Below are 57,671 nucleotides of genomic sequence, written 5' to 3'. Positions count from 1 at the left end.
CGCGATCGTCTCAGACCATAATATAGATAAATACGCAGACAAAAGATAGGTGAGCAATCACCTATCTTTTTTTGCGAGTCGGACTTTTGGCAGTATCATCATGAATAAAAGCTAATAATGAGTTATCACCAAGTTAACTATTAGACAGTTTAGTCCGATCGTATGCGTGATGAAGATAATTTTCTCTAATTAGGTTAGGTTCCGAGTGGCTTTTTTTGTAATTTAATTCTCTGCTTCACCACGTTTTATGAGGTTTCGTTAACATTTTGTAAAGCCTTTTATGATTCTTATCTGATATGCCTAGCTGAACCTAGTCACTCTTTGGATAAAATGATAAAATAGAGCGGAAGTGTAGAAAAGAGGGATTAGATGGCTGAAACAGTAAAAGTAAAAGAACTTGTTGAAAAACTTTCGTTAGAAGTAGTGACAGGTGATGAAGAAAGTCTAGAGCGGGTTATTACTACCGGCGATATTTCTCGTCCGGGTTTAGAATTGACCGGCTATTTTAATTATTATTCCCATGATCGCCTGCAGCTTTTTGGAAATAAAGAAATTACCTTCGCGGAACGTATGATGCCGGAAGAGCGTTTAATGGTACTGCGTCGGATGTGTAGCGATGATACACCAGCCTTTATCGTTTCTCGGGGGCTAACACCGCCAAAGGAAATGATCGAAGCGGCGAGTGAACGGAATATTCCAGTGTTAAGCTCACCGATTTCCACCTCACGGTTATTAGGTGAAATTTCAAGCTTTCTAAATGGCGGCTTAGCTCCACGTACCAGCGTTCATGGTGTGCTAGTCGATGTTTATGGGTTAGGTGTATTGATTCAAGGAGACAGCGGCATCGGGAAAAGTGAAACCGCGTTAGAGTTGGTAAAACGAGGACATCGGTTGATCGCGGATGATCGTGTGGATGTTTATCAGCAAGATGAACTGACCCTTGTCGGCGAACCACCTAAAATTTTGCAGCACTTAATCGAGATTCGCGGGATCGGTATCATTGATGTCATGAATTTATTTGGCGCCAGTGCAGTGCGCGGCTCCATGCCAGTCCAATTAGTTGTTTATTTGGAAAGCTGGTCGAAAGATAAAAAATATGATCGCTTAGGCAGCGGTAATACTGAAGTAGAAATCGCGGAAGTAAAAATCCCACAAGTCAAGATTCCAGTGAAAACTGGGCGAAACGTTGCCATCATTATTGAAGTGGCGGCGATGAATTTCCGTGCACGTACGATGGGTTACGATGCAACGAAGACCTTTGAAGATCGGCTTACCCAATTAATCGAAGAAAACTCGGATCAGTAGTATGGTAGCACAAATAAATCGCGTGGCCTTTGAATTGTTTGGTCTTCAAATTTATTGGTATGCGATCATCATTGTTTCCGGGATAGCAATCGCCTTGTGGATGGCGAATCGTGAAGCAGTAAGAGTCGGTTTAAAAGAAGACGACATGACGAATTTTATTTTGTGGGCATTGCCGATCGCGATTATCGGGGCACGCTTATATTATGTCTTATTCGATCTTGGACCCTATCTGGCTGACCCAATTCAAATTTTTAACACCCGCAGCGGTGGCTTAGCGATTTATGGCGGGTTGATTGCTGCGGCGATTGTTTTAATCGTTTACACAAGGCATCATTTTATTGATCCCTGGCTGTTTTTAGACGTGGTGGCACCTGGCGTGTTGTTTGCCCAAGCGTTAGGTCGGTGGGGCAATTTTATGAATCACGAAGCATTTGGTGGCGAAACAACACGACGGTTTCTAGAAGGGCTGCATTTGCCACAATTTATCATTAACAATATGTATATCGACGGGGCTTTTCGTCAACCAACCTTTCTGTATGAATCGACATGGAGTTTAATCGGGTTTATCCTGCTGATTGTGCTGCGAAAGAAATGGACATTTAAACGAGGCGAGATCTTTTTAGGCTACGTGGCTTGGTACAGCTTTGGGCGTTTCTTTATCGAAGGTATGCGGACCGACAGCTTATATTTGTTTGGCGGTATTCGAGTATCGCAAATGTTGTCACTGATTCTTTTTGTCGGTGCTCTGACATTGTTTTATTATCGTCGTAAGAAAAATCCGACTGTTAAACTTTATGAAAGAAATCAAGGAGTCAATCAGGCATTGTTATAGTATGCTATGATAGATTCAATTGCTTGAGAAGATCTTCTTAGCTGAAAGCAAGTATTAAAATAAGAATTAGGTAGAGAAACTGTCTACATTATTAATTAGGAGGAAATCTCTGTGAAGCAAAAAGTTGCAGTTTTAGGACCGGGCTCTTGGGGAACGGCATTGGCGCAAACCTTGGCCGAAAACGGACATGAAGTAACCATCTGGGGAAATCATGAGGCACAGATTGATGAGATCAATACATATCACACCAATCGCCATTATTTACCCGATTTAAAAATTCCTGAAAGCATCAAAGGAGAAAAAAATCTGAAGGATGCAGTTAAAGATGCGGATGCGGTTTTATTTGTCGTCCCAACCAAGGCCATTCGTTCAGTCGCTCAAGAGTTTGCCAAAGTCGCTGAGAACCAGCCAGTGATTATTCATGCAAGTAAAGGTTTGGAGCAAGGCAGCCATAAACGAATCTCTGAAGTGTTATTAGAAGAAATTCCTGAGGAGCGTCGTCAAGGTGTGGTGGTCTTATCTGGTCCAAGTCACGCAGAAGAAGTAGCGGTCCATGATATCACTACAATTACAGCGGCTAATGAAGATGAAGCCTTAGCAGCCTATGTTCAAAAATTATTTATGAATGAATATTTACGTATTTATACCAATCCAGATGTCATCGGGGTTGAAATGGGCGCGGCTTTAAAAAATATTATTGCATTAGGCGCCGGCGCTTTAGCTGGACTTAATTATGGGGATGATGCCAAAGCGGCAATCATGACACGAGGTTTAGCGGAAATCAGCCGGTTAGGCGTCGCAATGGGGGCAAATCCATTGACCTTTATCGGTTTGAGCGGTGTCGGTGATTTGATCGTGACTTGTACGTCGGTTCATTCACGGAATTGGCGAGCTGGTAATCTATTAGGCAAAGGCCATAAATTAGATGAAGTGCTAGACAACATGGGGATGATCGTCGAGGGTGTTTCAACGACGAAGGCGGCGAAAGAGTTGGCTGACAGTATGGATGTCAGCATGCCAATCACGGAAATGATCTATGATGTTTTATATAATGATAAAGATGTACGTCAAGCGTGTCGCGATTTGATGATGCGTGAAGGTACGTTTGAAAATGAATTTACATTATAAAAGAAAGCGTGGGACAGGACTTATGCGAGTAAAAAAAGCAGTTATTCCAGCGGCGGGATTGGGCACTCGATTCTTGCCAGCAACAAAAGCAATGGCGAAAGAAATGTTACCAATTGTTGATAAGCCAACGATTCAATTTATTGTAGAAGAAGCATTAAAATCTGGAATCGAAGATATTTTAATCGTGACAGGCAAAGCAAAACGCCCAATCGAAGATCATTTTGACTCAAACATTGAATTAGAAATGAATCTGAAAGAAAAAGGCAAGACCGAATTATTGAAATTAGTGGAAGAAACCACAGATGTGAATTTACATTTTATTCGCCAATCCCATCCAATGGGCTTAGGGCACGCTGTTTTACAAGCCCGGGCTTTTGTCGGCAATGAACCTTTTGTCGTTATGTTGGGCGATGATTTGATGGAGGATCATGTGCCATTAACAAAACAATTAATGAATGACTATGAGCAAACCCATGCTTCAACGATTGCAGTGATGCGTGTACCTGAAGCTGAAACTTCAAAATACGGAATTATTAATCCTGGTGAAGAGGTTTCTAAAGGCTTGTTCAATGTGAAAAACTTTGTTGAAAAACCAAAACCAGAAGAAGCGCCAAGTAATTTGGCGATCATTGGCCGCTATTTATTAACACCTGAAATTTTTGATGTCTTGGCGACGCAAAAACCTGGTGCAGGCAATGAGATCCAATTGACCGATGCAATCGATACGCTAAACAAAACCCAACGCGTCTTTGCCCAAGAATTTACCGGCAAACGGTTTGACGTCGGCGATAAATTTGGTTTCATGACCACTAGCATCGAATACGGCTTGAAGCATCCAGAGATTAAAGATAAATTACACGATTACATCATTGCTTTAGGGAAAGAATTAAGTGGTGATAACAAACCAAAAAAGTAACACCAAAAACGCAGAAGTGATTCTGCGTTTTTTATTTTAGCTGTTATTTTAAATCGATTTATTATTATGTTTTCGAATGATAATTATCAAAAAATCAAATAAAAAATATTTTTTATTTTGTTATATAATAAAAATTGGAATGAATAACTAGAAAGGAGATGCAATGAGAACCACTCGATTAAATAGAGAAATCGTCATACAATGTGCGATGGAGTTAGTCTGCGAATCTGGTATCAATGGTCTGAGATTAAATAAAATTGCGGAACGTTTAGATGTAAAATCGCCTTCTTTATATACGCATACAGGTAGCGTAACAGAATTACGGCAGGCAGTCATTCACCAAGCTATGCAGCAGTTTCGTGAAGAGCTGATGGATTCTTTAATGGGGCGTGCCAAAATGGGGGCGTTTTTAGAGTTAGGGAAAACGTGGATGAATTATGCCAATGAGCAGTCTGTCTTTTTTACAGCCTTTTATAATAATGACTATTTAGAATTGTACGAAAAAAATATTTCTCATTTTTTGCAGTCTGCCTTCAAACGAATTTTTGTTGATTGGCCGCTGAATAATGAAGAGATCGAACAAATCGAACGGATTATGACTAATTATTTTTGCGGACAAGTCGATCGTCTTAATGGTCAGCCTTATGTTGAAGCGGAGCTGATCAGTGATTTAGAAATTTTTTATCAGGGTATTGTACAGAATTTAGAAAAAGTATCTCAAGTATGTTAATTGAGATACTTTTTCTTTTTCTTATTTGATTGTAATTCTTTCTCTTTCATTAAAATCCATGAGAATGGTATAATTTAAGTTAGCATAATAAGTGAAAAAGAGAGGGGCGATTAAATGAGTTTAGGCGGCATAGCGGCAATTATTGCGGCACTTGCATTTGTTGTACTGGTAATCTTTTTAGTTCGGGTCTTGAGCCAAGTTTCTAAAACCGTTGGAAAGGTTGAAACAACGGTGACTGAGGCGAATACAACGATCGATGTTCTCACTAAAGATGTCGATTTGCTGATGCAACAAGTAGAAGGCTTATTAGTAAAGGGTAACCACTTGTTGAATGATATTAATGGTAAAGTGGAAACAATCGATCCATTGTTTACAGCAGTGGCGGACTTGAGTCAGAGTGTTTCTGATCTGAATACAACGAGTCGAAACCTCGCTGGTAAAGTTGGCGGCGTTGGAAAGAGCGCAGCGAAGGCCGGTGTGGCTGGTAAAGTAGGAGAAACTACGTTGAAATTCTTTAGACATCGTAAATCTACCACTAAAACGGAGGGATAGGAATGGCAAAACGCGGAAAATTTTTAACCGGTGCTTTGATTGGCGGAACAGCAGCAGCGGTCGTAGCATTATTATTAGCACCAAAATCAGGAAAAGAAATGCGTGATGATTTAGCGAAGAAAGCAGATGATTGGTTAGACTTAGCTTCGGATTACACGGATGATTTTGTTACCAAGACGAATGAGATGGGCTCAATCGTGAAAGATCGTGCTTCTGATTTAGGCGGGCAAGCGAGTGATTTGGCAGCTAACGTCAAAGATAAAGTCAGTGATTCAGCCGATGAAATGGATGACATCACTTCTGATACGTTAGAAGATTTGAAACGTCAAAGCTCGGATTTATCCGATCGTTTCCGTAAAGCAGCTAATGACGCGAAGGACGTTGCTGAAGAAGCATCAGATGATATTATCATCGATGCAAAAGAAAGCAAAGAAGAAGCTGCTGAAACGGTCTCAGAGGGAGCCGAAGCGTTAGCAGATAAAGCCAAAGAAATGAATCAGACCGACTTTTCTGAAGTTAAAGAAGAATTAAAAGAAGAAGTTGAAAAAAATAATCCTGAATAAAAAAATGGCTCTCGATTGCGAGAGCCATTTTTTTTATAGAATAATTAAGTCTTTTGAAGTCTTCGTAAATGGTACACAGCCGTCTTTCGTTACAAAGATGCAGTCTTCCACACGAACACCAACATCATTTGGCAGATAGATTCCTGGTTCGATTGAGAAGCACATACCTTCCTTGATCTCCAAGTCATTGCCACCAACGATTTGCGGATATTCATGAATTGTAGTACCGATGCCATGGCCAAGCCGATGATTGAAATATTCACCGTAGCCGTGACTTTCGATCACATCACGAGCGATTTTGTCGAGTTGCCCAGCAGTTACTCCGGGTTTTACAGCTTCTTGCGCTTTTAATTGGGCTTCTAAAACAATGTTATAAATATCTTTTTGATGATCGGTTGGTTTGCCACAAGCGACAGTTCGTGTCGCATCACTGCAATACCCGTTAACGATCGTTCCTAGGTCAAATAATACTAATTCATTTTCTTTGCAGGTATTTTTTCCTGGAGTACCATGTGGACTAGCCGCATTTGGTCCAGCCAATACTTCGGTTGGGAAAGACATTTCTTTGATGCCTTTTTTCTTTAGTTCATATTCGATCTCTGCCACGATTTCTTCTTCAGTCACACCTGGTTTGACATGTCTGAAACCAATCTCAAAAGCTAAATCGGCAGTTGAACCAGCTTCAATCAAGCGTTGACATTCTTCCTCAGTCTTATACAATTGTAACTCTTGGACTAACGGAGTTAAGTCAGCTGAAAGATCAGTTGCCGGAAAGGCTTCGTTTAAACGCAAGTAACGATCTAAGACTAATTGATTTTTTTCTAGTGCCATTTTTTTAGGAGCACCATAACGTTTTTTGATTTCTTCTACGATTAACGCAAAAGGATCTTGGCTATCTAAGTAGCCTACGACATCATACTCGAAGCTGCTTGCCTTGGCATCTTCGACTTCTAAGCCGGGAGCAAAAAGAAATGGATCTTTTTCGATTGGAATGAACAAAGCTAAGACCCGTTCCATCGGATTACTATCGAAACCGGAGAAGTAGCAAATGTGGCTAGCATCAGAAATATAAGCCAAATCTACATTGTTTTTTTCCATCCATTTACGCAGTTCTAAAACTTTTTCGTGGTTCATTAAACATCCTTCTTTCATTTAGCAATATAATAATTGTAACACTACTAAAGTTTAATGGAAAATGATTCTAATAAAACGCTTACAGATATTTAAGAAAAAAAGTGTAAAACGGTTGCAATACGTGAAACAACGTGCTATTATCTTTTAGAAATGTAAATGATATTTTCTGAAAACAAATTCAAAGGAGTATATCCATGGAAAAACAAACAATTACGATTTATGATGTTGCCCGTGAAGCAAATGTTTCAATGGCAACCGTTTCTCGTGTGGTCAACGGCAACCCAAATGTAAAACCAACAACACGCAAAAAGGTGTTAGAAGTTATTGAACGCTTAGATTATCGTCCTAATGCAGTCGCTCGTGGTTTGGCAAGTAAAAAGACAACGACGGTTGGGGTTATTATCCCAGATGTCAGCAACATGTTCTTTGCATCATTGGCTCGTGGGATCGATGATATCGCTACAATGTACAAATACAACATTATCTTAGCCAACTCTGACGGCGAAGCGCAAAAAGAAGTGAATGTATTAAATAATTTGTTAGCGAAGCAAGTAGATGGCGTAATCTTCATGGGTCATCGTATTACTGATGAGATTCGTGCAGAATTTTCTCGTTCAAAAACACCGATCGTTTTAGCAGGTTCAATTGATCCCGATGAACAAGTTGGCAGTGTCAACATTGATTATGCAGCAGCAACGAAGGAATCAATTGATCTATTAGCAAAACACGGCAACAAAAAAATTGCTTTCATCAGTGGAGCCTTGATTGATCCAATCAATGGACAAGCACGTATGGGCGGTTATAAGGAAGCCTTGAAAGACAATGGTTTGGACTATAGCGAAGGTTTGATTTTTGAAGCACCTTACAATTTTAAAGAAGGCTTGGCTTTAACTGATCGTATCTTAAACAGCGGTGCAACAGCAGCGTATGTAACCGACGATGAATTAGCAATCGGCTTATTAGACGGCTTAATCGATAAAGGCATCAAAGTTCCTGAAGACTTCGAGATCATTACAAGCAATGATTCATTGCTAACAGAAGTAGCTCGTCCTCGTCTAAGCAGTGTGACACAACCGTTATATGATATCGGTGCGGTGGCAATGCGTCTGCTAACTAAGATGATGAACAAAGAAGAGATCGAACAAAAAACCATCGAACTACCACATGGTATTTTTGAAAAAGGTTCAACAAAATAAAAAAGCAGAACCTGTGACAAAGTTACTGTCACAGGTTCTTTTTAGGAATAAATGGTGTTTCAGAAGCAGCTTCTTCGGAAATAAGCCGAACATTTCTGTCACGGCCTCTTTTTACATAGTCGATGGGTGACGGCGGGCAAAATCAAAGAAGCGAAATTTATCGACTTGATGACGACTTTCAGTATATTGAAATTGACGGGCATCACTAGTAAAGACTCGGCTTTTGACGCTGACGATATTAATATCTTGTTGATTCAAATCTAATAAATCGCGATCTTCTTCAGTCAATGAGTCGATCGTGATTTCTTTTTCTGCAAAAGAAATATTCAAGTGTAATTGATCCTCGAAATAGCGATAGATAGAATCTTTGGCGATCTCGGTATCCAGCTCTGGGACAATCGCGGTTGAAAGTAGATCCTTATCAAGAATGACCTTCTTCTGGTCGATCGCTCGGGTGCGAATCAATTCCCAACAAACGACGCCGGCTTCGAAGCCAGTCACGCGTGTGGCGTTTTCATCAATCGTAATTTTTTTTAAGCTAACCACTTCAGTGCGGCTCTCGTAGCCATAGGAATTTTGCAGTTCTTTATAGCTGGTCAGACCAGAAACAGGGAATCGCAATTGCTCTCGCTTCAAAACAAGTGAGCCTTTACCTTGGATTTTTTGAATATAGCCGTTGGCCATTAAAAGAGATAAGGCTTTACGAATTGTGTCGCGGGAGACATGATAGGTTTGACGCAATTTATTTTCACTAGGTAAATAGGAATCCGCCTCATAGATCCCTTTTAAAATTCCTCGTTCAATCGTCTGATAGATGACTTCGTAATTTTTCATTCCAACCTCCTACTTAATTTTGCGAATAAGTGAAAGAAAAAAATCGACTTTTCCAACTTGTCCGTATCAGTATTCCAAGTATACAAAGGAAAAAATCAAAAGTAAAACGCTTTCCGACTGAGATTGAAAATAAAAATGAGAGAATTCTTATTTTATATAAAACCTGTTGGGTAGTTTGCCGACAGGTGGGTAATATCAATACAAATATTTCTTTTATAAAATCTGTTATCATTGTTTAAAATTAAATTATTCTAATAAAAAAACATTTAACAAAAATGTAAGCGATTTACAAAAAGCTTGATTACCTTTATAGTAAAGATAGCAACCGAACTTATCCATACAAGTTAAACAACGGAGGGAAAAAAGATGGGAAAATATGAAAAGGACACCCAGGAATTATTAACCGCGATTGGCGGCAAGAAAAATATTTCCGCAGTGACTCATTGTGCCACTAGGATGCGCTTTGTCTTGAATGACCCAAAGAAAGCGGATGAAGATCGAATCGACGATATTCCAAGCGTCAAAGGAATGTTCACCAACGCCGGACAGTTCCAAGTCATTATCGGCAATGATGTTGCCGTTTTTTACAATGAATTTATTGCAAAAGCCGGGATCGAAGGTGTTTCGAAGGAAGCAGCAAAATCCGCAGCGAAGCAAAATCAAAATCCAGTCCAACGCGCCATTACCGTATTAGCAGAAATTTTTACCCCATTATTACCAGCAATTATTGTCGGCGGTTTGATTTTAGGATTTCGTAATATTTTAGAAGCAGTGCCAATGGGTTGGTTAGACGGTCAAACGATTGTTGAGGCTTCCACTTTTTGGAACGGTGTGAATGGTTTCTTGTGGCTGCCTGGTGAAGCGATCTTCCATTTCTTACCAGTGGGCATCACATGGAGCATTGCGCGTAAGATGGGCGCCACCGAAATTTTAGGAATTGTTCTAGGGATCACGTTAGTTTCCCCACAACTGTTGAATGCTTATGCTGTAAATGGCACGACTGCCGCAGAAATCGCGAAAAATTGGACTTGGGATTTCGGCTTTTTCACCGTTGATAAAATCGGTTATCAAGCCCAAGTGATTCCAGCGATGTTAGCAGGTTTTCTATTAGTTTATTTAGAACGTTTCTTCCGGAAACATATTCCAGAAGCAATCTCTATGATTTTCGTCCCATTCTTCTCTTTGATCCCAACGATTTTAGCCGCTCACATTATTTTAGGGCCAATTGGTTGGAAAATTGGAACCGCAATCTCCGCTGTTGTAAATGCCGGTTTAACGTCCAGCTTTAGTTGGTTGTTCGGTGGTATCTTTGGAGCGTTGTACTCACCGCTGGTTATTACAGGGTTGCATCACACCACTTTAGCTATTGACTCGCAACTAATTGCTGACTTCGGCTCAACAAATCTGTGGCCGATGATTTGTTTATCAAATATCGCACAAGGTGCGGCTGTTTTAGCCGTAGTTTTTGCTCACCGTGGTAATAAAAAAGAAGAACAAGTTTCGATTCCATCTGTAATCTCTGCTTGGTTAGGTGTCACTGAGCCGGCGATGTTTGGGATTAACTTAAAATATACGTATCCATTTATCGCGGCGATGATCGGTAGTGGAATTGCCGGCTTGTTCATTACGTTGTTCAAAGTTCGGGCATTATCGATTGGTGTCGGCGGATTGCCGGGTATCCTAGCGATTCGTCCGCAAGATTATTTAATCTTCGCCATTGGCATGATTATCGCTATCGCGGTACCATTCCTATTAACTTTGACCTTCCGTCGTATCGGATTGTTCAATAAATTGGATCGAGAGGAAGAAGCCAATGTTCCAACGCTAGGTAACGATACACCGAAAAAATCAGGTGCAATTGTCGAATTATTTGCGCCGATTGCTGGCATGCTGCACCCATTGAGTAGTGCTAAAGATCCCGTTTTCGCGGAAGGAATGATGGGTCAAGGCGTTGTGATTGATCCGAGTGAAGGAAAATTAGTCGCTCCATTTGACGGTCAAATTAGTTTATTGTTCCCAACAAAACATGCGATTGGATTGATCAGTACAGCTGGAACCGAAGTGTTGATCCATATTGGAATCGACACGGTCCAACTTGATGGGAAATATTTTACTAGTCATGTTCAGCAAGGGGACAGTGTCAAAAAAGGTCAGCTGTTAATGGAATTTGATGTAGAGGCAATCAAAGCAGCTGGTTATGAAGTTCAAACACCAATCATCGTAACGAACTCTACTGATTTCCAAGTCGATTCGCTGATTGAAGAAGCACCTGTTACAAGCGATGAAAAAATTCTAATCGCAACTGAATTATAAAGCTGGAGGCATTAACATGAGTTTTAAAGAGAAAGTAATCTATCAAATCTATCCCAAATCTTTTTTGGATACCAACCAAGACGGTGTGGGAGACTTAGCTGGGATCAAACAAAAACTTCCTTATCTGCAACAATTAGGTGTAGATATGATTTGGCTGAATCCAGTTTATGTCAGTCCGCAAAAAGATAACGGCTATGACATTTCCGATTATAAGTCAGTCAATCCTTTGTTTGGTTCGATGGAAGGATTGGAAGATTTGATATCCGCCGCTCAGGAACTAAAAATTGATATCATGTTCGACATGGTATTGAATCATGTATCCACAGAGCACGTCTGGTTTCAAAAAGCACTAGCAGGTGAAAAGAAGTATCAAGACTATTTTATTCTGCGAGATCAGCCAACGGATTGGGTTTCAAAATTTGGTGGTAATGCTTGGGCTCCCTTTGGCGATACAGGTAAATATTACTTGCACCTGTTTGACAAGACGCAAGCCGATTTAAATTGGCGCAATCCTGATCTGCGAGAAGAACTGTATGAAGTCGTACGTTTCTGGATGGACAAAGGAGTCAAAGGCTTCCGCTTTGATGTCATTAATTTGATCGGTAAGGATGAAGAATTAAAGGATTGTGCTGAAAATGATGGCAAGCCGGCTTATACCGATCGCCCCATTAATCATGAATATCTGCATGACTTGAATCAAGCGACTTATGGTGTTGATTCAGAAATTATTACCGTTGGGGAAATGAGTGCTACCTCGATTGCAGAGTGTATTTTGTATACGAAGCCTGAGCGACACGAGTTGAATATGACCTTTAATTTCCACCATTTAAAGGTTGACTATGTAGACGGGAAAAAATGGACTCGGATGCCTTTTGATTTCGCAAGATTGAAAGAATTGTTTCATACTTGGGGAACGCAAATGAGTGAAGAGAATGGCTGGAACGCGCTTTTCTGGAATAATCATGACCAACCTCGTGCTTTGAATCGTTTTGTTGATGTGGATAACTATCGCGTGGAGGGTGCCAAAATGCTAGCTAGCGCGATCCATTTGAATCGTGGCACGCCATACATTTATATGGGGGAAGAGATCGGCATGGTCGATCCCGACTTCACTTCGATGGATCAGTATGTTGATGTGGAAAGTTTAAATGCGTATCAGGAAATGTTAGACGCTGGGAAAAATGAAGTAGAAGCTTTTGAGATCGTCAAAGCCAAATCACGTGATAATTCTCGCACACCGATGCAGTGGGATAGTGAAAAATATAGCGGCTTTTCAACCGTAACTCCCTGGTTATCCGTAGGGAAAACGGCGAATGAAATCAATGTTGCGAAGGAATTGCAAGAAGGCTCCATCTTCAGCTACTATCAAAAACTGATTCGTTTGCGTAAAGACTATCCGTTGATCGCGGAAGGAAGCTATGAAGCCTTTCTGCCGGATCATCCACAAATTTATGGCTATCTTCGTCGCTTGGGTGAGCAGTCGTTGTTAGTGGTCAATAACTTTTTCCCACAAGAGACGACGATCGAAATTCCTGACGAATTTTTAACGGGGAAGGTTTTGATTAACAACTATGAGGATGAAGTAATAGACAAAGATATTAAACTAAAACCGTATCAATCAATCGCAATTTATTGTGACTAAACAAAAATAAAAAAGACGCGTGGGCCCCTCAGCTCACGCGTCTTGTTTTTATTTCGTTAAATTCACTCGTTGGCTGATTAAATAAATCAGGGCACCGCCTAATGACATCGAAAGTAATTCGCCTAAGCCGATGACTAGCCAATTAAAGAAAAAGGGCGCTTGATAAAAGAAGCTCAGTTGGCCGGCCACAGTAAACATGGAGAAGGCAAAGACCAAAGCGGTAACGATCATTTTAAGCTTGGGACTAGGAATATTTTGCGTTACTCGGCGACAAACCAACAGGACGATCCAAGTCGAAAAGCTGCCTAGCAAGACATCGACGATTCCTAATGGTGACGCGAGATTGGCGATTGCGACGCCTAGTGTGACAGAAATTGTGTACCGTCGATTGAATAGCGGCAGGTAGTTGAACATTTCCGCTAGTCGGAATTGGATCGCGCCAAAACTTACGACGGATAAAACGAGGGTAACAGCAACATAGAGTCCTGTTACAACGGCCATTTTTGCCGTGTCAGTAGTCGTCCAACGCTGGGCTGAACTTTTTTCAAGATTCATTTGTCATTTCTCCTTTACAAGACAGGGTCTTGTTAATAACTGCGACCAAAGGATTTGAAGTGTCGCAGTGCGCATATACGCTAACCATTATCTTAAACGATCTGAAAAAATTTGCAAGCTATTTTAACAACCAGCCGCCGTCGATAGGCAAAATATTTCCTTGCATGTAACGTGCTTCATCGCTGGCTAAAAATAAAGTCGCATAGGCTACTTCTGCGGGAGCGGCCCAGCGTTTGACCGGTGTTTCTTCAGCCACCCATTTTGCCATTTGTCCATCACCAGCAAAATCTGCTTGGTTCATCGGCGTGTCGATCGCCCCAGGTGCGATGGCGTTGACGTGGAGTTCTTTTGCGGCGTAATCAAGGGCCAGTTGCTTTGTGAAACCGATGATAGCGTGTTTACTAGTGGTATAGGCGATTCCACCACCACCGGCAACAAGTCCCGCAATGGAAGCCATATTGATGACAGTTCCTTTGTTTGCTAAAAGCTCTGGCAGCAAAAGCTTTGTTAGGCTGAACATTCCTTTAATATTGATGTCTAAAATGCGTTCCCAAAGCTCAGTAGTCGTCTCCGCCAGCGGCAAATAATCATCTAGCACACCGGCAGTATTCAATAAAATATCGACGGAAGCAAATACTTCGTGACAAGCTGTTATTCCTTGGCGTAATTGGTTTTCGTCTCGGATATCCCCAATAAAAAAAGCAAACGTGTCAGTAAATTCTTTCTGTAATTGCGGCATTTCTCCCACTTGCTTATCAAAGCCAAAAACGTGAGCACCAGCAGTTAGAAAAGCTCGTACTTGGGCTGCGCCGATGCCCGAGGCAGCACCTGTTACGAAAACGATCTGATTGGTGAAATCGAAGGTCATCATTCGACGATTTTCCAGTCTTCAGCTAAAATGTCGCAGACGGTGGGCGCAAAGCTTGAAAAGCCTTCATCAGCAGTTTTGATCAAAAAATAGGGTGTGACTGGCGCATTGTCAAAAACTTCCCCTTCAACAAGGGTCACATATAATTCAAAGCCACCCCATCCTTCACGAATAATTTTTTTGCCTCTTTTCAATTCAGGTAAAATCGCTTCAAATGTCATTTTTTCTTCCTCCTATTAATTCTTTATCTTTCGGTAGAATACCAAAAACTTTGAATAGGAACAACCTTAAAAAAAGAGGTTGGGACAGAAGTGTTCAGCTTCAAGAAATAAGAAGGAATTTCCGAAAATTGCTCCTCAAATTTTTGTGAAATTTCGGCTTATTTTCGAAGAAGCTACTTCTGTCACACCGTTTATACGGAAATAGGAGCTGAGACAAATTAATGTCCCAGCTCCTACAGCTGTTAATCATCGGTTTTATCTTCTTTAGCTTTGGCGGCTGTTTTGTTGCGGGTATTCCAATACGTTTTATATTCGTCGTCGTTGCCACCGATGCCGAAATCGTATTTATTCTCTGCTGGGCCGTCTTTTGCCCAAAGTGACGTTGTTTCGCCGCCAGGTACTTGATAAGTTGTTCCATTTTGACTAACTTTGCCTGGTTTTAGTCCAGTAAAGCTTGAAACTTTTACTTGATTTACATCATCAGACAATTCGAATTTTTCACTTTCCGCGAAAATCGTCGGGTTTACTTGATAAATCCGATCAGCTAGATAAGCCATGTAAGTGGCCGTTCGATTTCCCGCGCCATCTGCCATTGGTTTATTGTCGTCCCGACCAGTCCACGATCCTAAAGTAATCGAAGGTGTGGATACGATCAGCCAATTATCCGAGTAGTTATCGGTGGTACCAGTCTTACCAACCCAGTCAGCTGTACTTAATGGATAATTAATACCACTTAAGATTGGCTTGAAGGGCGTTGTTCGCTGTTCATCGATAACACTGCGCATCAAATCATTCATAATAGAAGCAGTTGCTTTAGAAAAGACTTGAACTGGTGCGTTAGCATGCTTGTAAACTTCTTTACCAGTACTATCAGTAATGGAGTCGATCAAGTAGCCTTGTTGATAGACTCCGTCATTGGCTAAGGTTTGGAAGCCGTTTACCTCGGTCAAAGTAGAAACGTTAGTGGTTCCTAACGGTGCCGCTTCGACGCCCCAGTCATGAGAGGCAGGATAGTTCATTTTCTTTAAATAATTATCGTAGGCAAATTGATCTGAGCCTTTTTTAGCCAACATGTCTTGGTAGACATGATAAGCTGGAATATTGGTTGATTGAGCGATTGCATCACGAGTTGTTTGGAAGGTTTTCGACCCTTTATTCTCCGCATTTTCTAGTGCTTTACCAGCATCTTCGCCGTGTTGATATTTCATTGGGAAATCGGCAATCCGGGATTCGCTGCCAAGCAAGCCTTGATCAATCGCAGGTCCATAAACTAAGACCGGTTTAATAGATGATCCGGCTTGTCGAGCCGTATCAAAGGCATGGTTATTTTGGTTAGATGAATAATCACGACTACCGACAAAACCATAGATGCGGCCAGTTTTATTATCCATTAAGACGGAACCCGTTTCGACTGTCGTACCTGAACCATCATCCAAATTTTGGCCATATTGGGCAACACCTAATTGCATCGCGTCATAGATATTTTTATCAATCGTTGAATGAACGATTAAACCTTGATTTTGCATTTTTACTTTCGCTTGCTCAATGTAGCGGGTGCTGACTTCTGTTTTAGCATAGTCCGCATCGCTAATACCATCTTCTTTGGCTTGTTGTTTCGCAACGATGCTGATAGCTTCGTTATAAATGGTGTAATACAAGAAGCCATGCTGCTGAACTTCAACATCTTGACGAGCTTGGAAATCTTTAGCTAAATCATAGTTTTTGGCGTCATCATATTCTTTTTTAGAAATCACTTGTTCACGATACATGTTAAACAAGACATCGTTCTTGCGATCCATCCCTAATGAATAATCTTGCTTCAGATCACCAGTGTTGGTATAGGGGCTATAAACAATCGGACTTTGTGGCAAACCGGCGATGAAAGCTGATTGTGGCAAGTTCAAATCTTTGGCGTGAACACCGAAGATACCAATCGCTGCTTCTTCGACACCGGCAATGTTTTGCCCTTTATTATTTCGACCAAAAGGTGAGACGTTTAAATAGGCAGTTAAGATTTCGTCTTTGCTTAAATATTTTTCAACATCAAGAGCTAGAACGATCTCATTGGCTTTTCGTTTAAAGGAGGTCTCATTCGTCAACACTTGCTGTTTGATTAACTGCTGCGTTAACGTTGATCCGCCTGAACCTGCACCAAAACCAATTACTTCACCTAATAAGGCCCGCACAACTGCTTTTGGAACGACCCCAGGATGTTCATAAAAATTTTCGTCTTCCGTTGCAACTAACGCTTTTTTGACCCATGGTGAGATTTCATCAGCGTTGATTTTTTCGCGGATAGGATCTGCCTGAATCGTCGCCAATTCTTGATTATCGGCATAAAGCAGTTTGGAAGATTCTGCGATATCACCAACTTTTTGCTTCATTTCTGATTTGGTTGGCGTTGGAGTCCCTTCTACAAGATGGGCAAAATAACCGGCGCCGACTCCTAAAGCGAGCATCCCGCCTAGAAAGAGCACTACGACAAAGCCAAGCAACAATGACTTGACCACTCGCAGTGAAACATTTAGAGCAAAAGGTCCCCCCATAGAAGTTCTTGATTTGCCTTTACTGCTCTTTTTCGACTGCCTATTCATTTTTTTCTTGTGAGCCAAAAAGTTCACCTCATTAAATTCTACATTTTAATTATCTGTTGAATTATAGCAAAGTTTTGCTTCTATTAACAAGCGGATGCAATGTTTGTAATGAAAACTTCAAGTAATTGTTAACTAATATAAAACAAAGCTTATTTATATCGAGGAAGAAAATTTCTTTCAAGGTCATTTTTAATGGAAGAGAACTTCAAAGAAATCTAGCGAATGGCTTTTATTTCCTTATTTTTTCGGTTAATATGGGAAAGTATAAATCGTTGCTGTTTGATGAGTCTCACCAACGATGAAAATCAAATTTTTGGTAATGATAATAAGGAGGAAAAAAATGCGTTCAGACTTTTTTCAAGAACTAAAAGACCGCGGCTTGATTTTTCAAGTAACAGACGAAGAAGCCCTAAAAAAACAATTAAATGAAGAGTCTGTTAAATTATATATCGGCTTCGACCCGACTGCAGACAGCTTGCATATCGGTCATTTATTGCCGATTTTAACCTTGCGTCGCTTCCAACAAAATGGTCATGTGCCGATTGCACTAGTCGGCGGGGGAACCGGAATGATCGGCGATCCTTCATTTAAAGATGCGGAGCGTCAATTAAACACCTTAGATACCGTAAAAAGCTGGTCACAAAGTATCAAAAATCAGCTTTCAGGAATCATTGACTTTGAAAATAAAGAAAACCCAGCGATCGTCGCGAATAACTACGAGTGGTTAGGCGAGTTAAAAATGATCGACTTCTTGCGAGATGTTGGTAAAAACTTTACCATCAACTACATGATGAGTAAGGAAAGTGTCAAACGCCGGATCGAATCAGGCATTTCTTACACTGAGTTCGCTTATCAATTACTGCAAGCTTATGATTTCTATGAATTGAACAAACGCTACGGCTGTTTGTTGCAATTAGGTGGTAGCGATCAGTGGGGGAACATCACGTCTGGAATCGAATTGATTCGCCGTGAAGCAGGCAAGCAGGCTTTTGGTTTGACGATGCCATTGATTACCAAAGCTGACGGAACGAAATTTGGGAAAACTGAAGGCAATGCCGTTTGGTTGGACCCTGAAAAAACAACGCCTTACGAATTCTATCAATTTTGGATCAATACGGATGATCGCGATGCAATCAAATTCTTGAAATACTTTACTTTCTTGAGCTTGGATGAGATCGCGGCAATCGAAAAAGAATTTATCGCAGCTCCAGAACAACGAGCAGCCCAAAAAGCATTGGCCAAAGCAGTGACCACCTTGGTTCATGGCGCGGAAGCCTATGAACAAGCGGTCAATATTTCAGCAGCTTTATTCAGTGGAGAAGTGAAACAATTAAATGCTGAAGAAATCAAACAAGGCTTCAGAAATGTACCAAGTTACCAAGTGCAAGCCGAAGATGATTTGAATCTAGTCGAAATCTTACTGACGGCGGAGATCGAAAAATCCAAACGACAAGCCCGTGAAGATATTACGAACGGCGCGATCTACATCAATGGCGATCGGGTCCAGGACGTGACTTACACGTTAAGCAACCAAGACAAATTGGCTGATGAATACATCGTAGTCCGTCGCGGCAAGAAAAAATATTTTGTTTTACAGTTTTAGTGTGAAGATTAAGTAGGATTGCACCACGGAGTTGGCGCAATCCTCTTTCTTTTGTTTAAGAAGAAAACGGTTTAGTGCTTAAAGTGAGGGATTTATTTGGGAGCAGTATTATTAAACTCATTGGGATTATTTGTTATTATCTTGATAGGCTATCTGACGAAACGTTTCAATGTATTGAGGAAGGCCGATGGTTCGATCATTTCCAAAATCGTAGTGAATGTAACCTTGCCGGCGGCGATCATCGTGAATCTACAAGCGCTAGAAGTAAAAAATCAACTGCTATTGTTGATTGTCGCAGGGGTGATCTTAAACGTAGTCGTGATTTTGATTGGTCATGTTCTGTCTAAAAAACAGGAACGCGAAGAACAAGAATTTTTAATGTATGGCGTTTCTGGGTATAATATCGGAAATTTTGCGATTCCCTTTGTGCAAAGCTTCATGCCCCAGGCGATTCCGATTTTATCTTTTTTTGATATCGGAAACAGCATCATGCTGGCTGGCGGATCGAATGTCGTGATTGAGGGGTTGACCGGTAGTAATGAAGAACGGCCCAGCACGAAAAAGGTTTTAAGCCGGCTAGGTCATTCGGTGCCATTTCTGTGCTATTTGATCATGCTGTTTTTGCGCATGCTGGATGTTGAGTTGCCGGCTGCTTTTTTTCAACTGGCACAGCCGATCGCAAACGCCAATACCTTTCTGTCGATGTTTATGATTGGGTTATTTTTGGAGTTACGCTTGCCGCGGAAGGATTTGGTATTAGTTGGACGTATTTTGGCAATTAAATATGGTGCTGGTTTATTATTAGGTCTATCGTTTTTATTATTGCCATTGCCGTCCATGATCAAAATCGTTTTATGTCTCGTTTCAGTTGGACCGATTACAACTTTTGGCGTGATCAATAGTGTGGCGGCGGGCATGCGAGCCGAAGTAGTTGGCTTCACGTCCTCACTCAGCTTTCTGATCAGCCTAGCATTAATGACGAGTTTATTATTATTTTTATAAAAAATAGGAGGTAATTATGTTAATTGGTTCTCATGTAAGTATGAAAGGCAAAGAAATGCTTCTAGGAGCGGCTCAGGAGGCAGCAAGCTACCAGGCTTCGACCTTTATGATCTATAGCGGCGCGCCGCAAAATACCCGCCGCAAAGCTGTCGATGAAATGAATATTCCAGCGGGAGAAACCTTTATGGCGGAGCACGGATTATCCAATATCGTGATGCACGCGCCGTATATTATTAATTTAGGCAATACTAAAAAACCAGAGATGTTTCCTTTTGCGGTCCAATTTTTACGAGATGAAATCATGCGGGCCGAAGCTTTAGGCGCGATGCAAATCACTTTGCATCCTGGCGCGCACGTTGGCGCTGGCGAAAAGGCTGGGCTGGATCAAATCATCAAAGGCTTGAATGAAGTCTTAACCAAAGAACACCGAGCTCAAATCGCCTTAGAAACGATGGCTGGAAAAGGGACGGAGCTAGGCAAAAGCTTTGAAGAACTAGCCTACATCATCGACGGGGTCAGCTTGAATGAAAAACTTTCCGTGACCTTTGATACGTGTCACACGAATGATGCTGGCTACAATGTCAAAGAAGACTTTGACGGCGTGCTGGAGGAGTTTGATAAAGTCATCGGCTTGGATCGTTTGAAGGTCATTCACTTGAATGATTCAAAAAATCCACAAGGCTCTCACAAAGACCGTCACGCCAATATTGGTTTTGGGACGATTGGTTTTGATGCGCTGAATTACATTGCTCATCATGAGCAATTAAAAGAGCTGCCAAAAATTTTAGAGACCCCTTATGTAGGGGAAGATAAGAAAAATCAAAAAGCGCCTTACGGCTTTGAAATTGCGATGCTGAAATCGCAAATCTTCGATCCAGATTTATTGGAAAAAATTCAAGGACAATAAAAAAACCGCCTTGCAATCAGACCCCAAAAGTATTTATTGGAGGTCTAACCGTAAGGCGGGTATTTTTTTATTCGCGAATTTGGCCATTTCCATAAACGATGTATTTCATAGAAGTCAAATGCTCTAGACCCATCGGACCGCGAGCGTGGAGTTTTTGCGTCGAGATTCCGATCTCAGCCCCAAAACCAAATTTGAAGCCGTCGGTAAAGCGAGTGGAGGCATTGATATAAACCGCCGCCGCATCGACTTCTTTCAAGAAACGCTGACCATTTTGATAATTATCTGTGATGATCGCTTCAGAGTGCTTTGAATTGTAGCGATTAATATGCTCGATTGCTTCATCAATGGAAGCAACGACTTTGACCGCCAGAATATAATCTAAAAATTCGGTAGACCAATCGGCTTCACTTGCTAAAGTAGCTGTTTCCAAATCATTCAAGGCCTGTTGATCTGCTCGCAGTTCAACTGATTTTTCAGTCAGCGCCTGTTCAATAAGCGGTAAAAATTGAGGAGCGATGTCTTCATGAACCAACAAAGTTTCAATCGCGTTGCAGACAGAAGGACGTTGGGCTTTGGCATTGACGACGATTTCTTTGGCCATTTCTAATTGGGCATAGCTATCAACGTAGACATGATTGTTGCCTGTGCCGGTTTCAATTACCGGAACGGTGGCACTGTTTTTGACTCGTTGGATCAAGCCAGCCCCACCTCGAGGGATCAATACGTCAAGATATTCCGTCAAGCGCATCATATCACTGGCGATTTCGTGGGCGGTATCGCTGACAAATTGAATCATGCCAGTATCTAATTTTCTATTTTTCAAGGTTTGCTGCATCAAATTCACCAACGCTTGGTTGGAGTAAAAGGCTTCTTTGCCTCCTCGTAAAATGACTGCGTTACCTGATTTGAAGCATAAGCTTGCGGCATCCGTCGTGACATTTGGGCGGGATTCAAAAATAATGCCAATCACACCTAAAGGTACGGCTTGGCGTCCAACCATTAATTGATCCTCGGTCTGCCACATTTTTTCCACGTTACCGATGGGATCTGGCAGTCCGGCGACTTGCCGCACACCCGCGGCCATTTCTTTGATCCGATTTTCCGTCAAGCGCATCCGATCGATCATTGGTTCAGGGATGCCGTTGGCAGTTGCCTGATCCAAATCTTGCTGATTGGCTTGCAAAATGCTCGCCGTTGCCGTTTCCAAATCAGCGGCTAATTGGAACAGATACTCGTTTTTTTCCGCGGTTGTTAATTGCGCTAATTGCCGGGCGGCTCTTTTGCCTTGCTGGCCTAATTGATTCATTAATTCACTCATGGAGGCCCTCCTTAAATAATGTTCCGACTTCAACGCCTGCCAAAATATCAAAAATGATTCTAGGTGGTTTTCCATTTGCTAAGACCATCGCGCTTTTAGCGTCTAAAATTCGTTGGGCCGCTTTTAATTTGCTAATCATTCCACCAGTCCCAAAACGACTACCATTGCCACCAGCTTGATCCATCAATGTTTGATTGATGGTTGAAACAGTTGAGTAAAGCACCGCTTGCTTATCCTCTGAGGGATTCGCTGAATAAAACCCGTCGATATCACTAAGCATGATCAAGACATCTGCGTTCATCAATTGAGCGACGATGGCGGACAATTCGTCATTGTCGCCAAATTTTCGCGTATGATCCATTTCATCAACGGCCACCGTATCGTTTTCATTAATGATCGGAAGAATATCCATCGCCATTAACTGTTCCAATGTATTGATTACATTTCTGCGACTCTCAGGAAAATCTACGACATCTCTTGTCAATAAGACTTGGGCCGTTTGCTGACTGTAGCCTAAAAAGCGTTGGTTGTAGATATGCATCAGTTCCGATTGTCCGACAGCTGCCACCGCTTGCTGCACAGGAATTTCCTTTGGCCGCTCCGCAATTCTAAGTTTGTCCATGCCAACGCCAATCGCGCCAGAAGAGACGAGGATCACTTCTTTGCCTTTGTTGCGAAGATCGGTTAACACAAACGCCAGTTGATCAATTCCATCCAAATTCACTTTGCCATTTGGATGAATCAACGAGCTAGTCCCGATCTTAACCACGATTCGATTTACAGATTTCAAAAAATCTCTCATGTTACACCTCTTCACTTAGCCACCAGCGAGAAAGATATTGTTTTGCATTTTAGCACATTCTCATTCTAATTTCATCATTTTTTTATAATTAATTTGAATTTATTGGTACTCAGTAAGAAATGGTCATTGAACGATTGCAGCTTTCACTGATTTTCGCTCAGTGATAAATGACTCAACACCAGTTGCTTGAAGGATGTTATTGAAGTTTATTAAAACAGCTTTTCTTTTAGCCCATCTTTTAGTAAAATGGATGAGAATGTCAGGAAAGGAGCGGTGAAAATGGTATCAACTGGAATTGTAGTATTAATCGCAGTGATTGCGGCCCTATTAGGTGCTGTCGGCGGTTTCTTCTTAGCCCGTAAATATATGCAAGACTATTTCAAAAAGAATCCTCCAATCAACGAGGATATGTTACGTCAAATGATGATGTCAATGGGGCAAAAGCCTTCAGAGAAAAAAGTTCGTCAAATGATGCAACAAATGAAAAATCAACAATAATTTTTGAAAGAGATTGTGTCAGAAGCTGCCTCTGATACAACGTTCATTCGTAAAGAAGGAAGTGTGAGGATGTTTGATCACGCTTCTTTCTTTATGTAAATGAGCTTTCGCCAATCAAACAAAATGCTGACAAATAGTAAGCAGATTTATCGACAGAAGCTTGTTTGAGTTGTAAAGTTAAGCCGAATGGAGGAATGTCTGAATGTATGATGTAATAATTATCGGCGCGGGTCCCGCTGGGATGACCGCAGCCTTATATGCTTCGCGTTCGAACTTAAAAGTTCTTTTGATCGAACGGGGTGCACCTGGCGGACAAATGAACAATACTGCTGAAGTAGAAAACTATCCAGGTTTTGAATCCATTATGGGACCAGAATTAGCCATGAAAATGTATGATGGTGTAACAAAATTTGGAACAGAAAATGCTTATGGGATCGTTCAAGATATTAAGGATCATGGCGATTACAAAGAAGTCATCACAGAAGAGGAAAGCTATCAAGCTAAGACTATCATTGTGGCTACAGGGTGTGTCCATCGTAAGTTAGGTGTTCCTGGGGAAGAATCTTTTGCAGGTCGGGGCGTTTCTTATTGTGCCGTTTGTGATGGCGCCTTTTTCCGCAACAAACGTCTGATCGTTGTTGGCGGAGGGGATTCTGCTGTAGAAGAAGCAATCTATCTAACTCGTTTTGCATCTGAAGTCGTGATCGTTCACCGTCGTGATGAATTACGAGCACAAAAGATTATCCAAGACCGGGCATTTGCTAATGAAAAAATTTCATTTATCTGGGATAGTGTCGTAGATGAGATCGTCGGTAATGAAATGGTAGTCACTGGTGCAAAAATTCGCAACGTCAAAACGGGTGAAGTACATACTGAGCCAGCGGGCGGCGCGTTTATCTATGTTGGTTTAGAACCTTTGACCGAGCCTTTCAAAAATAGCGGCATCACTAATGCTGCTGGCTGGATCGAAACCGATTTTGAAATGAAAACAAAAATTCCTGGCGTCTTTGCTATCGGAGATGCTCGTGAAAAAGATTTGCGTCAAATCACCACTGCTGTTGGTGAAGGCGGAATCGCCGGTCAACAAGTTTATAAATATATTGAAGCGCAAAACTAGCGTTTTAAAGAAAGAAGACTACGGGTCTTCTTTTTTTATAAATAAAGGCATCTCAATCGTATACTCACGAATAAATTCATCTTTTCTTTGCTGAATATAACAGGAATGGTATACTAAAATGGTAAAAATATTTTGAAAGAGGTGTGTTTCATGTCTTGGGAACAAGTTTATGAACAGTGGATCGATTCAGATAAATTAGATGAAAAAATGCGTAAAGAATTACAAGACTTAGGCAAAGATCCAGAGTTGAAAAAAGATGCTTTCTATAAACAATTAGAATTTGGAACGGCTGGTATGCGAGGGATTTTAGGCCCTGGTGTCAATCGGATGAACATTTTTACGATTCGTCAAGCAACGGAAGGCTTAGCACGTTTTATGGATACACAAGATCCTGAAACAAAACGTCGTGGAGTAGCGATCGCTTATGATTCTCGTCATATGTCACCAGAATTCGCGATGGAAGCGGCCAAAACTTTAGCACAACATGACATTCCTTCGTTTGTTTTTGAAAGTTTACGACCAACACCAGAATTGTCTTTTGCGGTTCGTTTTGAAAATGCCTTCACGGGTATTATGATCACCGCTTCTCACAATCCAGCAGAATATAACGGGTATAAAGTCTATGGTGAAGATGGTGGACAAATGCCGCCGGAAGATGCGGATGCGCTGACTAAGTTTGTTCGCGCCGTGGAAAATCCTTTAGAGGTAGAAGTTCTGTCTGATGAAGAAGCGAAAGACAGCGATTTGATCAATATTATTGGTGAAGAAGTTGACAAAGAATATTTAAAAGAAATAAAATCAGTTACGATCAATCAAGCATTGATTAATGAAATGGGCAAGGAACTGAAATTAGTTTACACACCATTACATGGGACAGGTAAAATGCTGGGGGAAAAAGCGTTGAAGCAAGCAGGCTTCGAAAAATTTGTTTTAGTTCCTGAGCAAGCCATTGCTGATCCAGATTTCTCAACGGTAAAATCACCAAACCCAGAAGAACATTCAGCCTTTGAATACGCGATTAAACTAGGTGAAAAAGAAGATGCGGATCTATTGATCGCCACTGATCCCGATGCCGATCGTCTAGGTGCCGCTGTTCGCTTGCCGGACGGCCGTTATGAAGTCTTAACTGGAAATCAAATCGGTGCTATTATGATTCGTTATATCTTGGAAGCCCACAAGCAAGCGGGGACATTGCCAGAAAACGCGGTAGTTCTTAAATCAATCGTTTCAAGTGAATTGGCGACGACGATCGCTGATGCGTACAACGTGAAGATGGTCAACGTCTTGACTGGGTTTAAATTTATTGCTGAAAAAATTCAACAATATGAAGATGATCATTCACAAACCTTTATGTTTGGTTTTGAAGAAAGCTATGGCTATTTGATCAAATCCTTTGTGCGTGACAAAGACGCGATCCAAGCACTTGTTTTGTTAGCTGAAGTTGCGGCTTATTACAAAAAGCAAGGTAAGACGTTGTACGATGGTTTGCAAGAAATTTTTGAAGAATACGGCTACTACGCTGAAAAAACTATCTCAGTCACTTTAAGCGGTGAAAAAGGCGCGGAAGAAATCAAAACGATCATGGGCAACCTGCGTAAAGAAGCACCGAAAGAATTCGCGGATGTCGCTGTGACATTAACTGAAGATTTCCAAACAGCTAAAGCGATCGACAGTGAAGGCAACGAAACGGAGATCAAAATGCCCGCCTCTGATGTGTTGAAATACACATTGGCAGACGACACATGGTTAGCTATCCGACCTTCTGGAACAGAACCAAAAATTAAATTTTATATTGGTGTCAAAGGAGATTCACACGAAGCCGCGGCTGAAAAAATCGCGACTTATGAAGCAGCGATTCGTAAAGTCGCAGAGTAAATGAGGGTTTTAAATGAAGGAACACGAAGAATTTCAAGCAGTCAGTCAATTTTTTAAAGTTTTGAGTGACCCGACCCGTCTAAAAATTTTAATGTTTCTAAAAGAAGGCGAACGTAATGTTTCTTCGATTAGCGATACTTTAGAAATGGAGCAATCAGCCGTTTCTCACCAGTTAAAATTGTTGCGTGATAAGCGTTTGGTAAAAGCGCGACGGGATGGTAAGGCGATGCTTTACAGCTTGGATGATCAACACGTTTTAGATGTTTTGGAACAAACCTTTCGACACGTCTTGCACCAGTAAAAGAGTGCTTTTCCAATTTTTTTGGAAAAGCACTTTTTTTTTGTAGAAATTTTGTTATACTGAAACCTAACTATTAGAATATGATGAAATTACTTTTAATACGAATGTAATCAAATGGAGGCGGATTATGGAAAAAACAGTCAAGGTGGGTCTATTAGGACTAGGCGTGGTTGGTACCGGCGTTTTAGAAATTTTAGCAGATCATCAAGAAAAAATTGAAAAAAGTATTGGCGGTCCCTTGGTTGTCACCAAAGCATTGGTCCGTCCAGAAGAAGATAAGCAGGCGTTAGCGGATAAATACCACTTAGAGTTAGTGACCGAATTGGAGGCGATCTTAAATGATCCAGAAATCTCCATCATTGTGGAAGTCATGGGCCGAATCGAACCGGCTAAAACGTTTATCAAGCAAGCTTTGATAGCTGGTAAAAATGTCGTGACGGCCAATAAAGATTTACTGGCACAGCATGGCAGTGAATTAGTTGATCTCGCTCGGGAGCAACAGCGCAATTTGTATTATGAAGCCAGTGTCGCCGGAGGCATTCCAATCCTACGGACGATCGCCAACAGTTTAGCGGCAGATGATATCACCGAAGTTTTAGGGATCGTCAATGGCACGACCAATTATATGCTGACAAAAATGGTCCAAGAACATCGCTCTTATGAAGAGACTTTGAAAGAAGCGCAAGCGTTGGGCTTTGCGGAAAGTGACCCAACCAATGATGTTGATGGGATCGACGCGGCTTATAAAATGGTAATCTTGAGTAAATTTGCTTTTGGGATGACCATCACGATGGATCAAGTCAAGATCAAGGGAATTCGCGGGTTAGCGGCGGAGGATGTTTCAATTGCGGATCAGCTGGGCTATACCGTCAAATTAATTGGTTCAACAATCAAACAAGACGATACCATTTCTGTTGAGGTAGGACCCATTCTAGTTCCCCATAAACATCCATTGGCTTCAATCCATAATGAAATGAACGCCGTTTTCGTCAAAAGCTCAGGCATTGGCGAATCGATGTATTATGGTCCCGGTGCAGGTGCACGACCAACGGCGACCAGCATCGTGGCGGATTTGATGACGATCGTTAATAAGATGAAGAAAAATACGGTGGGGCATCGTTTTACGGGCTATACGCAGCCAACCAAAATTACTCCGCCAAGCGAAAATATCAGCAAGTACTTCTTGTCACTAGAGATGCCGGATGAAGCTGGACAATTTTTGAAGCTAGCTGAGATCATGACGGAGACTCAAGTAGGCTTTGAACAAGTCGTTCAAGAAAAAGGCGATGGCGAAAATGCCCGAGTGGTCTTGATTACCCATGAGACTTCAGAAACCAAAATGTTGACCATTCAACAAGAAATCAAAGACAAAACCAGTTACAAAATCTTATCGTTGATGAAAGTTATGGGGGAATAAACTATGTACGAAGGTCTATTAAAGCAATATAAAGAATACTTGCCAATTACGGATAAGACACCACAGATCGCTTTAGCTGAAGGAAATACACCTTTGATTCCTTTGAAGAATTTATCAAAAGAGTTAGGCATCACGTTATACGGAAAGTATGAAGGCTTGAATCCAACGGGTTCCTTCAAAGACCGCGGCATGGTGATGGCGGTAGCAAAAGCAGTAGAGGACGGCGCGAAGGCAATTATTTGCGCTTCAACCGGAAATACTAGTGCTGCGGCTGCGGCTTATGCTACACGTGCTGGTATTAAAGCTTACGTCGTGATACCAGATGGGAAAATTGCGATGGGGAAATTGGCGCAAGCGATCGCTTATGGGGCGGATATTATTTCGATACCTGGAAATTTCGACGAAGCATTGAAAGCCGTGCGGGATATTGCCGAGACAGAAGCAGTGGCGTTAGTAAATTCAGTCAACCCTTATCGTTTAGAAGGACAAAAAACCGCGGCGTTCGAGATTTGCGAACAATTAGAAAAAGCGCCAGATGTTTTGGCGATTCCGGTTGGTAATGCCGGAAATATTTCGGCTTACTGGAAGGGCTTCAAAGAATGGCATGAAAAAAAGGGGACGGAGCTTCCGCGAATGCATGGCTTTGAAGCCGAGGGCGCAGCGGCGATTGTTACCGGAAAAGTAATCGAACAACCGGAAACAGTTGCAACGGCGATCCGGATCGGAAACCCAGCGAGTTGGCAGTTAGCCGAAGCGGCTCGTGATGAATCGCAAGGCTACATTGATTCTGTGACAGACGAAGAAATTTTGAATGCCTATCGCAAAGTAGCCGCTCAAGAAGGTGTTTTTGTGGAACCTGGCTCTGCAGCTTCGCTTGCCGGTGTGATCCAACACGTGAAAAACGGTCGGATCAAAGCGGGTGAAACGGTTGTGACCGTCTTTACCGGAAATGGCTTAAAAGACCCCGATACAGCGATTAACGAAACAGATATCAAGATCAATAAGATGAGTGACTTGGAGGATATGCGCCGACACTTACGTGAAGGAGTGGCCGCTCTATGAAAATCCGCGTCCCGGCAACCAGCGCCAACTTAGGTCCCGGCTTTGATTCGTGTGGGATCGCTTTGTCCCAGTATTTGACTATCGAGATTGGTGAGGAAACAAAAAATTGGCAGATCGTTCATCACTTAGGAAGCAACATTCCTTCTGATGAAAAAAATTTATTGATCCAAACGGCCTTAGACTTAGCGCCTAATTTAAAGCCGCATCGATTAACGATGACGTCAGACATCCCCATCGCTCGCGGCTTAGGCAGCAGCTCGTCAGTGGTCGTAGCGGGAATTGAATTAGCCAATCGTTTAGGAAAGCTTGGAATGACCACGGCACAAAAAGTGACCTATGCAACAAAAATCGAAGGACACCCTGATAATGTGGCTCCGGCGATTTGTGGCGATTTTGTCGTCGCCAGCTTTAATAACAATGAAGTAAATTTTGTGAAGCATCATTTTCCTGATTGCGATGTGATTGCTTTCATTCCAAATCATGAATTACTGACAGCGGAAAGCCGCGCGGTTTTACCAAAGGAAATGTCCTATCGCGATGCGGTCACAGCCAGTTCGATCGGCAACGTGATGATTGCCGCAGTGTTAAATGGGAATCTGCCATTAGCCGGTAAAATGATGGAGAAGGATATTTTACACGAAAGCCATCGCCAGCATTTGGTTCCTCATTTGAAAAAAATTCGTGAATTTTGCAAGGCCTACGGTGGATACGGCAGTTTTCTAAGTGGTGCGGGCCCGACTGTATTAGTCTTAACGCCACCAGAAAATACTGAAAAATTAGTCACAGCATTAAAGGCCTATGATCATGAGGCATCGATTGATGTCCTTTCCGTTGAAAAAGAAGGCGTCCAAATATTTTAATTGCGATGAAGAGAAGAGTAGGATTCACCAGACTCCACAGAGAGCTTCGGTAGCTGAAAAGAAGCAGCAGTGATGAATCAGAAGATGGTCTCAGAGCGATTGTCGATTAGACACGGGTGTGCCCGATACAGCAGTTCGTAGCAATACGACAAAAGATCAGTCTTGCAAGAGCCTGATAAACCAAGGTGGTACCACGGCACTCCCGTCCTTTCATAATATGAAAAGATGAGGGTGCCCTTTTTTGCGAGTTCCACTTTTCGCAATGATAAGGAGTATCAGCTGAAAATTATTTTTTAAACAAAGCTTGGAGCAAATACTTAGTGGAATCGTATGCGTACGAAGATAAGTATCTTTTTTCGGTTTTTGAAAAAAGAAAACTTTTCTAGTGAGTTAGCAGCTAAGTTGCTATCAAGAAAATTCAGCAGGATAGTGAATGGTTTGAGAAACGAAACCTGTTTATAAAGAGAATCACTTAACATAAAAAGTTTGAAAATGATAACTAACAAGGAGGAAATGATGATGGAATTTGAAACGAAATGTTTACACGCTGGTTATCAGCCGGAAAATGGTGGGGCGCGGGTCTTGCCAATCACCCAAAGTACGACCTATGCTTACGACTCAACAGAAGAGATCGGGAAATTATTTGATTTAGAAGCGAATGGTTATTTCTATACCCGCTTAGCCAATCCAACGACCAGTGCGGTGGAAGAAAAAATCGCGGCTTTGGAAAATGGGGTTGGTGCCTTATGTACATCCTCAGGACAAGCAGCGACCTTTTACGCGGTGTTGAATATTTTAGAGTCGGGTGATCATTTGATTTCTTCTAGCTACATTTATGGCGGGACCTATAATTTATTTGCTCATACGCTTAAAAAAATGGGGATCGAAGTAACTTTTGTTGATCAAGATGCGTCTGTGGAAGAATTGTTACAAGCAGCCAAGCCAAATACAAAAGCGATCTTCGGTGAAACGATCGCAAATCCAGCAGTAAAAGTATTGGACCTTGAAAAATTTTCAACGGTAGCAAAAGAACTAGCGATTCCTTTTATTATCGACAACACTTTTGCGACACCGTATTTTTGTAGACCGATTGAATTCGGGGCGGATATTGTGATCCATAGTACGACGAAGTATTTAGATGGTCATGCCGTACAAACAGGCGGAGTGATCGTGGACGCAGGCACCTTTGATTGGACTAACGGGAAATTTCCGCAATTATCCGAACCAGATGAAACCTATCACGGGATCGTCTACACTGAAAAATTTGGCGCGGCGGCCTATATCACGAAGGCGCGGGTTCAATTAATGCGTGATCTTGGAGCGACCCCATCGCCGCAAAATTCTTTTTTGTTGAATCTTGGAATAGAAACATTGTCTGTTCGGATGGATCGACATTATCAAAATGCGGTGACTGTGGCTGAATTTTTAGAAAAACAAGCAGCCATCGAAAAAGTTTATTATCCAGGATTGAAGTCGGATGCTGATTATTCTTTGGCACAAAAATATGTACCAAATGGCTTGTGCGGTGTCATTTCCGTCGAATTTGCTGACGGAAAGGAAACGGCAGCGAAGTGGTTGGATGCTTTGGGCTTAGTCTCTTTAGAAGTTCACGTGGCGGATATTCGAACGTGTGCGCTGCATCCGGCGACGTCGACTCATCGTCAGTTGACAGACGAAGAATTACGACAAGCGGGGATTTCTCCTGGACTCGTTCGTTTATCTTGCGGGATTGAGAATGTAGCGGACATTTTAGCAGATCTGCAACAAGCCTTTGATAAATTGGAGGGATAACGCATGCCGATTCGTTTAGACGTTGATTTTCCTGCAAAGTCGGTCTTAGAAATCGAAGACATCTTCGCCATCGATAATATGCGGGCGGAGCACCAAGATATTCGTCCATTGAAACTGTTGATCTTGAATTTGATGCCAAATAAAATCGATACGGAGATTCATTTGCTGCGGCTGATTAGTCAAAGTCCGTTGCAGATCGATGTGGATTTTTTAAAGGTTGCCAGTCATGAAGCGAAAAATACGAGTAAAAATCATTTAGACAAATTTTATTTGGAGTTTTCCCAAATCGTTGATACTTGTTACGATGGTTTGATCATTACGGGGGCGCCGGTGGAGCAGCTGACTTTTACCGAAGTGGACTATTGGGCTGAGTTAGTGGAAATCATGGAGTGGAGTCAGCGAGCGGTGACGTCGGTCGTGCATATTTGTTGGGGAGCACAAGCGGGCTTGTATCATCATTTCGGGATCGATAAGCTGCCTTTTCCAGAAAAAATGTTTGGCATTTATCAGCAGGAAATCGAATACCAGCATCGACTCTTTCGTGGCTTTGATGATCGTTTTTGGATGCCGCAGTCGCGCTATACTGGAATCAATGAAGAACAAGTGCGAAATCAACCAAAAATCAAAGTAATCGCCAAAGATGATCACGCACGCTCAGCGATATTACTCTCAGAGGACGAACACGATATTTTTTTGATGGGACATTTTGAATACGATACGGATACACTGGAAAAAGAATATTTGCGGGATCATGAACGTGGCTTAACGACCGCGCAGCCAGAAAATTATTACGAAGGCGAAAAAATTACTAATTACTGGCGGGCACATGCGCATTTGTTTTATCATAACTGGCTGAATGACGTGTATCAAATGACGCCTTATCCATTAACCGAGATTCGTCAAAGACAGCAAAAAAGAAAGCTGAAACCGTGATGATTTCAGCTTTCTTCTTCCATAAAGTAATAACTATGGTCTTCCAAGTCTAAGGCGCTCATGATCATTGCCGCTGTTTCTTCAATCGAAAGCGTCGCTACGTTGATGACTTCGCAGCCAAGTTTTTGATAAAGATCATTGGCAAATTTCAGTTCTGCTTGGATTTTATCGCGATCGGAATAGGCTGTTTCAGGATTCAAGCCGTAAGCCCGCATCCGTTCTTTACGAATCCCAATCAATACTTCAGGATCGTTCGTCAGGCCGACGATTTTTTTCGGATCGATTTCAAAAAGCTGTTTTGGAATATGGGCTTGCGGAATCAGCGGCAAATTCGCAACTTTAAGATTTTTATTGGCTAAGTATAAGCTTAGCGGGGTTTTTGATGTACGTGAGACACCGAGTAAGACCACGTCGGCTTCTAAAAAACCGCGAGGGTCTTTGCCGTCGTCATACTTCACCGCAAACTCCATTGCTTTGATCCGCTTGAAATAATTTTCGTTCAAATGATGAAGCGCGCCCCGTTCGCCGGTTGGCTCCACATGTGCTCGTTGACCGATTTCATCTACGACTGGATTCAATAGATCCATCGTAAACAAGTCTTCATGCTTACAAAATTCTTTCGCTATTTTTGATAAATTCGGATCAATCAAGGTATAAATGATCATGCCGTTCTCTGCTTTTGCGTCATTTAATGCTTTTAACAATAATTCTTCCGAATGAATGAAGGTTCGACGGAAAAGACAAAATTCGACTGTCGGATATTGTGCCATTGAAGCTTGAGCCAGTTTCGAGGCGGTTTCTCCAGCAGAATCGGAAATAATAAAAATCGTTACCAGTTCGCCTTGTTTTTCGCTGTTCATAAAGAGATTCTCCCTTGCAATCAAAGATAATTTATTATACCATATTGTTTATTCGGAATCATTACACTTTGAATCGAGGGATGACTATGCCGCAAGCAACATTGTTAGAGAAAGCATTGGGAAAAGTGAAAGAGCATGGCTTTAAGTACACGAAAAAGCGCGAGACCTTACTGGATTTTTTGATTAAAAAGAATCGTTACGTTTCTGCCCGTGAAGTTTATAATCATTTGAATGAACAATTCCCAGGATTAAGTTATGACACGGTGTATCGCAATTTACGTGAATTTTGTGAGATTGGCTTGATTGAAGACACCGAGCTACAAGGGGAAATGAAGTTCCGCTTTAGTTGCAGCGAAAGTTTTGAACATCATCATCATTTTATTTGTACGGTCTGTGGAATGACCAAAGAGATCCACATGTGCCCAATGGATTTCTTCAAAGAACAGTTAGATGACTGCTCAATCGAAGGGCATCGCTTTGAACTTTACGGTCGTTGTGAAAAATGCCAAAATGTTAATGAATAAATTAAGAATTAAAATTCTTCAGTACCTTGACTCAAAATAGACCATTGGATATAATGACTTATGGACGGTCTTGTTGGTTGAAAGTATATTTCAATAACAAAAACGGTTACATTTCAAGCCCGGAGGGAGGGAATTTATATGTCAAAAACAGTGGTTCGTAAAAATGAATCTCTTGACGATGCTCTTCGTCGCTTCAAACGTTCCGTTTCAAAAGCAGGGACTCTGCAAGAATCTCGCAAACGTGAATTTTATGAAAAACCAAGTGTGAAACGTAAGAAAAAATCAGAAGCAGCTAGAAAACGTAAGAAATTCTAGTCTGTCAATGGAGTGATTCTATTGTCACTACTTACTACCTTGAATGAAGACATGAAGCAAGCGATGCGAGCAAAAGATAAAGAGTCTTTGCAAGTGATCCGGATGCTTAAGGCTTCGATTCAAAATGAGCAGATCAAAAAAGGTCAGGATTTGAATGAAGAAGAAGAATTGACCGTTTTATCTCGTGAGATGAAACAACGTCGTGATTCTTTAACGGAATTTGAAAAAGCTGACCGCTCCGATTTGGCTGATAAAGTCAAAAAGGAAATCGTAATTGTTGAAAACTATTTGCCGGCTCAACTGAGTGAAGAAGAGATTCGTGCAATTGTTCAAGAAGCAATTACAAAAACGGGAGCGACGTCACCAAAGGAATTTGGTAAAGTGATGGGGGCAGTGATGCCGAAAGTCAAAGGCAAAGCCGATGGCAATCAAGTCAATGCAGTCGTCAAGGAACTCCTGAACAAGTAAGCAATAGTGAAGCCGAGAGAAATTTCTCTCGGCTTTTTTTGCGATTTCCACTTCACGTTGTAGCCTGATTAATAAAAACGTTGGCAAACGACGATCAGAACCTTTTTTGTATGATAAAAATCGCGGCATGCCAACAGATGAAGGCAGCTGTTTTAATAGTTCGCCAAAAGTTCGTTTGCCTGTATACTAATCGTTTTATTTCTTAAATAACTAAAGTTTAGGATTCTTTTAGTGAGAGTTAAGACAATTTTTCTTTTATTTAGAGTGTGGTATTATAGGAGGGAACGAAGAATGAAGGGATGAAGGCTTGTTGATTAACAGCGATTTTGAGTCGTTTGAAATAAAGCTTGATGGCAAAGATGACATCAGTATGCTTTTAGGGACCCATGACAAACATGTAAAATTTTTAGAAGACAATACCGAGACAACCATTAATACTCGTGGTGAAACGATCCAAATCATTGGACCGAAGGATGAAGCGAAATTAGTTGTTGAGATTATTCGAGCATTACAAGTCTTGATTGATCGCGGAATCAAAGTTGCGACGCCAGATGTGATGACGGCGTTACGCTTAGGTCGCGACAATCATTTAGACGAATTTATTATGATGTATGAGGAAGAATTATTAAAGGACCGCAACGGAAAGCCGATTCGTCCGAAAAATATTGGACAAAGTCGCTATATTGCAGCGATTCGCAAATCCGATGTGGTTTTTGGCGTTGGACCTGCCGGTACTGGTAAGACGTATTTAGCGATTGTTATGGCGATTGCTGCGTTAAAAAAAGGCGAAGTACAACGAATCATTTTGACTCGTCCAGCAGTTGAAGCAGGGGAAAGTCTGGGCTTTTTACCGGGAGACTTGAAAGAAAAAGTCGATCCTTATTTACGCCCGATGTATGATGCATTGCATCAAATCTTTGGTGTCGAGCATACGAATCGTTTACTGGAACGGGGCGTGATCGAAATCGCACCGCTAGCTTACATGCGCGGTCGGACGTTGGATGATGCTTTTGTCATTTTAGATGAGGCACAAAATACGACTATTTCACAAATGAAAATGTTCTTAACCCGCTTAGGTTTCAATTCAAAAATGATCGTCAATGGTGATACGAGTCAAGTCGATCTGCCAAAAGGTCAGGTCAGCGGTTTGATCCATGCGGAGCGGACGCTGCAAGGAATCAAGAAGATTCGATTTGTGAATTTTGAAGCGGGAGATGTCGTGCGGCATCCAGTTGTTGCGGAAATCATTGAAGCTTATGAACATGAGAATTTGCGTCACCAAGAAAAATAGTTAGCGGTCCATGATTATAAACAGATAATTGTGATAAAACCCGAACGTGGACTATTCCAAGTTTAGTTTGACTATTTTTAAATAAGCTGGGAGGAAATTGGATGTTAAATCGACCCATCAATAACTTGCTGAAAAAGTTAGGTTCAAAGATTATACCGTTAGTGCTAGCCGTCTTTTCAGTCATCTTGATGGTGACGATGCTGACTAGTGTTGTACAAAAAAGTGTCGACTACAAAGAAGGCCAAGTCGCCTCAGAAAGTATTCGCGCGAATAAAACGATTGAAAACAAGGCAGAGACGACGCAAAAACGGCAATTAGCTGCTGAAGCGGTGACGCCGGAATATACCTACCAAGCAGATCTGGCTCAGACCCAGCACGATCGGATCAGTCAATTGATTTCATTGATTCAAAAGTCGAATGGTGAGCTCGATAAAAGCTATCAATCGAAGGCTTCGCAAGCCAAGGATGGAGAAAAGATTCCACAGCCAACAGTTGATGAACGAGTGGCGGCGGTTAAAAAAGGCTTCGAAGGCTTAGATCAAGATACGGTTACCTTTTATCAGCAATTACCAGATGATTTTTATCAAGCAATCGTGCAATTAAGCGCCACTGATCTTGATAAGCTTGAAACTGGGAGCTTGAGGTTAGTGGATGAGCAAATGGCGAAGCGAATTCGTCAAAGCGATTTAGAAGAATATAAGCAACAAGCAATCGATAAGATTCAAGAACTAAATCTTTCCGAAACGGCTAGTCTTGCGGCTCGTTACTTACTTGAGGAAGGGATCATCGTGAATGATTCCCTGAATCAAAAGCGGACGGATGAATTGAAGGAACAAGCCAGCGAATCAGTTCAGCCGGTCATGATTTATCAAGGAGAAGTGATTGTTCGTGAAGGCAGCCAGATCGACGCCAACGCGATTAACAAATTGAAACTATTGGGCTTAACGAGTTCAAGTACATCGATTTTTCCAATGATTGCAATGGTCTTGGCAGCAATCCTGCAAGGGGTGCTGTTATGGTTTTACAGCCGTCAATTTGAAGTGGAATTTCAAAGATTACGCTTTATTCTGTTTTACAGTGCTAGCATGACTATCGGTGTCTTTATTATGAAGATCCTGCAAGCTTTTCAAGGCAGCAGTTCGACTAATTTGGCGTTGTTTTTCCCAGCGGCGTTTGTGCCATTGATTTTAACTGTATTTGTTAATCGTCGCGCAGGTGCATTAGCTGCTGTTTTCCAGACGGTCTTTGCGTTGTTTATTTATTACAATGCTATTGGTACGAATATTTTGCCAGTTATCTTAATGACCTATCTTTTTTCCGGGACACTAGCTGTGATGGTAAAACAAAGACGACTATCAGATCAAGTCAAGCAGGCGTCATTATGGATCATTGCCTTCCCAATCGCTTGGGGGATTATTTTGACGATTTATCAAGGGCTATCATTTGCGGACAGTCAAACGTGGGGAATGCTACTTGGAGCTTTTGCGGCAAGCATGCTGTCCTTTATTATGGGGATGGGTTTGCAGCCGTATATCGAGCTTTTGGTCACAGATAGCAGTGTCATCACGCTGAATGAGTTAAGTAATCCTAACCATCCGCTGCTGAAACAATTATTAGAAGAAGCACCTGGGACTTATCATCATTCGATGATGGTGGCGAATTTAAGCGCCAATGCGGTAGCGGAGATCGGCGGCCGGTCGTTATTGACGCGAGTGGCTTGTTATTATCATGATATCGGCAAGATTCGTCATGCAAATTTCTTTGTGGAAAATTTGCCAACTGGAGCAGAAAATCCCCATAACTTCTTGTTGCCAGAGGATAGTAAGCAGATCATTTTCGGTCACGTAATTGAAGGTGCGAAAATCTTAAAAGAATATAAGATGCCGCAAATGGTCATCGACATTTGTTACCAGCATCATGGCACAACATTGATGAAATATTTTTATATTAAGGCGAAGGAACGAAATGCAGAAACCACGGAAGCAGAGTTTCGCTATCCTGGGCCAAAACCTCAGACTCGTGAAGCTGGGGTAGTCAATATCGCCGATAGCTGTGAAGCAGCTGTTCGAGCGATGGATCATCCGTCACTGGATAAAATTACGGAATTTGTTCATAGTTTAATCGAAGAACGAATCAGCGACGGTCAATTGGACGACTCAGGTTTAACGCTTAAAGAAATTCGAATTGTTGAAAAATCACTAATCAGTGGATTAAGCTCGACCTTCCATTCCAGAATCAAGTATCCTCGTATGCAATCTGAAGCGGAGAAAATGAAAGAAGAGCAAGAGAAAAAAGGGGAAGCGTAATGGACATTACTTTTATTGATGAAACAGAAGAACTTTCTGAAGATAAAATCAAAGAGATCGATGGTGTGCTGCAATTTGCGGCGGATTATCTCAAACTACCAAAAGATACTGAGATGTCTGTTACATTTATGGACAATGCCGCGATTCGTGTGATTAATCGCGACTATCGTGGAAAAGACGCTGCAACAGATGTAATCAGCTTTGCTCTGGAAGAAGAGGGTGAAGATGAAGTGCCGATCATTATGGATGAGCTGGATGAAATGGAGCAGATGCCCCGCAATCTCGGCGATATTATGATCTCAACAGAGCGTGCAGCTGAACAGGCAGAGGAGTATGGACACAGTTTTGATCGCGAGTTAGGCTTCTTAGCCGTACATGGCTTTTTGCATATCAATGGGTATGACCATATGACTCCTGAAGATGAGAAAGAGATGTTTGGTCTACAGAAAGAGATTTTGGATGCCTATGGACTTAAAAGATAAGACAGAAAAAAATAAGCATTTTATCACTTCTTTTGAATTTGCCCTGCAAGGGATTCGCACCGTTTTTAAGGAAGAACGCAACATGCGCAAGCATGTGGCCTTTGGCTTGATGGCGATCTTTGTTAGTTTTCTATTAGGTCTGTCTTTGCTGGAATGGCTGTGGATTATTTTAGCAGTCTTTCTTGTTTGGATTGTGGAGATTATCAATACGGTTTTTGAAAATGTGGTGGATATGGTCACAGAGTGTCATTTCCATCCGATCGGGAAAAAAATTAAAGACATGGCTGCCGGTGCCGTCTTGGTTACTTCGGTTTTTGCCATTATCGTTGGTATGGTGATCTTTTTACCAAAGATCGTCGAGCTCTTCCTCAAATAAAAGTAGTATCGAGGAGAAAGGTTATTCAGAAAGGAACTATTACATGTCAGAACATAAATCAGGTTTTGTAGCGATCGTTGGACGACCAAATGTTGGAAAATCAACGTTGCTAAATCGTATCATCGGACAAAAAATCGCGATCATGAGCGACAAGGCACAAACGACTCGCAATAAAATCCAAGGGGTTTACACGACACCAGAAGCGCAAATTATTTTTATTGATACACCAGGCATCCATAAACCAAAACATCGTTTAGGGGACTATATGGTAGAGATGGCTTATAGTGCACTGCGAGAAGTCGATTCGATCATCTTTATGGTAAGCGCTGATCAAAAGCGTGGCCGTGGTGACGATTTTATTTTGGAACGTCTAAGCAAGCAAGATGTTCCCGTTTATTTAGTTATCAACAAAATCGATACGATTCATCCCGATGAGCTTTTGGCGATCATTGATGATTACCGCCAAGTGATGGATTTCAAAGAAATTATTCCGATCTCAGCGACGGAAGGTAACAATGTCGAGCATCTATTAGACGTCTTAGTGGACCAAATGGATGAAGGACCGCAATATTTCCCGGAAGATCAAATTACGGATCATCCGGAATACTTTATCGTGTCAGAACTGATTCGAGAAAAAGTTTTGACCTTAACGCGTGACGAGGTTCCTCACTCTGTGGCGGTGGTGACTGAATCGATGAAGCGGGATGAAAATGACAAGGTGCATATTCAAGCGACGATCATTGTCGAACGAACCAGTCAAAAAGGTATCATCATCGGTAAAGGCGGCAAGATGCTGAAAAATATTGGCACGCAAGCTCGTAAAGATATTGAGACGCTTTTAGCGGATAAAGTTTATTTAGAGCTATGGGTTAAAGTCCAAAAAGATTGGCGCGACAAGCAAACTTATTTACAAGATTACGGCTATCGAAAAGACGATTATTAAAAAATTTTGAGGCTGGGACATATTTATGTTCCAGCCTTTAGCTACGGATAGAAAGATCGAAACGAGGTGAAAAGTTATGGCGCAAATCGGTGAGACAAAAGGGATGATCTTGTTTAGTCGTGATTATAAGGAAAAAGACAAGTTGATTAAAATTTTTACTGAGTCGGCAGGGAAGGTCATGTTCTTCGCTAAGGGAATTCACCGTCCCAACAATCCGTTAAGCACGGCGATCCAACCTTTTACCGAAGCGGTCTACATCGGGAATTTAAAAACAGATGGGCTCTCTTTTTTGAATAGTGCCAAAGATGTTCAGCCGTTGCGGAAGCTGCAGGAGGATATTTTTTTAAATGCCTATGGGTCGTATATCTTAGGCCTAACTGATGCTGCGATCGAGGATCATGTCTACGATCCAGCTCTGTACGGCTTTACTCGGGAAGCCTTGCAGCGGATGAATGAAGGAGCTGATGGGGAAACAATCATGAATATTTTTGAAGTTCAGATCATGCAGCGTTTCGGCATCTCACTAAACTGGCAAGCTTGCGGTGTGTGTGGCAAGAAGATCGGGGCCTTTGATTTTTCTTCAAAGTACAATGGGATTCTTTGCGAGGAGCATTGGCATTTGGATCAACACCGTTATCACGCAGACCCGCGGGCCATTTATTTTCTGCGGATGTTCAATAGCGTAACCTATGAAAATATTAACACGATCAATTTGAAGCCAGAAACCAAAAAAGCCATCCGTCAAACATTGGATCAGCTTTATGAAGAATATATTGGCCTGCATTTGAAAAGCAAAAAGTTTATTGATCAAATGAGTGAGTGGCAAGATGTGTTAAAACCAAGAGACGAAAAATAATCTGCAGTTCCTTACAGGAGCCGCAGATTATTTTTTTATTTCGAATGAGCAAAATGCTGACAAATAAAAAGCCAAACGATTGTTCCTAAGAAAGCTAAAAATACATAGAGAAACAGCAGTTTGAAGCTGAAAGGATTGTGGTAAATGATAAGAGATATGAAGCTTCCAACGCTAAAAAAAAAACCGCCGTAAAAAATCCCTTTGGAATAATTAGTCAGCTCGGTTTTCACTTCTAACAAATAGGAAAAAAGTAAAAAGAAGATCACAATAGGAAAATTCAGAAACAGACGGAGTGACCAGCCGTCTTGAATCAGACTAACGAACCAGCTGATAAACAAGCCAATAATGAAATAGCTGACGAAATGAACGAAAGGACTGCTAGAATAAAATTTTTTCATAGGAACCTCCGAAAACAGTTTTGGGTAGTCATAGTCACTAAGTATAAAAAAAAGTATAGCAGAAAAATTTTTCTAATTTGCTATATATTTTTATTCTAGCTATGAAAATTGAATGATTTTCAAATTTTGATTGCTAATTCATGATAAAATGATTAATATATTTAGAAAACCTTCATTTAATTATCATTAAAGAGTAGCTGTAAAGTGACGAAATGAATACGGATAAAAGAAATAGGAGTGGTAAGAGTGGAAGAATTATGGCAGGTATTACGACCAGATGAACAAATCGAACTTCAGTTGAGAAAATTGTATACGCAGCATGATTTCCAGCCTTATCATTTAAATAATTTTGAAGAATACAGTATGTATCAGCAAAACTATAATTTTTTACGGAATTCATCGATCATCACCTTTACTGGCAATGACGGCCGGACAATGGCCTTAAAGCCAGATGTGACGCTTTCCATCGCGAAGAATACGCCCTCTGGTGAAGCACGCAAGGTGTATTACGTGGAGGATGTTTACCGCCACGATCGGCAAGCCGGGGAATATCAAAAAATTTATCAAATCGGCTTAGAGATTATTGATGAGATCACGTGGAAGGATCAGCTGGAAGTCTTGAAGCTGGCTTGGAAAAGTTTGGCGCAGGTAGGCGAAGGGACGCTAGATCTTTCTCATATGGGAATCTTGACCGGTATTTGTGATCGCTTCCCTGAAGAAGATCGCCCGAAAGTTTTGGACTGTTTGCGGGACAAAAGTTCTCACGGCATCGACGAATTAACAAACAAGGCGGGACTCTCAGAAGAAGAAAAATTAAATTTAGCCAAACTGGTGCGTCTATCTGGTGATTTTGAAACAAAATATCAACGAGCAAAAGTCTTGTTGGCGGCTTATCCTAAAGCTCAAGCTGGCTTAGAAGAATTGAAAGAATTATACGAAGCGCTGCAACAAGAAGAATTGTCAGACAAGATCCGTTTGCGCTTGGATTTTTCAATCATTAATGATGCCGACTATTATAGCGGCTTACTTTTTCAAGGCTTCATCAAGGAAGCGCGGGAAACGATTTTATACGGTGGCCGTTATGACCGCTTGATGCATCGTCAAGGCAAGAGTCAAGGAGCGATTGGCTTTGGCATGAAGCTGAATCATGTTGGCCAAAAACTGCCAGCTGATACCCAGACTTCGAAATACTTGAACATCGCTTTACCGAAGGGGCGGATGGGGGATGCCGTCTATCAATTATTCACGCAAGCGGGAGTGGCTTCTGAGGATGTCTTTGAAGACAATCGCAAGCTGATCTTTTGTGATGAAGAGAATAAATTGCGTTTCTTCTTAGTGAAGCCTAGCGATGTGGCGATCTATGTGGAACATGGCGCGGCAGATATTGGTGTCGTAGGAAAAGATATTTTATTAGAAACCAAAGCTGCGGTAATCGAATTTCTTGATCTGCACATGGGAGAGTGTCGATTAGCAGTGGCGGCCCATAATGAGTTCCAGGAGGATTTTTCTCGTCCTCTGAGAGTTTCAACGAAATACCCTCAGATCACCCGTGAATATTATGAAAGTATCGGCCGTTCCGTGGAGCTGATCCACTTACATGGTTCGATCGAGCTGGCGCCGTTGTTAGGCCTATCGGATGTGATTGTCGATATCGTCGAGACGGGAACGACTTTGAAAGAAAATGATCTGACGGTCATACAAGAAATTGCGCCGTCTTCCGCTCGCTTGATTATCAATCACGCGACTTGGCGCTTTAAGCAAGAACGAATCCAAAAAGTAATCGAGAAGGTGAGGCAGCAGCTATGAGAGTGTACACGACGGAAAAAGATTCGATGGAAAAAATTCTCGCCCGTAAAATGTCAGAAACCAAGGACGTATCAAGCGTCGTTGAGAAAATCATTCAGCGAGTTAGGACAGACGGTGATCAGGCCTTGTTCCAATTAGTCGAAGAAATCGACCAAGTCAAGCTAGATGCATTAGCGGTTAGTGCTGCCGAAAAAAAAGCCGCCCTCGAAGCGACTTCACCAGAATTGATGGCGGTTTTTAACCAAGCGAAGGGCAATATCCTTGCGTTTCATAAAAAACAAGTTCGGCAAGGCTTCGTCGCTACTGAGGACAGCGGTGTGGTGATGGGGCAACGAGTGATTCCCTTAGTTTGTGTTGGTGTCTATGTGCCGGGAGGAACGGCGGCTTATCCAAGCACGGTCTTAATGGATGTACTGCCTGCAAAAATTGCTGGTGTTAAAAAAATCGTCATGATTACACCAACAGACAACGAAGGAAAAGTTCCTGATGCGATTTTGGCGGCGGCGGAAGTCGCCGGTGTTGATGAGATTTATAAAGTTGGCGGCGCTCATGGGGTAGCGGCCTTGGCCTACGGAACGGAAACGATCCCGAAAGTCGATAAGATCGTCGGTCCTGGGAATATTTATGTAGCCACTGCTAAGCGAATGGTGTATGGCGAGGTGGATATCGATATGATCGCCGGACCGAGTGATGTTTTGATTGTGGCTGATCATACAGGAAATCCTCGTTGGATTGCGGCCGATTTGTTGGCCCAAGCGGAGCATGATAAATTAGCGCAAGCCATTTTAGTGACGACCGAAGAAAAGCTGATTGAAGCCGTGGAAACTGAATTGGAAAAACAATTAGTAAACTTGCCACGTAAAGAAATTGCCGCAGCCTCACTAGAAAATAATGGCAAAATCATTTTAGTCAAAGACTTGAATGAGGCAATCGAGGTTGCCAATCAGATTGCGCCTGAGCATTTGGAACTCTCTGTGGCGGAGCCCTTCGCCTTGTTAGGCAAGGTGGAGAATGCCGGCAGTGTCTTTTTAGGGCACCATACGCCGGAAGTGTTAGGTGATTATTTTGCTGGACCGAATCATACGCTGCCGACAGAAGGGACCGCGCGTTTCTATTCGCCGCTATCGGTAGATGATTTTATCAAAAAAAGCAGCTATTTGTACTATCCAGAAGAAGCGCTAAGAGCAGTTGGATCGGCGGTTGAACTATTTGCCAAGACGGAGGAATTAGACGGCCATGCCCGTTCAATGAGCTTCCGTATGGTTGACGACTCTGTAAAATAAGTGAGGAGGAACGTGGATGACCTTTTTGAATCAAAAATACCAAAGCTTAACTCCCTATACCCCTGGTGAGCAGGTGGATGAAACGGAATTTATCAAACTAAATACCAATGAGAGTCCGTATCCGCCAGCGCCGAAGGTTCAAAAGGCGGTCGCCGAGGCTGCCCAGAAATTAAATCGCTATCCAGACATTGCGTGGAGCAGTGTGGCGAAACCCTTTGCGGCGTATTTAGGGGTGAAGGAAGATCAGCTTTTTTTAGGCAATGGCAGTGATGAAGTTTTAGCTTATCTGTTTCAAGGGTTTACAGAACAGGGGATCGCTTTTCCCGATGTGACTTATGGCTTTTATCAAGTCTATAGCGAGCTGTATGACGTGAATACTACGATTGTTCCCCTTAAAGCGGATTTTTCGATCGAGCTGAAGGATTATGATGAATTGACTGGCACGGTGATTTTTGCGAATCCTAATGCGCCAACCGGTGTTTATTTATCGCAGCAGGCGATTTGCGATTTTTTAGAACGTCATCCCAATCGTTTAGTAGTGGTAGATGAAGCCTATATTGATTTTGGCTGCACGTCCATGATTTCGAAAATCACTCAGTACGAAAATCTTTTTGTCGTCGGCACCTTTTCTAAATCACGTCAATTGGCTGGCGCACGATTGGGCTTTGGGGTTGGCAATAAAAAAGTGATTGCTGATTTGAATCGGCTGCGCTTTAGTTTAAATCCCTATAATATCAACGCCTTAACTCAAGCGGTCGGCAGTGCGGTGTTGCAAGAGCAAGCCTATGTCAATCAGACGATTCAAAAAACGATTGATGTTCGTGAGTGGAGCAAGCAGCAATTAGCAGCGCTTGGTTTTGAACAAACCGATAGTCAGGGGAATTTTCTTTTTGTAAAACATTCTCAAATTTCCGCCGAAGCCTTGTTTCAGGCTTTGCGGGCAAAGAAAATCTTAGTTCGTTGGTTCAACCAACCGCGAGCGAAAGATTATTTGCGAATCACAGTAGGGACGCAAGAGCAGATGAGAGTGTTGATCAAAGCCGTTAAAAAAATTTTGACAGAGGTGACTTCATGAGAAAAGCAGAAATTATCCGCAATACATCGGAAACAAAGATCCAATTAGCTTTGACGATTGACGGAACAGGTCAGCAGAAAATCAAAACCGGTATCGGCTTTTTAGATCATATGCTAGAGCTCTTCGTTCGTCACGGACGTTTTGATCTTGAGTTGGTTTGTGATGGGGATATCGAAGTGGATGCCCACCATACGACTGAAGATATCGCGATCGCGATTGGTAGGGCTTTTTCTGACAGTTTAGGCGAACGCCGCGGCATCACTCGTTATGGTAGTTTTTTATTGCCGATGGATGAAGCGCTAGTCATGACGGCGATCGATATTAGCGGTCGTGGAATGGCAGTGGTCGAATTAGATATTCCTAGTGAAAAGATTGGGACGCAGTTTGACACGGAGCTGGTAGAAGAATTCTTTATCGCTTTTGCTCGTGAATTAGGGGCGACGATCCATTTGCATCAAATCGCTGGTAAAAATAGCCACCACATTGTTGAAGCCTGCTTTAAAGGCTTTGGCCGGGCACTCGGTGAAGCGGTGGCGATCAACCAAGCGGCACCGGACGAGATTCCTTCAACCAAAGGGACGATCAATTAAGCCGGCTTTTTCGTAAAGAGCAGCAAATCTGCAAAAAGCAGATAGAGGAGGGAAACGATGTTAGCGATTATTGATTACGGTGTGGGGAATCTTTTTAGTTTGGCGCGCTCGTTGGATTATTTACAGGTTGAGTGCAAAGTAACGCGCTCACTGGCTGAATTGCAAAGGGCGGAGCGGATCATTTTGCCTGGCGTGGGGGCCTTTGGCGATGCAAAGCAGAAATTAGAGGAACTAAGCTTGGTGGAACCAATCAAAGAATTGGCGACGTCTGGTAAACCGTTTTTAGGCATCTGCTTAGGGATGCAGCTGCTCTTCGATGAAAGTGATGAATTTGGTCAGCATCAAGGTTTAGGACTGATTCCGGGAAAAATCGTTTCAATGAAGGCGGCCTTTGAAGCAGAGCAAATTGATTTAAAAGTTCCGCAAATCGGTTGGAACCAATTACGAATCAAAAATACGGCGAGTCCGTTGGTCCAAGGTTTATCTGAAAGTGATTTTGTTTATTATGTGCATAGTCATTACGCCAGTGACTGTCAGGAAAGCTTAGTTGCTGATAGTGAATACGGTCTGTCGATTCCCGGGATCGTGGAAAATAAAAATGTGTACGGCACGCAATTTCACCCTGAAAAAAGCGGTGACGTCGGCTTGAAAATCTTAAAAGCATTTACGGAGGTGCCAGTATGAAAATTTTTCCCGCAATCGACCTGTTAGATCAAAAAGTGGTTCGTTTGTATCAAGGCGATTACCAGCAAAAAGAAGTTTTTGGCGATGATCCAGTAGCCTTTGCCCAAGCTTTTGAAGAAGCCGGCGCGAAATATTTGCATCTAGTGGATCTTGACGGTGCCAAGGCTGGCAAGCTTCACTATTTTGGCATCGCGAAAAAAATCGTGGAGCATACGAATTTATATGTAGAAGTAGGCGGTGGGATTCGAGATGAAGAAACCATCCAACACTGTTTGTCAGCGGGGGTTGATCGGGTGATTCTTGGAACGATCGCTCAGAAAGACCCGGAATTCACCCAAGCGATGTTGAAAAAATACGGCGCGAGAATCGCCATCGGGGTAGACGCTAAGGAGGAGAAAGTAGCTGTTGAAGGCTGGCTGGAAAAAACCGAGACAGATGCCTTTGAATTTTGTCAGCAATTAGTCAAATGGGGAGCCAAGACGATCATCTTCACGGAAATCTCTCGCGATGGAACTGGTGAGGGAATCAATTTGCCGCTGTATCAAAAGTTGAATCAGTTAGAGGTTGAGATTGTGGCTTCTGGCGGAGTTGCAACGCTTCAAGACATCGAAGGATTGAAGCAGTTAGGTATTTCCGGTGCGATCGTCGGTAAGTCTTTGTATAGTGGAAGTTTGAAATTGGAAGAGGTACTGGCTGCTGGAGGTGACGATCAATGATCGCAAAAAGAATCGTTCCTTGTTTGGATGTCCGGGATGGTCGCGTAGTCAAAGGCGTCAATTTTGCGGGCTTGAAAGATGTGGATGATCCGGTTACTCTGGCTCGTTTTTACAATGAGCAAGGAGCAGATGAGTTGGTTTTTTATGACATCACGGCTTCTGCGGAAGGTCGCGGTTTATTTACGGATATTTTAAAAGGCGTCGCCTCAGAGGTTTTTATTCCGTTGACGGTTGGTGGAGGCATCAATGAGGTCAGCGACTTTGAACGTGTGCTGAACTGTGGCGCGGATAAGGTCAGCGTCAATTCTGGTGCCATTCGTCGACCGCAATTAATTGAAGAAGGTGCGAAACGTTACGGCAGTCAATGTGTCGTTTTATCTGTGGATATTCGACGTGTCGGGGATCAGTGGCATGTCTTTGCCAAAGGCGGTCGCGAAGATACCGGCTTAGAAGCGTTAGAATGGATTCGTCAAGGCGAACAATTAGGCGCCGGTGAATTAGTCCTTAACAGCATGGATACGGATGGTGTGAAGCAAGGCTTTGATTTGGAGCTGTTGCAGGCAGTTAGTGAGATTACAGCGTTACCGATCGTTGCTTCTGGTGGAGCTGGCAATAGTCAGGACTTTATCGACTTGTTTCAATTGCCGAAGATCGAGGCGGGCTTAGCGGCGTCGATTTTTCATTATGGCGAAGTAAAGATTCCTGATTTAAAACAAGAATTATTAGCGGCCAACATTCCAGTGCGAATCGTCTAGCCAGGAGGGGGATAAAGATGACAGAACTAAAATTTGATGAGCAAGGATTGATTCCGGTGATTGTGCAAGACTTCGAGACTAATGAAGTGTTGACGCTGGCATATATGAATCAAGAAAGTTATGAATTAACGTTAAAGGATCAATTAATGACCTTCTATTCTCGCAGTCGGCAAGAATTATGGCGTAAAGGCGAGACTAGCGGCAACTACCAGCACTTAGTTTCATTAAAAGTTGATTGCGATCAAGACGCGCTAGTTGCGAAAGTGAAAAAAGATGGGCCGGCTTGTCATACGGGAACGGAAAGTTGTTTTAATGATCTGTTGTTTGGCGCAGAACAAGCAGCAACCATCGACGCGTTGTATGAATTAGTCAAGGGTCGCAAAGAAAAGCCGCAAGCAGGGAGTTACACCAGCTATTTATTTGAAAAAGGACTTGAAAAAATCTTGAAAAAAGTCGGGGAAGAATCAACGGAAGTAGTGATCGGCGCCATGAAAGAAGACCGCAGCGAAACCGTTTTTGAAATTTCCGATTTGGTGTATCATGTACTAGTATTGATGGTGGAAATGGGAATTGATTTGACGGAAGTCCGTCAAGAATTAGCGAACCGTCATGTAGTAGACAAAAAAGTCAAACAAGAACGGATGCAATAGGAGGAATCAGCGATGTTCTATTCAAACGCTCATACTCACAGCACTTGGTGTGATGGGAAAGATACGCTAGAAGATATGGCGCAAGCGGCGATCGATTTGGGCTTCACCGATTTGGGATTTACGTGCCATTCACCCGCACTCTTTGATCCTAGTTGTTTAGGCGTCCAAGATGAGCGAGCCTATCAAGCGGCGGTTAAAAAAGTACAACAGGAGCTGGCGAATAAATTAACTATCAGCTTAGGCTTGGAATGGGATTATTATAGTGCCGATCCAATCGATGGCTATGATTATACTGTCGGCTCAGTCCATTATTTTCCGCCTCGGCAAGGAGTTTTTCGTAGTGTTGATGAAAGTCCGGAAAGCCTGATGCAGACGCTGAATGAGTGGTATCAAGGCGACAAAATTCTGTTAGTGAAGGATTATTATGATACAGTCGTCAAGCACATCCATCAAAACCATTCGAAGATCGTCGGACATTTTGATCTGATCACTAAGTTCAATGAGCAACAGCCGTGGTTGGATGAAGAAAGTTCCGAATACCAAGCGATTGCTTTGCAGGCATTGAATGATGTGATCGACATTATTCAAACCTACGATGGGATGGTGGAAGTCAATACCGGGGCAATCTCCCGTAACTGGCGGACATCCCCCTATCCGAATCCATTTTTGTTGAAGCAATTAAAGGAGCGGGAGTGTCCAATCATTATTACAAGCGATAGCCACGAGACGACGACTTTAACTTGTCATTTCCACGAAACCAAAGAGTTGTTGAAACAATTAGGCTTCACTGAAACAATGCAACTAAAGGATGGTATTTTCCAATCAGTATCTTTTGACTAGGAGAAAGATTTGACAAAAGGGGCATTGAGTCGCTATTATAGAACCAAGTTGAATAGGTGCGAAGATCAAATTAAAAATTTGTGGAAGATCACAGCGAGTTTGGAAAGGTGAAAGCCAAGCAGGAAAGCAAATTTTGTTGGCGTTTGTGAGCACGTTATAGTGAAAGCTGCCAAGCAGATGCTTGGAAGTAGGGTGGAACCGCGTTGATACGTCCCTATGCCGATTTATTTCGGCATGGGGCTTTTTTGCGAGTTCCACTTTCCGCTTTAGCGGATTAGTGGAATTGTATGCGTACGAGAATAGAATCATTTTTCCGTTTTTTTGGAAAAATGAATTCCTTCTGAATGAGTTAGCTGTCAGTTTTTCTTCCTGCTTCAGCAGGTTAGAAAAATGATATGTCGACGATGGTGGGATAAATTTTGAAAAAAATTTATGTCTATTGGTTTTTGAGTCGACTGCGGGGTGGCTTTCCGCTTTAGCGGATTAGTGGAATCGTATGCGTACGAAAATAGAATTCCGTCTAAATGAGTTAGCTGTCAGTTGGAGTTAATTCAACTGCTAGTGATCTACCCTACAAGCTTCCAATTTTATTTAATAGCAGATAAAAGTTCCAAGAATAATAGAAAATACAGGAGGAAACAGAATGAGCAAATTAACGGTGCAAGAAATGATTTTGACGTTACAAAAATTTTGGTCAGATAATGGTTGTATGCTGATGCAAGCCTACGACACGGAAAAGGGAGCGGGAACCATGAGCCCCTATACATTTTTGCGGGCGATCGGGCCTGAACCTTGGCGCGCGGCTTACGTGGAGCCTTCACGTCGTCCAGCCGATGGTCGTTACGGAGAAAATCCCAACCGTTTGTATCAACATCACCAATTTCAAGTAGTTATGAAGCCTTCACCAAAAAATATCCAAGAATTGTATTTAGACAGCTTGCGTCTTTTAGGAATCGATCCCTTGGAGCATGATATTCGTTTTGTAGAAGACAACTGGGAGAATCCTTCAATGGGGTGTGCCGGTGTTGGCTGGGAAGTTTGGTTAGACGGAATGGAAATTACTCAATTCACCTATTTCCAACAAGTCGGCGGACTGCAATGTCATCCGGTCACTTCTGAAATTACTTATGGGTTAGAACGCCTAGCGTCGTATATTCAAGAAGTTGAGAGTGTCTATGACTTAGAATGGAGTCGTGGCGTCAAATACGGTGAAATCTTCAAACAGCCGGAATATGAGCATTCAAAATATTCTTTTGAAGAAAGCGATCAAGAAATGTTGTTAGATAACTTTGACAAATTTGAAAAAGAAGCGAAACGTTGCATTGATGAAAATCTAGTTCATCCAGCCTATGATTATATTTTGAAATGCAGCCACACCTTTAATTTATTGGATGCGCGGGGCGCGGTGTCGGTAACAGAACGGGCTGGTTACTTGGCTCGTATTCGGAATATGGCACGCTCGGTTGCTAAGATCTTTGTGGCTGAACGTGAAAAACTAGGCTTCCCATTATTAAATCAGGAGGGCAAATAAGATGGCGAAAAATCTATTATTAGAAATCGGTTTAGAAGAAATGCCAGCCCACGTGGTTTGGCCTAGCATCAAACAATTAGAAGAAAAGGTCTCAAAATTCTTAACCGAAAACAGTTTGACCTTTGAATCGATCGAAACGTTTTCAACCCCCCGCCGTTTGGCAATTCGGGTGACCAATATTCCCGATCGTCAAGAAGATGTCCAAGAAGAAGTTAAGGGTCCAGCGAAAAAAATCGCCCAGGACGCAGAAGGCAATTGGAGTAAAGCAGCGGAAGGATTTGTTCGTGGTCAAGGTCTGACTACCGACGCGATCACTTTCCGTGAATTGAATGGCGTAGAGTATGTTTACGTGACCAAATATATCCACGGGAAAGAAAGCAAAGAAGTATTAACGGGTCTTTTAGATGTGGTGAAAGGCTTGAACTTCCCGACGATGACGCATTGGGGCGATACGATGTTTGAATACATCCGTCCGATTCATTGGATCGTGGCTCTACTAGATGATGAAGTGATCCCCTTTGAATTGTTAGACGTGCAAACCGGTCGGACAACAGAAGGCCATCGCTTCTTAGGCGATCAAGTGGAACTTACTGAGCCGAGTGAATATGAAGGAAAATTGGAAGAACAATTTGTCATTGCGGATGCCCACAAGCGTCAGCAAATGATTGTATCCCAAATCGAAGAAATCGCTGAAAAGAATAATTGGGTGATTGATTTGGATACCGATTTATTAGAAGAGGTTACGAATTTAGTGGAATACCCAACTGCTTTTGTCGGTGAGTTTGAGGAACGTTTCTTGTCCGTGCCGGAAGAAGTTTTAGTCACTTCTATGAAGGAGCACCAACGCTATTTTGAAGTTCGCAATCAAGCAGGGATGCTGTTGCCGCATTTCATTTCTGTTCGGAATGGAAACAGCGTGAAATTAGATAATGTCATTAAAGGAAATCAAAAAGTATTAGCGGCGCGTTTAGAAGACGGCGAATTTTTCTTTGAAGAAGATAAAAAATTATCGATCGAAGAATGTGTCGAAAAATTGAAGAACGTGACCTTCCATGAAAAAATTGGCAGCATGTATGAAAAAATGCAGCGGGTTGGTGTTATTGCCAAAGTCATCGGCGAGCGGGTTGGCTTAGACCAAGCAGAATTAATCGATTTGCAGCGGGCGTCGGAAATTTATAAATTTGACTTAGTGACGAATATGGTTGGCGAATTTCCTGAGTTGCAAGGGATCATGGGTGAAAAATATGCCTTATTGAAAGGCGAGCGTCCCGCTGTAGCTACGGCGGTTCGGGAACACTATCTGCCGATCTCCGCTGAAGGTGATTTGCCACAAACTCCGATTGGCGCCGTTTTAGCGATTGCTGATAAGATCGACAGCGTGTTAGGTTTCTTTGCTGTAGGGATGATTCCTAGCGGTTCGAATGACCCTTACGCATTGCGTCGTCAAACTTACGGGATCGTACGGATCGTCGAAGCACAAGGCTGGACCTTCCCATTCACGGATATGCAAGGAGCGATCGTGGATGCCATCAATGAAGACGTCTTAGATTATGGTGTTCATTTCAATCGCGACCAAAAAGAATTTATCGAATTCTTCAAAGGCCGGATGCGTCAACGTCTGCAAATCAACAATGTTCGTCATGACATCATTGATGCCGTAGTGGATTCAAGTCAAGACGACTTAGTCCAAATTTTCCGGACGGCTCAAATTTTTGATCAGCATGTAACAGATGAGCATTTTAAAGAAGCAATGGAAGCTTTGACTCGGGTGATTAATTTGACTAAGAAGATGAATCCAGCTACGATCACTTACAAAGTTGATCCTAAGTTATTCGAAAACGACAGCGAGCAAGAATTGTACGAAGCCGTTAAAGAAGCTTCTGACGAATTCGCCAACCAAAGCATGGCGGAAAATTATCAAACCTTGACGAATCTTCGCCCAGTGATCGAACGTTACTTCAATGCAACGATGATCATGGTAGAGGATGAAAAAGTCCGGGACAATCGTTTGAATCAGCTAGCGATCGTTGCTCGAATGGCCAATGCCTTAGCAAGTATCGATAAGATTATTACGAAATAAAGGATAAGACGAAAGCCTTCGAGGACAAACTCGAAGGCTTTTTTATAATAACAATTTCAATAATAGAGGGATATAAGCGAGGTACAACAGCACCGAATAGCCTAACGCGGAGGCGGCAAAGGGTTGATCCGCATCGTAAGAACGGGCTAGAATTGGTACGGAATTTTGTACCGGCATGGCGGCTTGGATAATAAAGACCGAAAGCATCAAGGGCGGTACGCTAATCCACAGTCCTAAAAGCCAGACAACTAAAGGAGAGATCACGTAACGACCGATCAGCACTCCTAAGATATCTTTATTCAGTGTCAGATTTCTGATCCCCACATTATAAACGATGATGCCGATCACAAACATCGACAAGGGCGTCGTCAAATTTCCCAAGTAGGCGAGGAAGGTCGCGATTGAGCTTGGCAGCTGAAAATTTAAAAGGACCGCACATAAACCAATTAGAAAGCCTAGTAAGGCGGGTGAAAAGATTTTTTTTAAAATCGGCAACAGATGGAAATTGACGGTCGCTTGTTCGATTTGGGGATTGTCTCGTGCAATCAAATAAATACCGATTGTCCAAAATAGCGTCGTGTTGACGATGTAGTAAAGCAATACATAAGGCACCGACTTCTCGCCAAAGATCGCCAGATTAATCGGCAGACCGATAAAAATAGTGTTGGAACAAGTAAACATCGTGGAGAAAATTCCTTTGCGAGCAGGCGTGATGCGAAAGAGCCGCCGATAGAGAAAGCTGATCACAAAGGTCAGCAGCATCGAAAGGATCGGGATCACCGTTCCGCCGACTAAGTGCAAAAATTCAGCGCGCGAAAAATTTTTGGTAATCGTCAGAAACATGTTGCAAGGCAGTGCAATCTGCAAAACAAGTTTTGAAAAAGCATCACCAATTTGATTCGAGAACCATTGCTTGTAAGTCAGCAAATAGCCGATAAACATCAAGACAAAAATAAAAAAGATATTGATATATGCAGAAATCATGTTTTCACCTCGAATTTACTATACATAAAAAAACCAGCAGCATCAATTAGTGCCGCTGGTTTTGTCATTTTTTTCTTGATAGTGAAGCAGACCAGTTAAATTTTCGATTTGTTCTTCTAAACTATCTCCGACGGTCGTATCTTTGATTAGAACTCGCGTCAGTTCTCGGTCAATGACCCGCTTCAATGATGTTTCATCGGCTTTTTTGGCTAAAAGATTAGTGATTGATTCAAAGGGATCGTGGGTGACTAATTGAAATCCATAAGAATTATTCAGTAGTGAGTAGCCGGCGATCCCGGTCGTCTTTTGATAGGCCTTCGATAAGCCACCGTCGATCACAAAAAGCATGCCGTCGCCTTTGATTGGTGATTCGCCACTTTTAACTTTCACCGGTGTGTGGCCGTTGATGATCCGAGAATTCTGTGAATACAAGGCGAACTCTTCTAAAATCATCTGACAAGTTTCTCGGGTATCGCGAAACTTGTAGTAAGGATTTTTGATTTCCTTATGAGTCTCTTTATCAGCGATAAAATAGCGTTCAAAGGTCGTCATGGCACTTTTACCGAATTGCGGTGAGATTTTTCCGGTCCAGCAATACCAGATCCAATCGGCTTCGGAGCTATCTCTTTGCTGATTTTGACAGCCTGTTCGAATCTGCTCATCAAAGAACAACAGCAGTTCTTTGCCGGCATATTCGTTGCCTTCGGTCTTTAACGGAAGAAAGGAGCCGTCTGCTTTTAAAGGTAAACAGCCATGAAATAATAAATGCTGATTGTAAACGCGATACATACCGCCTTTTTCCAACAGCAATTGCATGTGCTCTTGCATTTTTGCGGATTGTTGGAAGGAGGTCAGCAGCATATCCACTACATATTCTTCTTTCTCCGTTAACGCATGAGGGTCCTCTTGCAATGTTTGGAAGCAGCTTCCTTGTAAGGGATATTCTTTTCCTGACAGTTGGATCGTGTCCTTTTCAAAATCAATCTTTTCCAGCAGTAAGCGATCCTCCATCTCAAATTCAGGGTGACGCTTGATCAATTGACCTTCCAATTTAAACTGGATGATTGATAAAGCTTGATGAACTTTTTCCAAGCTATCGAGACTTTCGATCGAGTAATTTTCACTGCTGTTTTTTTCCTTCGGCGTAAAAATCGGATTTTTTTGATAATGTTCCTCGGCGTACATAAAGAGCGGTCGCAAATTCAATGCGTAGGCCTGTTCGATTTCGTATAGGTAATTGTAGCGAGCTGCGATACGCAACAGCGTCAGTAAACAAGCCCGTGAACCGGCGTAAGCGCCCATCCATAAAATATCGTGATTGCCCCATTGGATATCGACGGAAGGGTGTTGATTTAGTTTGTCCATTACTTTATCAGCGTCCGGACCACGGTCGTAAATATCACCTACCACATGCAAATGATCGACGACTAAACGTTGGATACTTTGACACAGGGCAGTAATGAAGGGTTTACCTTGCTCTAAATCCAATAAATGGGTCAAGATTTGATCAAAATAGGCGGCCTTATCCGAATAAATCGTATCTGTGTACATTAATTCTTCAATGATATATGCGTATTGCTTTGGCAAGGCTTTACGAACCTTTGAACGGGTGTATTTGGTTGAACAAAAGGCTAGTAATTCCAATAACTGGCGAATTTTTTTGCGATACCATGAACAATCACGGTAAGCGAAAAATGCATCGTCAGAAAGCGCCTCGCGGGGATAAGCGACTAGGATCGTCAGCTTATCTTTTTCATGTTCGGTCAGACGATCTTGAAACAGCAAACTGATTTTTTCTTTAATATTTCCAGCACCTGTTCGTAAAATATGATCAAAGGCCGTAAATTCGCCGTGGATATCGCTAATGTATAATTCAGTGCCTTTTGGCAGATGCATGATGGCTTCGAGGTTGATCAGTTCAGTCATGATCGCCTCTTTCGTACTAAATTCCTTTTCCAACATTTGATAATACTTATCTCGGGTAGATAGCATAACAGCCTCCTAAGTTTACAAAGAATTATCTAAGTGCTCACAAATCAATGTTGCTGCTTCTTCAATCGATTTGTTAGTGACATCAAGAGTGAAGGCACCTAGCTCATCATAAACACCTAGCGCATAATCGACTTCTTCTTTGATTCGATCAATATTTGCATAGCGAGAATTTTCATCCAGTCCTAAAGAAGCCAGCCGACTAGTTCGAATTTTCTGCTGCACATTAGGTTCGATCACTAGTCCGATGATTTTTTCTTTAGGGACGTTTTTGATTTGTTCCGGCAGTGGCACTTCAGGAATCAAAGGCAAGTTCGCTACTTTTAGCCGGCTGTTAGCAAGATACATACTCAATGGTGTTTTAGAAGTCCGAGAAATGCCTAACAAAACGAGATCGGCTTCCAAAAAGCCTTTGGCATCTTTTCCGTCATCGTATTTAACCGCAAACTCGATCGCCGCAACCCGATCAAAGTATTCTTTGTTCAGCTTGTGGACCACACCAGCTTGTTTTAGCGGCGCAACACCGGTTTTTTGATGAACGATGTCCATAAAAGGTGCCATTAAGTTGATGTATTGCAAGCCAGTTCGTTCACCAAAGTCAGAAACGATTTGAGATAAGTTGTCGCTAACTAAAGTCGTCACGACAACAGCGCTGTCCTTCAACGCATCACCTAAAATATTTTTTAACTCTGCTTCATCCTTCGTAAATGGAAAGCGGTAAGACAAATCAAATTCCACAGTAGGAAACTGTGCCGTAACAGCGTTGACTAGCTTCAGAGAGGTTTCACCGACTGAATCAGAGATCATATATAATGGTACACTTTTTTTCATTTTTTTCGCTCCTATCGATTGGTTTCCGTTTGTTTCGCTTGCTGCATAATATAATTAAAAATTCGTGATTTTGTGATCTTGCCAATGACTTTTTTCGGATTTTCTTCACTAACGACCGGCAGCGAATCGACTTGATAATCAAGTAGGAGAGCGCCCGCTTCTAAAATGG

The 57,671-nt window shown here is 42.1% G+C and carries 57 protein-coding genes (2 of these 57 running past the window's edge); 43 read left to right on the top strand and 14 right to left on the bottom strand.

Annotated elements, in window-relative coordinates; genetic code table 11:
* The 8 genes from RV00_RS08960 to RV00_RS08925 all read left to right on the top strand — a co-directional run.
* Positions 1-49: the end of a phage holin family protein gene (locus RV00_RS08960; RefSeq protein WP_071862268.1), read on the top strand. It extends 317 nt beyond the left edge of the window; 49 of the gene's 366 nt are visible here — the last part of the coding sequence; its start codon lies beyond the left edge, outside the window; the stop codon is at positions 47-49.
* A 320-nt stretch (positions 50-369) separates the two neighbouring features.
* Positions 370-1,305 carry an HPr(Ser) kinase/phosphatase gene (hprK, locus tag RV00_RS08955; protein ID WP_071862267.1) on the top strand — a complete coding sequence of 312 codons (936 nt, stop codon included), beginning with the start codon at positions 370-372 and terminating at the stop codon, positions 1,303-1,305.
* Between the two features lies 1 nt (position 1,306).
* On the top strand, positions 1,307-2,137 hold the full coding sequence (gene lgt, locus RV00_RS08950) for a prolipoprotein diacylglyceryl transferase (RefSeq protein ID WP_071862266.1): 831 nt from the start codon (positions 1,307-1,309) through the stop codon (positions 2,135-2,137).
* 111 nt (positions 2,138-2,248) lie between these two features.
* Complete coding sequence (locus RV00_RS08945) at positions 2,249-3,265, top strand: NAD(P)H-dependent glycerol-3-phosphate dehydrogenase (RefSeq protein ID WP_071862265.1); 1,017 nt, start codon at positions 2,249-2,251, stop codon at positions 3,263-3,265.
* Between the two features lie 22 nt (positions 3,266-3,287).
* Positions 3,288-4,181 carry a UTP--glucose-1-phosphate uridylyltransferase GalU gene (gene galU / locus RV00_RS08940; RefSeq protein WP_071862379.1) on the top strand — a complete coding sequence of 298 codons (894 nt, stop codon included), beginning with the start codon at positions 3,288-3,290 and terminating at the stop codon, positions 4,179-4,181.
* A 163-nt stretch (positions 4,182-4,344) separates the two neighbouring features.
* On the top strand, positions 4,345-4,911 hold the full coding sequence (locus RV00_RS08935) for a TetR/AcrR family transcriptional regulator (RefSeq protein ID WP_071862264.1): 567 nt from the start codon (positions 4,345-4,347) through the stop codon (positions 4,909-4,911).
* 114 nt (positions 4,912-5,025) lie between these two features.
* A complete protein-coding gene (locus RV00_RS08930; protein ID WP_071862263.1) occupies positions 5,026-5,463 on the top strand; it encodes a DUF948 domain-containing protein in 438 nt (145 codons plus the stop codon).
* 2 nt (positions 5,464-5,465) lie between these two features.
* On the top strand, positions 5,466-6,026 hold the full coding sequence (locus tag RV00_RS08925) for a YtxH domain-containing protein (RefSeq protein ID WP_071862262.1): 561 nt from the start codon (positions 5,466-5,468) through the stop codon (positions 6,024-6,026).
* 33 nt (positions 6,027-6,059) lie between these two features.
* Here RV00_RS08925 and RV00_RS08920 read toward each other — a convergent pair whose 3' ends face one another.
* A complete protein-coding gene (locus tag RV00_RS08920; protein ID WP_071862261.1) occupies positions 6,060-7,160 on the bottom strand; it encodes a M24 family metallopeptidase in 1,101 nt (366 codons plus the stop codon).
* Positions 7,161-7,354: 194 nt separating this feature from the next.
* On the opposite strand from RV00_RS08920, the gene ccpA reads away from it, so the two are divergent.
* A complete protein-coding gene (gene ccpA / locus RV00_RS08915; RefSeq protein ID WP_071862260.1) occupies positions 7,355-8,356 on the top strand; it encodes a catabolite control protein A in 1,002 nt (333 codons plus the stop codon).
* A gap of 111 nt (positions 8,357-8,467) precedes the next feature.
* On the opposite strand, the gene treR is transcribed toward ccpA, so the two are convergent.
* Positions 8,468-9,190 carry a trehalose operon repressor gene (treR, locus tag RV00_RS08910; protein WP_071862259.1) on the bottom strand — a complete coding sequence of 241 codons (723 nt, stop codon included), beginning with the start codon at positions 9,188-9,190 and terminating at the stop codon, positions 8,468-8,470.
* A gap of 366 nt (positions 9,191-9,556) precedes the next feature.
* Between treR and treP the strand changes: the two genes are divergently transcribed.
* Both treP and treC read left to right on the top strand, forming a co-directional pair.
* Entirely contained in the window at positions 9,557-11,503 is a 1,947-nt protein-coding gene (gene treP / locus RV00_RS08905; protein ID WP_071862258.1) for a PTS system trehalose-specific EIIBC component, read from the top strand.
* A 16-nt stretch (positions 11,504-11,519) separates the two neighbouring features.
* Positions 11,520-13,145 (top strand): alpha,alpha-phosphotrehalase, encoded by a 1,626-nt coding sequence (gene treC, locus RV00_RS08900; RefSeq protein ID WP_071862257.1) that lies wholly within the window; start codon positions 11,520-11,522, stop codon positions 13,143-13,145.
* A gap of 48 nt (positions 13,146-13,193) precedes the next feature.
* Here treC and RV00_RS08895 read toward each other — a convergent pair whose 3' ends face one another.
* The 4 genes from RV00_RS08895 to RV00_RS08880 form a co-directional block, all read right to left on the bottom strand.
* A complete protein-coding gene (locus tag RV00_RS08895; protein ID WP_071862256.1) occupies positions 13,194-13,700 on the bottom strand; it encodes a QueT transporter family protein in 507 nt (168 codons plus the stop codon).
* 118 nt (positions 13,701-13,818) lie between these two features.
* The gene (locus RV00_RS08890; protein WP_084133274.1) at positions 13,819-14,571 is read right to left on the bottom strand and encodes a 3-oxoacyl-ACP reductase; all 753 of its coding nucleotides are present in this window, start codon (positions 14,569-14,571) and stop codon (positions 13,819-13,821) included.
* Positions 14,568-14,789: a DUF2829 domain-containing protein gene (locus RV00_RS08885; RefSeq protein ID WP_071862255.1), complete on the bottom strand. Its 222-nt coding sequence runs from the start codon at positions 14,787-14,789 to the stop codon at positions 14,568-14,570. Before RV00_RS08885 ends, RV00_RS08890 begins: the two co-directional genes overlap by 4 nt.
* Positions 14,790-15,031: 242 nt before the next feature.
* Positions 15,032-17,401: a transglycosylase domain-containing protein gene (locus RV00_RS08880; protein ID WP_071862254.1), complete on the bottom strand. Its 2,370-nt coding sequence runs from the start codon at positions 17,399-17,401 to the stop codon at positions 15,032-15,034.
* A 322-nt stretch (positions 17,402-17,723) separates the two neighbouring features.
* On the opposite strand from RV00_RS08880, the gene tyrS reads away from it, so the two are divergent.
* The 3 genes from tyrS (at position 17,724) to RV00_RS08865 (ending at position 20,895) form a co-directional block, all read left to right on the top strand.
* On the top strand, positions 17,724-18,986 hold the full coding sequence (gene tyrS, locus RV00_RS08875; protein ID WP_071862253.1) for a tyrosine--tRNA ligase: 1,263 nt from the start codon (positions 17,724-17,726) through the stop codon (positions 18,984-18,986).
* A 96-nt stretch (positions 18,987-19,082) separates the two neighbouring features.
* Positions 19,083-19,988 (top strand): AEC family transporter, encoded by a 906-nt coding sequence (locus RV00_RS08870; protein WP_071862252.1) that lies wholly within the window; start codon positions 19,083-19,085, stop codon positions 19,986-19,988.
* Between the two features lie 16 nt (positions 19,989-20,004).
* The gene (locus RV00_RS08865) at positions 20,005-20,895 is read left to right on the top strand and encodes a deoxyribonuclease IV (RefSeq protein WP_071862251.1); all 891 of its coding nucleotides are present in this window, start codon (positions 20,005-20,007) and stop codon (positions 20,893-20,895) included.
* A gap of 67 nt (positions 20,896-20,962) precedes the next feature.
* Here RV00_RS08865 and RV00_RS08860 read toward each other — a convergent pair whose 3' ends face one another.
* Positions 20,963-22,213 carry a glutamate-5-semialdehyde dehydrogenase gene (locus tag RV00_RS08860; protein ID WP_071862250.1) on the bottom strand — a complete coding sequence of 417 codons (1,251 nt, stop codon included), beginning with the start codon at positions 22,211-22,213 and terminating at the stop codon, positions 20,963-20,965.
* Positions 22,206-23,015 (bottom strand): glutamate 5-kinase, encoded by an 810-nt coding sequence (gene proB / locus RV00_RS08855; protein WP_071862249.1) that lies wholly within the window; start codon positions 23,013-23,015, stop codon positions 22,206-22,208. Before proB ends, RV00_RS08860 begins: the two co-directional genes overlap by 8 nt.
* A gap of 279 nt (positions 23,016-23,294) precedes the next feature.
* Here proB and RV00_RS08850 point away from each other — a divergent pair, with 279 nt between their 5' ends.
* The 9 genes from RV00_RS08850 (at position 23,295) to RV00_RS08810 (ending at position 32,869) form a co-directional block, all read left to right on the top strand.
* Positions 23,295-23,513, top strand: coding sequence for a YneF family protein (locus tag RV00_RS08850; protein WP_010740033.1), 219 nt, complete (start codon positions 23,295-23,297; stop codon positions 23,511-23,513).
* A gap of 202 nt (positions 23,514-23,715) precedes the next feature.
* A complete protein-coding gene (trxB, locus tag RV00_RS08845; protein ID WP_071862248.1) occupies positions 23,716-24,630 on the top strand; it encodes a thioredoxin-disulfide reductase in 915 nt (304 codons plus the stop codon).
* A 150-nt stretch (positions 24,631-24,780) separates the two neighbouring features.
* Positions 24,781-26,505 (top strand): phospho-sugar mutase, encoded by a 1,725-nt coding sequence (locus RV00_RS08840; RefSeq protein WP_071862247.1) that lies wholly within the window; start codon positions 24,781-24,783, stop codon positions 26,503-26,505.
* 13 nt (positions 26,506-26,518) lie between these two features.
* Positions 26,519-26,806: an ArsR/SmtB family transcription factor gene (locus RV00_RS08835; protein WP_071862246.1), complete on the top strand. Its 288-nt coding sequence runs from the start codon at positions 26,519-26,521 to the stop codon at positions 26,804-26,806.
* 127 nt (positions 26,807-26,933) lie between these two features.
* A complete protein-coding gene (locus tag RV00_RS08830) occupies positions 26,934-28,223 on the top strand; it encodes a homoserine dehydrogenase (RefSeq protein ID WP_071862245.1) in 1,290 nt (429 codons plus the stop codon).
* 3 nt (positions 28,224-28,226) lie between these two features.
* A complete protein-coding gene (thrC, locus tag RV00_RS08825; protein ID WP_071862244.1) occupies positions 28,227-29,285 on the top strand; it encodes a threonine synthase in 1,059 nt (352 codons plus the stop codon).
* Positions 29,282-30,145 carry a homoserine kinase gene (gene thrB / locus RV00_RS08820; RefSeq protein WP_071862243.1) on the top strand — a complete coding sequence of 288 codons (864 nt, stop codon included), beginning with the start codon at positions 29,282-29,284 and terminating at the stop codon, positions 30,143-30,145. Before thrC ends, thrB begins: the two co-directional genes overlap by 4 nt.
* A gap of 519 nt (positions 30,146-30,664) precedes the next feature.
* Positions 30,665-31,936, top strand: a complete 1,272-nt coding sequence (locus tag RV00_RS08815; protein WP_071862242.1) for an O-acetylhomoserine aminocarboxypropyltransferase/cysteine synthase family protein — start codon at positions 30,665-30,667, stop codon at positions 31,934-31,936.
* A 3-nt stretch (positions 31,937-31,939) separates the two neighbouring features.
* Complete coding sequence (locus tag RV00_RS08810; RefSeq protein ID WP_071862241.1) at positions 31,940-32,869, top strand: homoserine O-succinyltransferase; 930 nt, start codon at positions 31,940-31,942, stop codon at positions 32,867-32,869.
* 5 nt (positions 32,870-32,874) lie between these two features.
* Here RV00_RS08810 and RV00_RS08805 read toward each other — a convergent pair whose 3' ends face one another.
* Positions 32,875-33,729: a pyruvate, water dikinase regulatory protein gene (locus RV00_RS08805; RefSeq protein WP_071862240.1), complete on the bottom strand. Its 855-nt coding sequence runs from the start codon at positions 33,727-33,729 to the stop codon at positions 32,875-32,877.
* A gap of 86 nt (positions 33,730-33,815) precedes the next feature.
* Here RV00_RS08805 and RV00_RS08800 point away from each other — a divergent pair, with 86 nt between their 5' ends.
* The 9 genes from RV00_RS08800 (at position 33,816) to recO (ending at position 41,290) form a co-directional block, all read left to right on the top strand.
* The gene (locus tag RV00_RS08800; protein ID WP_071862239.1) at positions 33,816-34,253 is read left to right on the top strand and encodes a Fur family transcriptional regulator; all 438 of its coding nucleotides are present in this window, start codon (positions 33,816-33,818) and stop codon (positions 34,251-34,253) included.
* A gap of 138 nt (positions 34,254-34,391) precedes the next feature.
* Positions 34,392-34,568 carry a 30S ribosomal protein S21 gene (gene rpsU / locus RV00_RS08795; protein WP_002356740.1) on the top strand — a complete coding sequence of 59 codons (177 nt, stop codon included), beginning with the start codon at positions 34,392-34,394 and terminating at the stop codon, positions 34,566-34,568.
* A gap of 21 nt (positions 34,569-34,589) precedes the next feature.
* Positions 34,590-35,036, top strand: coding sequence for a GatB/YqeY domain-containing protein (locus RV00_RS08790; RefSeq protein WP_071862238.1), 447 nt, complete (start codon positions 34,590-34,592; stop codon positions 35,034-35,036).
* 370 nt (positions 35,037-35,406) lie between these two features.
* Positions 35,407-36,327 (top strand): PhoH family protein, encoded by a 921-nt coding sequence (locus RV00_RS08785; RefSeq protein ID WP_071862377.1) that lies wholly within the window; start codon positions 35,407-35,409, stop codon positions 36,325-36,327.
* A 101-nt stretch (positions 36,328-36,428) separates the two neighbouring features.
* A complete protein-coding gene (locus tag RV00_RS08780; RefSeq protein WP_071862237.1) occupies positions 36,429-38,633 on the top strand; it encodes an HD family phosphohydrolase in 2,205 nt (734 codons plus the stop codon).
* On the top strand, positions 38,633-39,115 hold the full coding sequence (gene ybeY / locus RV00_RS08775) for an rRNA maturation RNase YbeY (RefSeq protein ID WP_071862236.1): 483 nt from the start codon (positions 38,633-38,635) through the stop codon (positions 39,113-39,115). The genes RV00_RS08780 and ybeY overlap by 1 nt, the downstream gene beginning before the upstream one ends.
* Complete coding sequence (locus RV00_RS08770; protein ID WP_071862235.1) at positions 39,093-39,491, top strand: diacylglycerol kinase family protein; 399 nt, start codon at positions 39,093-39,095, stop codon at positions 39,489-39,491. Before ybeY ends, RV00_RS08770 begins: the two co-directional genes overlap by 23 nt.
* 43 nt (positions 39,492-39,534) lie before the next feature.
* Complete coding sequence (era, locus tag RV00_RS08765) at positions 39,535-40,434, top strand: GTPase Era (protein WP_084133273.1); 900 nt, start codon at positions 39,535-39,537, stop codon at positions 40,432-40,434.
* A gap of 76 nt (positions 40,435-40,510) precedes the next feature.
* Positions 40,511-41,290, top strand: coding sequence for a DNA repair protein RecO (gene recO / locus RV00_RS08760; protein WP_071862233.1), 780 nt, complete (start codon positions 40,511-40,513; stop codon positions 41,288-41,290).
* A gap of 35 nt (positions 41,291-41,325) precedes the next feature.
* Here recO and RV00_RS08755 read toward each other — a convergent pair whose 3' ends face one another.
* Positions 41,326-41,688, bottom strand: a complete 363-nt coding sequence (locus tag RV00_RS08755; RefSeq protein WP_071862232.1) for a hypothetical protein — start codon at positions 41,686-41,688, stop codon at positions 41,326-41,328.
* 246 nt (positions 41,689-41,934) lie between these two features.
* On the opposite strand from RV00_RS08755, the gene hisG reads away from it, so the two are divergent.
* From hisG to glyS, 11 genes are all read left to right on the top strand, one after another.
* Positions 41,935-43,494, top strand: a complete 1,560-nt coding sequence (gene hisG / locus RV00_RS08750) for an ATP phosphoribosyltransferase (protein WP_071862231.1) — start codon at positions 41,935-41,937, stop codon at positions 43,492-43,494.
* Positions 43,491-44,777: a histidinol dehydrogenase gene (hisD, locus tag RV00_RS08745; RefSeq protein WP_071862230.1), complete on the top strand. Its 1,287-nt coding sequence runs from the start codon at positions 43,491-43,493 to the stop codon at positions 44,775-44,777. The genes hisG and hisD overlap by 4 nt, the downstream gene beginning before the upstream one ends.
* A 16-nt stretch (positions 44,778-44,793) precedes the next feature.
* A complete protein-coding gene (gene hisC / locus RV00_RS08740; protein ID WP_071862229.1) occupies positions 44,794-45,852 on the top strand; it encodes a histidinol-phosphate transaminase in 1,059 nt (352 codons plus the stop codon).
* Positions 45,849-46,442, top strand: coding sequence for an imidazoleglycerol-phosphate dehydratase HisB (hisB, locus tag RV00_RS08735; RefSeq protein ID WP_071862228.1), 594 nt, complete (start codon positions 45,849-45,851; stop codon positions 46,440-46,442). Before hisC ends, hisB begins: the two co-directional genes overlap by 4 nt.
* Positions 46,443-46,499: 57 nt before the next feature.
* On the top strand, positions 46,500-47,126 hold the full coding sequence (hisH, locus tag RV00_RS08730) for an imidazole glycerol phosphate synthase subunit HisH (protein ID WP_071862227.1): 627 nt from the start codon (positions 46,500-46,502) through the stop codon (positions 47,124-47,126).
* Positions 47,123-47,842, top strand: a complete 720-nt coding sequence (hisA, locus tag RV00_RS08725) for a 1-(5-phosphoribosyl)-5-[(5-phosphoribosylamino)methylideneamino]imidazole-4-carboxamide isomerase (protein ID WP_071862226.1) — start codon at positions 47,123-47,125, stop codon at positions 47,840-47,842. The genes hisH and hisA overlap by 4 nt, the downstream gene beginning before the upstream one ends.
* A complete protein-coding gene (gene hisF / locus RV00_RS08720) occupies positions 47,839-48,597 on the top strand; it encodes an imidazole glycerol phosphate synthase subunit HisF (RefSeq protein WP_071862225.1) in 759 nt (252 codons plus the stop codon). Before hisA ends, hisF begins: the two co-directional genes overlap by 4 nt.
* Positions 48,598-48,614: 17 nt before the next feature.
* Complete coding sequence (gene hisIE / locus RV00_RS08715; protein WP_071862224.1) at positions 48,615-49,247, top strand: bifunctional phosphoribosyl-AMP cyclohydrolase/phosphoribosyl-ATP diphosphatase HisIE; 633 nt, start codon at positions 48,615-48,617, stop codon at positions 49,245-49,247.
* 12 nt (positions 49,248-49,259) lie between these two features.
* Complete coding sequence (locus RV00_RS08710; protein ID WP_071862223.1) at positions 49,260-50,087, top strand: histidinol-phosphatase; 828 nt, start codon at positions 49,260-49,262, stop codon at positions 50,085-50,087.
* 643 nt (positions 50,088-50,730) lie between these two features.
* On the top strand, positions 50,731-51,618 hold the full coding sequence (gene glyQ, locus RV00_RS08705) for a glycine--tRNA ligase subunit alpha (RefSeq protein ID WP_071862222.1): 888 nt from the start codon (positions 50,731-50,733) through the stop codon (positions 51,616-51,618).
* A gap of 1 nt (position 51,619) precedes the next feature.
* Complete coding sequence (gene glyS / locus RV00_RS08700) at positions 51,620-53,698, top strand: glycine--tRNA ligase subunit beta (RefSeq protein WP_071862221.1); 2,079 nt, start codon at positions 51,620-51,622, stop codon at positions 53,696-53,698.
* 42 nt (positions 53,699-53,740) lie between these two features.
* On the opposite strand, the gene RV00_RS08695 is transcribed toward glyS, so the two are convergent.
* The 4 genes in view from RV00_RS08695 to RV00_RS08680 are tightly spaced (at most 42 nt apart) and all read right to left on the bottom strand, a layout consistent with a single transcriptional unit that may run on beyond the window.
* Positions 53,741-54,682, bottom strand: coding sequence for an AEC family transporter (locus RV00_RS08695; protein WP_071862220.1), 942 nt, complete (start codon positions 54,680-54,682; stop codon positions 53,741-53,743).
* 42 nt (positions 54,683-54,724) lie between these two features.
* Positions 54,725-56,674 carry a fructose-1,6-bisphosphatase gene (locus RV00_RS08690; protein WP_071862219.1) on the bottom strand — a complete coding sequence of 650 codons (1,950 nt, stop codon included), beginning with the start codon at positions 56,672-56,674 and terminating at the stop codon, positions 54,725-54,727.
* A gap of 15 nt (positions 56,675-56,689) precedes the next feature.
* A complete protein-coding gene (locus RV00_RS08685; protein WP_071862218.1) occupies positions 56,690-57,502 on the bottom strand; it encodes a pyruvate, water dikinase regulatory protein in 813 nt (270 codons plus the stop codon).
* 11 nt (positions 57,503-57,513) lie between these two features.
* A protein-coding gene (locus RV00_RS08680) for a helix-turn-helix transcriptional regulator (RefSeq protein WP_071862217.1) crosses the window boundary here: on the bottom strand, positions 57,514-57,671 show its 3' portion. It continues 472 nt past the right edge of the window; the window shows 158 of its 630 coding nt (coding positions 473-630); its start codon lies beyond the right edge, outside the window; it ends in the stop codon at positions 57,514-57,516.

Source organism: Enterococcus devriesei (assembly GCF_001885905.1).
In the GTDB taxonomy this organism is placed as follows: Bacteria; Bacillota; Bacilli; order Lactobacillales; family Enterococcaceae; genus Enterococcus_A; species Enterococcus_A devriesei.
Note: the sequence above shows the minus strand (reverse complement) of the source record. Positions and strands in the feature narration are given on the sequence as shown.

What these genes read in the sequence shown, in the direction of transcription:
- RV00_RS08890 (WP_084133274.1), bottom strand. Translation starts at nt 14,571, where the DNA reads ATGATGACCTTCGATTTCACCAATCAGATCGTTTTCGTAACAGGTGCT.
- hisF (WP_071862225.1), top strand. Translation starts at nt 47,839, where the DNA reads ATGATCGCAAAAAGAATCGTTCCTTGTTTGGATGTCCGGGATGGTCGC.
- RV00_RS08690 (WP_071862219.1), bottom strand. Translation starts at nt 56,674, where the DNA reads ATGCTATCTACCCGAGATAAGTATTATCAAATGTTGGAAAAGGAATTT.
- thrC (WP_071862244.1), top strand. Translation starts at nt 28,227, where the DNA reads ATGTACGAAGGTCTATTAAAGCAATATAAAGAATACTTGCCAATTACG.
- hisA (WP_071862226.1), top strand. Translation starts at nt 47,123, where the DNA reads ATGAAAATTTTTCCCGCAATCGACCTGTTAGATCAAAAAGTGGTTCGT.
- RV00_RS08830 (WP_071862245.1), top strand. Translation starts at nt 26,934, where the DNA reads ATGGAAAAAACAGTCAAGGTGGGTCTATTAGGACTAGGCGTGGTTGGT.
- era (WP_084133273.1), top strand. Translation starts at nt 39,535, where the DNA reads ATGTCAGAACATAAATCAGGTTTTGTAGCGATCGTTGGACGACCAAAT.
- RV00_RS08860 (WP_071862250.1), bottom strand. Translation starts at nt 22,213, where the DNA reads ATGAGTGAATTAATGAATCAATTAGGCCAGCAAGGCAAAAGAGCCGCC.
- rpsU (WP_002356740.1), top strand. Translation starts at nt 34,392, where the DNA reads ATGTCAAAAACAGTGGTTCGTAAAAATGAATCTCTTGACGATGCTCTT.
- RV00_RS08785 (WP_071862377.1), top strand. Translation starts at nt 35,407, where the DNA reads ATGCTTTTAGGGACCCATGACAAACATGTAAAATTTTTAGAAGACAAT.
- RV00_RS08895 (WP_071862256.1), bottom strand. Translation starts at nt 13,700, where the DNA reads ATGAATCTTGAAAAAAGTTCAGCCCAGCGTTGGACGACTACTGACACG.
- thrB (WP_071862243.1), top strand. Translation starts at nt 29,282, where the DNA reads ATGAAAATCCGCGTCCCGGCAACCAGCGCCAACTTAGGTCCCGGCTTT.
- tyrS (WP_071862253.1), top strand. Translation starts at nt 17,724, where the DNA reads ATGCGTTCAGACTTTTTTCAAGAACTAAAAGACCGCGGCTTGATTTTT.
- RV00_RS08780 (WP_071862237.1), top strand. Translation starts at nt 36,429, where the DNA reads ATGTTAAATCGACCCATCAATAACTTGCTGAAAAAGTTAGGTTCAAAG.
- RV00_RS08755 (WP_071862232.1), bottom strand. Translation starts at nt 41,688, where the DNA reads ATGAAAAAATTTTATTCTAGCAGTCCTTTCGTTCATTTCGTCAGCTAT.
- galU (WP_071862379.1), top strand. Translation starts at nt 3,288, where the DNA reads ATGCGAGTAAAAAAAGCAGTTATTCCAGCGGCGGGATTGGGCACTCGA.
- RV00_RS08695 (WP_071862220.1), bottom strand. Translation starts at nt 54,682, where the DNA reads ATGATTTCTGCATATATCAATATCTTTTTTATTTTTGTCTTGATGTTT.
- ybeY (WP_071862236.1), top strand. Translation starts at nt 38,633, where the DNA reads ATGGACATTACTTTTATTGATGAAACAGAAGAACTTTCTGAAGATAAA.
- trxB (WP_071862248.1), top strand. Translation starts at nt 23,716, where the DNA reads ATGTATGATGTAATAATTATCGGCGCGGGTCCCGCTGGGATGACCGCA.
- recO (WP_071862233.1), top strand. Translation starts at nt 40,511, where the DNA reads ATGGCGCAAATCGGTGAGACAAAAGGGATGATCTTGTTTAGTCGTGAT.
- RV00_RS08835 (WP_071862246.1), top strand. Translation starts at nt 26,519, where the DNA reads ATGAAGGAACACGAAGAATTTCAAGCAGTCAGTCAATTTTTTAAAGTT.
- RV00_RS08710 (WP_071862223.1), top strand. Translation starts at nt 49,260, where the DNA reads ATGTTCTATTCAAACGCTCATACTCACAGCACTTGGTGTGATGGGAAA.
- RV00_RS08685 (WP_071862218.1), bottom strand. Translation starts at nt 57,502, where the DNA reads ATGAAAAAAAGTGTACCATTATATATGATCTCTGATTCAGTCGGTGAA.
- hisH (WP_071862227.1), top strand. Translation starts at nt 46,500, where the DNA reads ATGTTAGCGATTATTGATTACGGTGTGGGGAATCTTTTTAGTTTGGCG.
- RV00_RS08770 (WP_071862235.1), top strand. Translation starts at nt 39,093, where the DNA reads ATGCCTATGGACTTAAAAGATAAGACAGAAAAAAATAAGCATTTTATC.
- RV00_RS08815 (WP_071862242.1), top strand. Translation starts at nt 30,665, where the DNA reads ATGGAATTTGAAACGAAATGTTTACACGCTGGTTATCAGCCGGAAAAT.
- treR (WP_071862259.1), bottom strand. Translation starts at nt 9,190, where the DNA reads ATGAAAAATTACGAAGTCATCTATCAGACGATTGAACGAGGAATTTTA.
- RV00_RS08850 (WP_010740033.1), top strand. Translation starts at nt 23,295, where the DNA reads ATGGTATCAACTGGAATTGTAGTATTAATCGCAGTGATTGCGGCCCTA.
- hisD (WP_071862230.1), top strand. Translation starts at nt 43,491, where the DNA reads ATGAGAGTGTACACGACGGAAAAAGATTCGATGGAAAAAATTCTCGCC.
- RV00_RS08920 (WP_071862261.1), bottom strand. Translation starts at nt 7,160, where the DNA reads ATGAACCACGAAAAAGTTTTAGAACTGCGTAAATGGATGGAAAAAAAC.
- RV00_RS08810 (WP_071862241.1), top strand. Translation starts at nt 31,940, where the DNA reads ATGCCGATTCGTTTAGACGTTGATTTTCCTGCAAAGTCGGTCTTAGAA.
- ccpA (WP_071862260.1), top strand. Translation starts at nt 7,355, where the DNA reads ATGGAAAAACAAACAATTACGATTTATGATGTTGCCCGTGAAGCAAAT.
- glyS (WP_071862221.1), top strand. Translation starts at nt 51,620, where the DNA reads ATGGCGAAAAATCTATTATTAGAAATCGGTTTAGAAGAAATGCCAGCC.
- RV00_RS08925 (WP_071862262.1), top strand. Translation starts at nt 5,466, where the DNA reads ATGGCAAAACGCGGAAAATTTTTAACCGGTGCTTTGATTGGCGGAACA.
- proB (WP_071862249.1), bottom strand. Translation starts at nt 23,015, where the DNA reads ATGAGAGATTTTTTGAAATCTGTAAATCGAATCGTGGTTAAGATCGGG.
- lgt (WP_071862266.1), top strand. Translation starts at nt 1,307, where the DNA reads ATGGTAGCACAAATAAATCGCGTGGCCTTTGAATTGTTTGGTCTTCAA.
- RV00_RS08865 (WP_071862251.1), top strand. Translation starts at nt 20,005, where the DNA reads ATGTTAATTGGTTCTCATGTAAGTATGAAAGGCAAAGAAATGCTTCTA.
- glyQ (WP_071862222.1), top strand. Translation starts at nt 50,731, where the DNA reads ATGAGCAAATTAACGGTGCAAGAAATGATTTTGACGTTACAAAAATTT.
- treP (WP_071862258.1), top strand. Translation starts at nt 9,557, where the DNA reads ATGGGAAAATATGAAAAGGACACCCAGGAATTATTAACCGCGATTGGC.
- RV00_RS08885 (WP_071862255.1), bottom strand. Translation starts at nt 14,789, where the DNA reads ATGACATTTGAAGCGATTTTACCTGAATTGAAAAGAGGCAAAAAAATT.
- hisB (WP_071862228.1), top strand. Translation starts at nt 45,849, where the DNA reads ATGAGAAAAGCAGAAATTATCCGCAATACATCGGAAACAAAGATCCAA.
- hisC (WP_071862229.1), top strand. Translation starts at nt 44,794, where the DNA reads ATGACCTTTTTGAATCAAAAATACCAAAGCTTAACTCCCTATACCCCT.
- hprK (WP_071862267.1), top strand. Translation starts at nt 370, where the DNA reads ATGGCTGAAACAGTAAAAGTAAAAGAACTTGTTGAAAAACTTTCGTTA.
- RV00_RS08805 (WP_071862240.1), bottom strand. Translation starts at nt 33,729, where the DNA reads ATGAACAGCGAAAAACAAGGCGAACTGGTAACGATTTTTATTATTTCC.
- RV00_RS08840 (WP_071862247.1), top strand. Translation starts at nt 24,781, where the DNA reads ATGTCTTGGGAACAAGTTTATGAACAGTGGATCGATTCAGATAAATTA.
- RV00_RS08930 (WP_071862263.1), top strand. Translation starts at nt 5,026, where the DNA reads ATGAGTTTAGGCGGCATAGCGGCAATTATTGCGGCACTTGCATTTGTT.
- treC (WP_071862257.1), top strand. Translation starts at nt 11,520, where the DNA reads ATGAGTTTTAAAGAGAAAGTAATCTATCAAATCTATCCCAAATCTTTT.
- RV00_RS08800 (WP_071862239.1), top strand. Translation starts at nt 33,816, where the DNA reads ATGCCGCAAGCAACATTGTTAGAGAAAGCATTGGGAAAAGTGAAAGAG.
- RV00_RS08935 (WP_071862264.1), top strand. Translation starts at nt 4,345, where the DNA reads ATGAGAACCACTCGATTAAATAGAGAAATCGTCATACAATGTGCGATG.
- hisIE (WP_071862224.1), top strand. Translation starts at nt 48,615, where the DNA reads ATGACAGAACTAAAATTTGATGAGCAAGGATTGATTCCGGTGATTGTG.